This is a genomic window from Thermostichus sp. MS-CIW-41 (assembly GCF_054058915.1).
Window position 1 is genome coordinate 1 of record NZ_JBSSBO010000011.1, and the last position, 55285, is coordinate 55285.

Annotated in this window: 57 protein-coding genes, 1 tRNA gene and 1 pseudogene (1 of these 59 cut by a window edge); 21 read left to right on the forward strand and 38 right to left on the reverse strand. The window is 57.2% G+C overall.

The features are described from left to right. Positions 1-95: 95 nt before the first annotated feature. A complete protein-coding gene (gene ndhN, locus ACVWXE_RS05075) occupies positions 96-539 on the reverse strand; it encodes an NAD(P)H-quinone oxidoreductase subunit N (RefSeq protein WP_414344253.1) in 444 nt (147 codons plus the stop codon). 275 nt (positions 540-814) lie between these two features. Here ndhN and msrB point away from each other — a divergent pair, with 275 nt between their 5' ends. Further along, complete coding sequence (gene msrB, locus ACVWXE_RS05080; RefSeq protein ID WP_457489736.1) at positions 815-1306, forward strand: peptide-methionine (R)-S-oxide reductase MsrB; 492 nt, start codon at positions 815-817, stop codon at positions 1304-1306. A 49-nt stretch (positions 1307-1355) separates the two neighbouring features. Beyond that, positions 1356-2159 (forward strand): FTR1 family iron permease, encoded by an 804-nt coding sequence (locus tag ACVWXE_RS05085; RefSeq protein ID WP_457489737.1) that lies wholly within the window; start codon positions 1356-1358, stop codon positions 2157-2159. Positions 2160-2557: 398 nt separating this feature from the next. Here ACVWXE_RS05085 and ACVWXE_RS05090 read toward each other — a convergent pair whose 3' ends face one another. The 4 genes from ACVWXE_RS05090 to ACVWXE_RS05105 all read right to left on the reverse strand — a co-directional run bounded on the left by ACVWXE_RS05090 (position 2558) and on the right by ACVWXE_RS05105 (position 4624). Then, on the reverse strand, positions 2558-2770 hold the full coding sequence (locus ACVWXE_RS05090; RefSeq protein WP_457384595.1) for a CP12 domain-containing protein: 213 nt from the start codon (positions 2768-2770) through the stop codon (positions 2558-2560). Positions 2771-3027: 257 nt separating this feature from the next. Beyond that, on the reverse strand, positions 3028-3708 hold the full coding sequence (locus ACVWXE_RS05095) for an energy-coupling factor ABC transporter ATP-binding protein (RefSeq protein WP_414331746.1): 681 nt from the start codon (positions 3706-3708) through the stop codon (positions 3028-3030). 36 nt (positions 3709-3744) lie between these two features. Beyond that, on the reverse strand, positions 3745-4014 hold the full coding sequence (locus ACVWXE_RS05100) for a hypothetical protein (protein WP_011434187.1): 270 nt from the start codon (positions 4012-4014) through the stop codon (positions 3745-3747). A 151-nt stretch (positions 4015-4165) separates the two neighbouring features. Beyond that, positions 4166-4624 (reverse strand): MAPEG family protein, encoded by a 459-nt coding sequence (locus ACVWXE_RS05105; protein WP_414332010.1) that lies wholly within the window; start codon positions 4622-4624, stop codon positions 4166-4168. Between the two features lie 212 nt (positions 4625-4836). On the opposite strand from ACVWXE_RS05105, the gene ACVWXE_RS05110 reads away from it, so the two are divergent. Beyond that, positions 4837-6030: an RNA-guided endonuclease InsQ/TnpB family protein gene (locus tag ACVWXE_RS05110; protein ID WP_457489738.1), complete on the forward strand. Its 1194-nt coding sequence runs from the start codon at positions 4837-4839 to the stop codon at positions 6028-6030. A 1-nt stretch (position 6031) separates the two neighbouring features. On the opposite strand, the gene ACVWXE_RS05115 is transcribed toward ACVWXE_RS05110, so the two are convergent. Next, on the reverse strand, positions 6032-6460 hold the full coding sequence (locus tag ACVWXE_RS05115; protein WP_457489739.1) for an SHOCT domain-containing protein: 429 nt from the start codon (positions 6458-6460) through the stop codon (positions 6032-6034). A 138-nt stretch (positions 6461-6598) separates the two neighbouring features. On the opposite strand from ACVWXE_RS05115, the pseudogene glmU reads away from it, so the two are divergent. From glmU to ACVWXE_RS05150, 7 genes and pseudogenes are all read left to right on the forward strand, one after another. Then, positions 6599-7951 (forward strand): annotated as a pseudogene (gene glmU, locus ACVWXE_RS05120) (bifunctional UDP-N-acetylglucosamine diphosphorylase/glucosamine-1-phosphate N-acetyltransferase GlmU); the annotation flags it as partial. A gap of 39 nt (positions 7952-7990) precedes the next feature. Further along, on the forward strand, positions 7991-8497 hold the full coding sequence (locus ACVWXE_RS05125) for a PPC domain-containing DNA-binding protein (protein WP_238376989.1): 507 nt from the start codon (positions 7991-7993) through the stop codon (positions 8495-8497). 81 nt (positions 8498-8578) lie between these two features. Beyond that, complete coding sequence (locus tag ACVWXE_RS05130; protein ID WP_457489740.1) at positions 8579-9040, forward strand: RNA-guided endonuclease InsQ/TnpB family protein; 462 nt, start codon at positions 8579-8581, stop codon at positions 9038-9040. A gap of 401 nt (positions 9041-9441) precedes the next feature. Further along, positions 9442-9888, forward strand: coding sequence for a pentapeptide repeat-containing protein (locus tag ACVWXE_RS05135; RefSeq protein WP_041436825.1), 447 nt, complete (start codon positions 9442-9444; stop codon positions 9886-9888). Positions 9889-9939: 51 nt separating this feature from the next. Beyond that, entirely contained in the window at positions 9940-10215 is a 276-nt protein-coding gene (locus ACVWXE_RS05140; protein WP_457393110.1) for a lipopolysaccharide assembly protein LapA domain-containing protein, read from the forward strand. 217 nt (positions 10216-10432) lie between these two features. Then, positions 10433-11692 (forward strand): 4-hydroxy-3-methylbut-2-enyl diphosphate reductase, encoded by a 1260-nt coding sequence (locus ACVWXE_RS05145; protein WP_457489741.1) that lies wholly within the window; start codon positions 10433-10435, stop codon positions 11690-11692. 26 nt (positions 11693-11718) lie between these two features. Continuing rightward, on the forward strand, positions 11719-12669 hold the full coding sequence (locus ACVWXE_RS05150; RefSeq protein ID WP_011434195.1) for an AEC family transporter: 951 nt from the start codon (positions 11719-11721) through the stop codon (positions 12667-12669). Here ACVWXE_RS05150 and ACVWXE_RS05155 read toward each other — a convergent pair. Together ACVWXE_RS05155 and ACVWXE_RS05160 are read right to left on the reverse strand one after the other, a co-directional pair. Further along, positions 12666-12860 (reverse strand): hypothetical protein, encoded by a 195-nt coding sequence (locus ACVWXE_RS05155; protein ID WP_011434196.1) that lies wholly within the window; start codon positions 12858-12860, stop codon positions 12666-12668. The two genes, ACVWXE_RS05150 and ACVWXE_RS05155, sit on opposite strands and share 4 nt — an antisense overlap. Before the next feature lie 301 nt (positions 12861-13161). After that, positions 13162-14697, reverse strand: coding sequence for a hypothetical protein (locus ACVWXE_RS05160; protein WP_457489742.1), 1536 nt, complete (start codon positions 14695-14697; stop codon positions 13162-13164). Positions 14698-14791: 94 nt separating this feature from the next. Here ACVWXE_RS05160 and ygfZ point away from each other — a divergent pair, with 94 nt between their 5' ends. Then, the gene (gene ygfZ / locus ACVWXE_RS05165) at positions 14792-15784 is read left to right on the forward strand and encodes a CAF17-like 4Fe-4S cluster assembly/insertion protein YgfZ (protein WP_457489743.1); all 993 of its coding nucleotides are present in this window, start codon (positions 14792-14794) and stop codon (positions 15782-15784) included. A gap of 65 nt (positions 15785-15849) precedes the next feature. On the opposite strand, the gene ACVWXE_RS05170 is transcribed toward ygfZ, so the two are convergent. The 17 genes from ACVWXE_RS05170 to ACVWXE_RS05250 all read right to left on the reverse strand — a co-directional run bounded on the left by ACVWXE_RS05170 (position 15850) and on the right by ACVWXE_RS05250 (position 31153). After that, a complete protein-coding gene (locus tag ACVWXE_RS05170; protein WP_011430012.1) occupies positions 15850-16104 on the reverse strand; it encodes an HNH endonuclease in 255 nt (84 codons plus the stop codon). Positions 16105-16106: 2 nt separating this feature from the next. Next, positions 16107-16529, reverse strand: a complete 423-nt coding sequence (locus tag ACVWXE_RS05175) for a KGK domain-containing protein (protein ID WP_457443874.1) — start codon at positions 16527-16529, stop codon at positions 16107-16109. A 10-nt stretch (positions 16530-16539) separates the two neighbouring features. Next, the gene (locus tag ACVWXE_RS05180; protein ID WP_457489744.1) at positions 16540-16905 is read right to left on the reverse strand and encodes a KGK domain-containing protein; all 366 of its coding nucleotides are present in this window, start codon (positions 16903-16905) and stop codon (positions 16540-16542) included. A gap of 27 nt (positions 16906-16932) precedes the next feature. Then, positions 16933-17361 carry a KGK domain-containing protein gene (locus ACVWXE_RS05185; protein ID WP_041436828.1) on the reverse strand — a complete coding sequence of 143 codons (429 nt, stop codon included), beginning with the start codon at positions 17359-17361 and terminating at the stop codon, positions 16933-16935. Beyond that, positions 17336-17746, reverse strand: a complete 411-nt coding sequence (locus tag ACVWXE_RS05190; protein ID WP_011430011.1) for a KGK domain-containing protein — start codon at positions 17744-17746, stop codon at positions 17336-17338. The genes ACVWXE_RS05185 and ACVWXE_RS05190 overlap by 26 nt, the downstream gene beginning before the upstream one ends. Positions 17747-17793: 47 nt before the next feature. Continuing rightward, positions 17794-20328 carry a dynamin family protein gene (locus ACVWXE_RS05195; protein WP_457489745.1) on the reverse strand — a complete coding sequence of 845 codons (2535 nt, stop codon included), beginning with the start codon at positions 20326-20328 and terminating at the stop codon, positions 17794-17796. Between the two features lie 204 nt (positions 20329-20532). Then, positions 20533-20605 (reverse strand) — tRNA-Phe (locus ACVWXE_RS05200). A 59-nt stretch (positions 20606-20664) separates the two neighbouring features. Further along, positions 20665-21318, reverse strand: a complete 654-nt coding sequence (locus ACVWXE_RS05205; protein WP_011434200.1) for a Crp/Fnr family transcriptional regulator — start codon at positions 21316-21318, stop codon at positions 20665-20667. Between the two features lie 317 nt (positions 21319-21635). Beyond that, on the reverse strand, positions 21636-23231 hold the full coding sequence (locus tag ACVWXE_RS05210; protein ID WP_457489771.1) for a bifunctional aminoglycoside phosphotransferase/ATP-binding protein: 1596 nt from the start codon (positions 23229-23231) through the stop codon (positions 21636-21638). Positions 23232-23306: 75 nt separating this feature from the next. Further along, positions 23307-23876, reverse strand: a complete 570-nt coding sequence (locus tag ACVWXE_RS05215; protein WP_414332236.1) for a hypothetical protein — start codon at positions 23874-23876, stop codon at positions 23307-23309. A gap of 33 nt (positions 23877-23909) precedes the next feature. After that, positions 23910-24911 (reverse strand): zinc-dependent alcohol dehydrogenase family protein, encoded by a 1002-nt coding sequence (locus tag ACVWXE_RS05220; protein WP_457489746.1) that lies wholly within the window; start codon positions 24909-24911, stop codon positions 23910-23912. Positions 24912-25260: 349 nt separating this feature from the next. After that, complete coding sequence (locus ACVWXE_RS05225) at positions 25261-26454, reverse strand: RNA-guided endonuclease InsQ/TnpB family protein (RefSeq protein WP_457489772.1); 1194 nt, start codon at positions 26452-26454, stop codon at positions 25261-25263. Positions 26455-26598: 144 nt separating this feature from the next. Beyond that, positions 26599-27504: a hypothetical protein gene (locus ACVWXE_RS05230; RefSeq protein ID WP_457489747.1), complete on the reverse strand. Its 906-nt coding sequence runs from the start codon at positions 27502-27504 to the stop codon at positions 26599-26601. A 338-nt stretch (positions 27505-27842) separates the two neighbouring features. Next, positions 27843-29243: an AtzE family amidohydrolase gene (locus tag ACVWXE_RS05235; RefSeq protein ID WP_457489748.1), complete on the reverse strand. Its 1401-nt coding sequence runs from the start codon at positions 29241-29243 to the stop codon at positions 27843-27845. Continuing rightward, positions 29240-29428, reverse strand: coding sequence for a DUF4089 domain-containing protein (locus ACVWXE_RS05240; protein WP_011430915.1), 189 nt, complete (start codon positions 29426-29428; stop codon positions 29240-29242). The genes ACVWXE_RS05235 and ACVWXE_RS05240 overlap by 4 nt, the downstream gene beginning before the upstream one ends. Positions 29429-29499: 71 nt before the next feature. Next, entirely contained in the window at positions 29500-30132 is a 633-nt protein-coding gene (locus ACVWXE_RS05245) for a hemerythrin domain-containing protein (protein WP_457489749.1), read from the reverse strand. Positions 30133-30286: 154 nt separating this feature from the next. Beyond that, positions 30287-31153 carry a tRNA (5-methylaminomethyl-2-thiouridine)(34)-methyltransferase MnmD gene (locus ACVWXE_RS05250; RefSeq protein WP_457443888.1) on the reverse strand — a complete coding sequence of 289 codons (867 nt, stop codon included), beginning with the start codon at positions 31151-31153 and terminating at the stop codon, positions 30287-30289. A gap of 124 nt (positions 31154-31277) precedes the next feature. On the opposite strand from ACVWXE_RS05250, the gene accD reads away from it, so the two are divergent. The 3 genes from accD to ACVWXE_RS05265 all read left to right on the forward strand — a co-directional run bounded on the left by accD (position 31278) and on the right by ACVWXE_RS05265 (position 33663). Continuing rightward, positions 31278-32222 carry an acetyl-CoA carboxylase, carboxyltransferase subunit beta gene (gene accD, locus ACVWXE_RS05255; protein WP_457443890.1) on the forward strand — a complete coding sequence of 315 codons (945 nt, stop codon included), beginning with the start codon at positions 31278-31280 and terminating at the stop codon, positions 32220-32222. Between the two features lie 239 nt (positions 32223-32461). Next, positions 32462-32857, forward strand: a complete 396-nt coding sequence (locus ACVWXE_RS05260; protein WP_238376804.1) for an STAS domain-containing protein — start codon at positions 32462-32464, stop codon at positions 32855-32857. A gap of 101 nt (positions 32858-32958) precedes the next feature. Next, a complete protein-coding gene (locus ACVWXE_RS05265) occupies positions 32959-33663 on the forward strand; it encodes a class I SAM-dependent methyltransferase (RefSeq protein WP_414407702.1) in 705 nt (234 codons plus the stop codon). A gap of 75 nt (positions 33664-33738) precedes the next feature. Here the strand turns inward: ACVWXE_RS05265 and ACVWXE_RS05270 are convergent, their stop codons facing one another. Further along, positions 33739-35919: an NAD-binding protein gene (locus ACVWXE_RS05270; protein ID WP_457489750.1), complete on the reverse strand. Its 2181-nt coding sequence runs from the start codon at positions 35917-35919 to the stop codon at positions 33739-33741. Positions 35920-36376: 457 nt separating this feature from the next. Between ACVWXE_RS05270 and ACVWXE_RS05275 the strand changes: the two genes are divergently transcribed. From ACVWXE_RS05275 to ACVWXE_RS05285, 3 genes are all read left to right on the forward strand, one after another. Continuing rightward, positions 36377-37423: a Fe(3+) ABC transporter substrate-binding protein gene (locus ACVWXE_RS05275; protein ID WP_457489751.1), complete on the forward strand. Its 1047-nt coding sequence runs from the start codon at positions 36377-36379 to the stop codon at positions 37421-37423. A 173-nt stretch (positions 37424-37596) separates the two neighbouring features. Beyond that, positions 37597-37962, forward strand: a complete 366-nt coding sequence (locus tag ACVWXE_RS05280; RefSeq protein WP_457489752.1) for a hypothetical protein — start codon at positions 37597-37599, stop codon at positions 37960-37962. Positions 37963-38055: 93 nt separating this feature from the next. Further along, entirely contained in the window at positions 38056-39756 is a 1701-nt protein-coding gene (locus tag ACVWXE_RS05285; RefSeq protein ID WP_457489753.1) for an ABC transporter permease, read from the forward strand. A 5-nt stretch (positions 39757-39761) separates the two neighbouring features. Here ACVWXE_RS05285 and ACVWXE_RS05290 read toward each other — a convergent pair whose 3' ends face one another. The 8 genes from ACVWXE_RS05290 to ACVWXE_RS05325 all read right to left on the reverse strand — a co-directional run bounded on the left by ACVWXE_RS05290 (position 39762) and on the right by ACVWXE_RS05325 (position 45686). Then, positions 39762-40706: a F0F1 ATP synthase subunit gamma gene (locus ACVWXE_RS05290; protein WP_457489754.1), complete on the reverse strand. Its 945-nt coding sequence runs from the start codon at positions 40704-40706 to the stop codon at positions 39762-39764. Between the two features lie 61 nt (positions 40707-40767). After that, a complete protein-coding gene (atpA, locus tag ACVWXE_RS05295; protein WP_011434218.1) occupies positions 40768-42288 on the reverse strand; it encodes a F0F1 ATP synthase subunit alpha in 1521 nt (506 codons plus the stop codon). Positions 42289-42331: 43 nt separating this feature from the next. Continuing rightward, a complete protein-coding gene (gene atpH / locus ACVWXE_RS05300) occupies positions 42332-42880 on the reverse strand; it encodes an ATP synthase F1 subunit delta (RefSeq protein WP_457489755.1) in 549 nt (182 codons plus the stop codon). Between the two features lie 20 nt (positions 42881-42900). Beyond that, positions 42901-43464 carry a F0F1 ATP synthase subunit B gene (locus ACVWXE_RS05305; RefSeq protein WP_457489756.1) on the reverse strand — a complete coding sequence of 188 codons (564 nt, stop codon included), beginning with the start codon at positions 43462-43464 and terminating at the stop codon, positions 42901-42903. A gap of 35 nt (positions 43465-43499) precedes the next feature. Beyond that, positions 43500-43973 carry a F0F1 ATP synthase subunit B' gene (locus tag ACVWXE_RS05310; RefSeq protein ID WP_414349846.1) on the reverse strand — a complete coding sequence of 158 codons (474 nt, stop codon included), beginning with the start codon at positions 43971-43973 and terminating at the stop codon, positions 43500-43502. 102 nt (positions 43974-44075) lie between these two features. Beyond that, the gene (gene atpE / locus ACVWXE_RS05315; protein WP_235280127.1) at positions 44076-44321 is read right to left on the reverse strand and encodes an ATP synthase F0 subunit C; all 246 of its coding nucleotides are present in this window, start codon (positions 44319-44321) and stop codon (positions 44076-44078) included. A 220-nt stretch (positions 44322-44541) separates the two neighbouring features. Next, positions 44542-45288 (reverse strand): F0F1 ATP synthase subunit A, encoded by a 747-nt coding sequence (atpB, locus tag ACVWXE_RS05320; RefSeq protein WP_414349847.1) that lies wholly within the window; start codon positions 45286-45288, stop codon positions 44542-44544. 5 nt (positions 45289-45293) lie between these two features. Next, positions 45294-45686, reverse strand: a complete 393-nt coding sequence (locus ACVWXE_RS05325; RefSeq protein WP_011434224.1) for a hypothetical protein — start codon at positions 45684-45686, stop codon at positions 45294-45296. 832 nt (positions 45687-46518) lie between these two features. Here ACVWXE_RS05325 and ACVWXE_RS05330 point away from each other — a divergent pair. Both ACVWXE_RS05330 and ACVWXE_RS05335 read left to right on the forward strand, forming a co-directional pair. After that, positions 46519-47106, forward strand: coding sequence for a DUF3177 family protein (locus tag ACVWXE_RS05330; protein WP_011434226.1), 588 nt, complete (start codon positions 46519-46521; stop codon positions 47104-47106). Next, positions 47103-47417 carry a DUF7734 family protein gene (locus ACVWXE_RS05335; RefSeq protein ID WP_414330481.1) on the forward strand — a complete coding sequence of 105 codons (315 nt, stop codon included), beginning with the start codon at positions 47103-47105 and terminating at the stop codon, positions 47415-47417. The genes ACVWXE_RS05330 and ACVWXE_RS05335 overlap by 4 nt, the downstream gene beginning before the upstream one ends. A gap of 14 nt (positions 47418-47431) precedes the next feature. Here the strand turns inward: ACVWXE_RS05335 and gpmI are convergent, their stop codons facing one another. From gpmI to mnmE, 4 genes are all read right to left on the reverse strand, one after another. Continuing rightward, positions 47432-49024, reverse strand: coding sequence for a 2,3-bisphosphoglycerate-independent phosphoglycerate mutase (gene gpmI / locus ACVWXE_RS05340; protein ID WP_457489757.1), 1593 nt, complete (start codon positions 49022-49024; stop codon positions 47432-47434). A 215-nt stretch (positions 49025-49239) separates the two neighbouring features. Next, a complete protein-coding gene (locus tag ACVWXE_RS05345) occupies positions 49240-49758 on the reverse strand; it encodes a tetratricopeptide repeat protein (RefSeq protein ID WP_414522997.1) in 519 nt (172 codons plus the stop codon). 39 nt (positions 49759-49797) lie between these two features. Beyond that, the gene (dps, locus tag ACVWXE_RS05350) at positions 49798-50298 is read right to left on the reverse strand and encodes a DNA starvation/stationary phase protection protein Dps (RefSeq protein WP_414344460.1); all 501 of its coding nucleotides are present in this window, start codon (positions 50296-50298) and stop codon (positions 49798-49800) included. Between the two features lie 110 nt (positions 50299-50408). Beyond that, positions 50409-51788 carry a tRNA uridine-5-carboxymethylaminomethyl(34) synthesis GTPase MnmE gene (gene mnmE, locus ACVWXE_RS05355; RefSeq protein WP_457489758.1) on the reverse strand — a complete coding sequence of 460 codons (1380 nt, stop codon included), beginning with the start codon at positions 51786-51788 and terminating at the stop codon, positions 50409-50411. Between the two features lie 150 nt (positions 51789-51938). On the opposite strand from mnmE, the gene glgP reads away from it, so the two are divergent. Beyond that, positions 51939-54539: an alpha-glucan family phosphorylase gene (glgP, locus tag ACVWXE_RS05360; protein WP_457489759.1), complete on the forward strand. Its 2601-nt coding sequence runs from the start codon at positions 51939-51941 to the stop codon at positions 54537-54539. Positions 54540-55254: 715 nt separating this feature from the next. Then, positions 55255-55285, forward strand: partial view of a tetratricopeptide repeat protein gene (locus ACVWXE_RS05365; protein WP_457489760.1) — the 5' portion only. Its footprint extends 1031 nt past the window's final position; the window shows 31 of its 1062 coding nt (coding positions 1-31); the start codon lies at positions 55255-55257; the stop codon falls past the right edge of the window.

The window sequence follows — 55285 nt, forward strand, 5'->3', positions numbered from 1 at the left end:
CTCCGTCCCGCTAACGCGAATGGAAACAAACAGAATGCTATCGCTGCATAGTTGAACAGTGATGTTCAGCAGTGTTCAGCGTAAATGTATCAGGTTCAGGCGCTCTGCAGAGGTTGCCAACGAATTGACCGTTCTCGACCCAGCTCCACCACAAACTTCACTCCCTTGTCTTCCCGACTCAGCTTCACCAGGTAGGAGAGTTCCTGTTGGCTGAACACATGCCCCTCGTAAAACCAGAACACCAACCCCTTAGCTTTTGGGGGCAAGGTGGCCCGATACTGCTCGATCAACGCGGGAAAGAAATAGGTGCGCCGCTCCGATTTGCCCAGCGTGGCAGGCCGTACCCCATGAATGCGCGTCAAATAGCTGGCCAGATCCCCGATTCCCTTACTGGAGAGGGTGACCACCTCATACCCAGCTCCGCGCAGCCGCCGCAGGTAGTGCCCTTCGGATCCCCCCTCTGGGGTTACAAAGATGGCCAAAGCCCCAGATTGCTCCAGTTGCTGCACAAACTTTGCACCTGAGCCGACCAGCAGCATAGGAAAAACTCCATGACTCGTCTAGGGTTGGACAAGCAGCCCACCTGCGCTCATTGTAACGGGATGGCGCCTGAAGCTGGGGATAGAAGCTGCCAATGGAACCCATAGAATACTGGCTATCTCCCTGTTTTGCAGAAGGGAGCGTAAAGAAGGGTTAAGATACGGGTAACCTGCTTGCAGGTCTCAACCCACAGGTGGCGGACAAAGGCGGATGGATCCCCCTAGTAGGGATGGCCTCCCCGCCACTTACACAGCGACAACAGATGAACCTCATCATGCGACGACGCGAGCTGTTGACCTTGGCGGTGGCCGGGTTGATTACAGCACCCCTCAGCTTAGCAGGAGAGCAAAGAGCAATGGCCCAACAGACTTATCCCTTCACCAAAACCGACGCCGAGTGGCGGCAACTGCTCACCGAAGAGCAATACTATGTGCTGCGCCGAGAGGGCACTGAGCCCCCCTTCCGCAACGCTTACTACGACAACAAAGCTGCGGGCATCTACGTCTGTGCCGGCTGTGGGCAGGAGCTGTTTTCCTCAGCGGCCAAGTACGACAGTGGCACCGGTTGGCCCAGCTTTTGGGAGCCGATTGCTCCCCATGTGATCGGTACCAAGACGGACTGGAAATTGTTTGTGCCCCGCACAGAAGTCCACTGCTCTAACTGCGGTGGGCATCTGGGGCATGTGTTTCGGGATGGCCCCCCACCCACGGGTTTGCGCTACTGCATCAATTCTGCTGCCCTCAAGTTCATCCCAGCCACCACTTAGAAATCCTCTTGGCTCCAGCTAAAACTGAGCCGCCTGTCTGGGTGAGCCTATGTCGGACTACACGTTCCTGGATGCTGCTTCGATTCTGCTGCGGGAGGGCCTGGAAGCTCTCTTGGTGCTGGTGGCGCTGCTGGCCCTTTTGAGCAAGAGCGGGCAATCGGCTCAGAAGCGCTGGGTGTGGCTAGGGGGATCCGCGGGCTTGCTGGCAGCGGTGATGCTCGGTCTGCTGGTGAAGCTGTTTTTCCAGCAGATGCTCACCCACACGCGACAAGAGGTGCTGGAAGGGATCACCGGGCTGGTGGCAGCAGGTTTGTTGTTCTCGGTCAGCCTTTGGTTGCACCGCCGGGCTGCAGTGGTTTCTTGGCAAACCTTTGTGCGGGAACAGGCGCAGGCGGCACTGGCCACGGGTCAGGTTTTTTCCTTGGCTTTTCTGGCCTTTGTGGCGGTGTTTCGCGAGGGGGCGGAAACGGTGCTGTTTTATGTGGGGTTGGCCTCTTCCCTCTCGGCAAAAGATTTTTGGCTGGGGATCGGCCTGGGATCCCTGGTGTTGGTGGCGGTGGCGATCTTGCTGCTGCAGGTGGGGCTGAAATTGCCGCTGGGAGTTTTTTTCCGGGGTCTAAGTCTGCTGATTTTCTACTTGGGCTTTAAGTTTTTGGGCAGTGGCCTGCACGCTCTGCAGGTGGCGGACTGGCTGCCCATCACCCCCCTGGTCGGGATCCCAAAGCTGCGCTGGCTGGGCATATATCCCACTTGGCAGACGCTGCTCCCCCAACTGCTGCTGCTGGGAATAGCCTTCGCCTTGTGGGTGAGGCAATGGCTGCGGGCTGATTCTGCTCAGAGGCTTTCTTCGTGAAAAACGCTCTCCACCGGCACTGGGGATCCCATAAGCCATAAGTTTGATGAATCCCTGTCCTGGTTTTGATGGATGGCAATGATGCAGGTCACAATTTCATAGTCGTTTCAGGTTGGGACAAGGCGACCGAGGTACTGGGAAAAGCCTTCTGGCCCTGTGCATCTAACGTTTTAAGTGCGGGTGCAGTGTCCTGGTTTGAATCAAAATGACCCTAAAAAGAAAGCGCTCTGTACGTCGCGCCTGAAACCGCACCTAGTCAAGCCTTCCAGTCCAAGAAAGCAAAGCCTACCGGCAGGGATCCGGCAGGCCGCTGGATTTTGTCGGAGATCCCCAGTAGGAAACCCTGTCGATCGCTACGGAATCGACAGAGAGCATCCACTCTGTGGGGTTCCCGAGAATCAGGTATCGTAGACCCGGCATTCAACAGCATCTGGGTTTTCAGCGCAGTGCTTCTCTAGGCTGCTGGGAGTCCTCGGCTGGTGGCTGCGAGCTGCCAGCACTTCTTCAACCGCATCCCAGGCCGCACGGCAGTGGGGATCCCCTTCGCCGTACTCAGAGCAGACGTTGCGAGCATTTTCCAGCTCTTTGGCGATCACTTCAGACAGTCCCATGTTCTCAAGCTCCTTTAGACTAGATGGGGCCGGTGGCCCGCTGATGTAACCGGTTGACGCAGAACCTGTAGAGATTCGGTGTAACCGAGGATCAACAGGTAAAAACCAGCCGATCCAGACGGGGAATAAGTTCAGGATAATGACCTTGTGCCAACCGAATTGATCAACCGGATACATTACCTATTCTAAACAGTGACGGCAGGGGGGTGCAGCTGCGCTTTCGCGATCTCTTTGGGATCAGGATGCGCAGGGATCCCTCAGGCTCCAAACAGTTGTTCAATCCGTTGCCGCACCTGCTCTGGGGATCCCTGTTGACGCACTTGACCTTCCGAGAGCAAAATCGCCCCATCTGCCCATTCCAGTTCCGCCAGCCGATGGGTTACCCAGAGGGCGGTGATGCCTTCTTGATCCACCAGTTGCCGGATGCACCGCAGCAAATCCGCCTGGCTGTCGGGATCCAACAGGGCTGTCGGCTCGTCCAAAAGCAGCACCTCGCTGCGCCGGGCCAAAGCCCCTGCCACCGCCACCCGTTGCTTCTGTCCGCCGCTGAGGCCGTGGATGGGCCGACGGATCAGGTGCTTTAATCCGACTTGCTCCAAGGCTGTTTCCACCCGCTGGTGAATTTCCGCCAAGGTCAGAGCCTCTGCCCCCAAGCCAAAGGCCACATCGGCTCCCACCGTGGGCATGAACAGTTGGTGATCCGGGTTTTGAAACACATAGCCCAGCCGACCGCGAATCTCCAGGTGGCCCGAAAGGGGCTGGGGATGGGTCAGGGATCCGGACAACAGTTGCAACAAAGTGGACTTGCCGCTGCCATTGGGCCCCAAGAGCATCCACAACTGGCCCTTGGGAATGACAAAACTGCACGCCTGCAAAACCGGCGGACGTTCCGGCCAAGCAAAGGTCAGGCTCTCCACCCGAATGGCCACCTCAGACATGGGGATCCCTTAGCGGCAGAGAGAAAAGGGCTGTCCTCAGCTTTGCAACTGGGCCAAAAAACCGGGACGGGTTCCCATGGGGCTGGCGCTGCCCGACTTGGAAGTCATTTGCACGCCACATAGCTCACCGGTGAGCAGGAACACCTTTTTGCCGGTGCGGTCGCAGGTCAGCTCCAAACTCTGAGGGGATCCACTCTGCAGAGCATTGACGATGCTTTGGTAGGCCCGGTTGGCCGCTTCTTCCTCTTTTTGATGGACAACGATGGGGGCAGGGTTCCCTTTCAGGAGCAGTTCCAGAGTGTACATGGCTGACCGTTGCATAGTGGGCCGTGGGACAAAAGAGAGGCACCCAGAGGACGCCGTTGGCGACAGCAGGACGAAGTCCTTTTCCAGTATCGCAGGTTGGGCCAGGGTACCGGCAGGCTCAACAAATGACGGGGGAGTTTCTCTCGCCAGATTAGGCCAGGCCGGTGCCGAGAAAAGGCAGCAGGCTAATCAGCAACAGGCCCAACGTGGCCAGGGATCCCGCCAAGAAGGAGAGGGATCGCCCAATGGGAATATCGGCAATGTAGAAAAAGTTGTAGAGCAGCCGCGCCAGCAGAAACACCCCACACAGCACAGCTACCCCTTCATCTCCGCTGAGGCCAAAATACCAGGGATCCGGGTGTGGGCCGGTGATGTAGGCAATCAACGCTGCTGCCGCAAACATCCCAAAGGTCTCAAACCCGTTGGCGTGGGCCCAGGTGGCCCGCTGTCCATATGGAGGTAGCCTATCAAACATAGCCCGAGGGGCATGCAGGTCGTAGCCGACGCGGGCACGGGCATAGCCCACCACCCCCATGGGCAGATAGACCAAGAGCATGGCTGCCGCGATGGAGAACAGGGGGATGGCTACGAGAGGAGGATTTGGCAACATAAGATAGGCAAAAGGGCGGTGCACAATGACAGAGGAGAGAAAAGAGCCCAGCTTGGGTGGGAGCTATTGCCGGGAAAATCAACACCAGAACCATTATCCATCTATCGGGCTGTCTATCCAGGCAGATGCTTGCGTCAGCTAGAAATCGCAGGAGCCCCGCACTGTACCCGTAGGGTCAGTGTCGGGAGGAATGCGGAAGTTATGATAGAACCATGACCCAAGTCCTGACCGTCTCCTGCAAGCTCAAGGTAGCCCAGTCGCAAGCCGCAAAGTTGGATGCGACAATGGATGCCTTTGTGCAGGCGTTGAACTGGGTCAACCAAAACACACCAGAAAAAGTAGTCAACGCAGTCAAACTCCAATCCCTTTGCTATTACCAGATTCGCGCTCGGTTTGGCTTGTCCAGTAATCTGGCCCAGCAGGTCTGCAGACGGGTGGCCGGCGCCCGTAAAGTTGCCCGACAGAAAAACCGTCCGGTCAAAGCGTTCAAGAGAGGCTTTGCGACCTACGATGCCCGTATCTTTTCGTTTCGCGAGAAAGACTGGACGGTGTCGCTGACCACGGTGGAGGGTCGAGAGCGCTTTGAGCTGGCGATTGGCCGTTACCAGAGAGAACAGTTGGCAGGCTCCAACCCCAAATCTGCCACTCTGGTCAAGCGCAAAGACGGTTCCTACTCCATTCAAATCTGTGTGGAAGCGGAACCGTGCCCACCGCAAGGCACGGATAGAGTGCTGGGGGTGGACTTGGGAAGGACGGATATTGCCCATACGTCAGAAGGGGATAACTGGAATGGACAGCAGTTGAACAAAGTCCGAGACCATCACTCGCGGTTGAGGGCGGTACTTCAACGCAAAGCCAGTAAGGGCACCCGCAGTTCGCGGCGCAGATGCAGAGAACTGTTGCAACGGCTGTCTGGCAAGGAGAGGCGCTTTCAGGCGTGGGTCAATCATCGCATCTCCAAAGCTATTGTCTCTAGGGCAAAGACTACAAACAGCGCTATTGCTCTGGAAGACCTGACAGGGATCCGGGAAAGAGTCAATCAACAGCCGCGCAGCAAAGCCGAACGGCGCAGGGCCAACAGTTGGGCGTTTTATCAACTCCGTCAATTTTTGGAGTACAAGGCTCTGCGTGCGGGGGTTGCTCTGATTCTGGTGCCGCCTGCCTACACGTCGCAGACCTGCCACCGGTGTTTGCACATTCATCCCGACCCTGCGCAATCCTATCGCAGTGGAAAGAAGTTTAAGTGTGGAAACTGTGGATGGGAAGGGGATGCGGACTGGAATGGGGCCAACATGATTGCCAAACTTGGGGCTGCCGTAAACCAGCCTAGAGGTCCGTGGTTGGCTTGCCAACTGCAGGGCTACCGAAAGCCCGCCCTGTACTGCGAAGTAGTCAGGGTCGGGTAGTTTACGAAATCTTGCGGATTTGCCGGCGGCGCTCCTCATATTCAGCGCGGGTGATCAAGCCCTGTTTCAACTGGCTTTCCAACTGCTGTTCGGGATCCCGGGCTTCTCGCCCTTCCACACTGGTCCATTCCAGCTCGATCAACTCTCGGTTGAATCGAAAATCGAAATCGGCATTGCTCATGGTCAGAATCCACAGCCCTTCCAGCAAACAAAGGGCGCGTACCCCGTAGCTGAGGATCTGCAGCGGGATGGAAGGAACGAACACCATCAGCCCCACCACCAAGTAGCCCCAGCCCCAGCGTTGGTGCCCCATATAGAAGCGCTGCAACCCTGGAATGAACACCCCCAGCATCGCCAGCCAACCGGCCACCTCTCGGATTAACCACCGACGATCCTGTGGGGGCGTATCAGGATCCCTGCTCTCGGCCATGGACTGCACCAGCTAGATGTGCCATTAAGCTAGCTCAGTTTTGGCCCCACAGAGCTCAGGAACTTGGAGCGAACCTCAGACTACCTTTGGGCAGAATCCTGCCGCCTATACTTGATGGGGGCAGTTCGGGGAAGGAACATGGCAGAGCGGGAGCTATCGGTAGCGATCTTGGCAGCGGGCAAAGGTACCCGGATGCGATCACGGCTGCCCAAGGTGCTGCACAAGCTGGGATCCCTGTCTTTGATCGAGCGGCTGCTGCGCACGGTGCTAACCTTGAAACCCCACCGCTGTCTGGTGATTGTGGGTTATGAACAAGAGCAGGTGCGCCAAGCCCTGCGGGAGTACCCGGTTGAATTTGTGGAGCAGGCCCAGCAATTGGGCACCGGACACGCCGTTCAGCAACTGTTGCCCGTCCTGGGCGGTTTTCAGGGGGATCTGCTGGTGATCAACGGGGATGTGCCCCTGCTGCGGGCAGAAACCCTGCAAGCTCTGGTGGAGCGCCACCGCCAGATGAACCCAGAGGTAACCTTGCTCTCGGCTCAGGTGGCGGATCCCTATGGCTATGGTCGGGTATTTTGCGATGCCCAACAGCGGGTGCTGGAACTGGTGGAAGAGCGAGACTGCACCCCGGCCCAACGGCAAAATCGCCGCATCAACAGTGGGGTGTATTGTTTCCACTGGCCGGCTCTGGCTCAGGTTTTGCCCCATCTCAACAGCAACAACGCACAGCAGGAGTACTACCTAACGGATGCCGTCAAGCGGGTGGGCAAAGCCATCGCTCTGGATGTTGCCGATCCGCAAGAAATTGTGGGCATCAACGACCGCCGCCAACTGGCCCAGGCGTACCAGATTTTGCAGGATCGCCTCAAGGAAGCCTGGATGGAAGCCGGGGTCACCTTTGTGGATCCCGACAGCAGCAGCCTGGAGGAAACGGTGGAATTGGCCCCCGATGTGGTGATCGAGCCCCAAACCCATCTGCGAGGGGTGTGCCGCATTGGCTCGGGAACCCGCCTGGGGCCGGGCAGTTGGATCGAGTCCAGCGAGATTGGATCCGGCTGTCACATTCTCTACTCGGTGGTCAGCCACAGCCGCATCGGCAACCAGGTCTGGATAGGCCCCTACGCCCACGTGCGCCCCCACAGCCAGATTGGGGATCATTGCCGCATCGGCAACTTTGTGGAAACCAAAAATACCCAGATTGGATCCCACAGCAACGCCGCCCACTTGGCCTACCTGGGCGATGCCAAGCTGGGATCCCAGGTCAACATCGGGGCGGGCACCATCATCGCCAACTACGACGGCCAGCAAAAGCACTTCACCGAAATTGGGGATCGCAGCAAAACAGGCGCCAACTCGGTGTTGGTGGCTCCTTTGCAGGTGGGATCCGATGTCACCATTGCCGCCGGCTCCACCATCCCTGCCCGCTACCCCCTGCCGGATGACTGCTTGGTGATCGCTCGCTCCCGCCCGGTGGTCAAGCCCGGTTGGCGACTTGGGATCCGCTCTTCCCGCCCCCAGGAGCCCCAGCCCATGCCGCCGGGATCCCTCAAGATTTATCCCTTGCGCCTCTTCCCCGGCCAAGATCTCAAGCAGGAACTAGAGCGATTGGCCCGGCAGCAGCCCTTGCAAGCGGGGTTTGTCCTCAGCGCCGTCGGCAGCCTTAGCCAAGCCACCCTGCGCCTGGCCGACCAAACGGGGGATCACCTGTTGTCGGAACGCCTGGAGATCCTGGCCCTGAGTGGATCCCTGTGCCCTGACGGAGTCCATCTCCATCTCACCGTTGCCGATGCCCGAGGCCAAACCTGGGGGGGACACCTGCGCCCCGGCTGCCTCATCTACACCACCGCCGAAATTGTCCTCGCCGATAGCCCGGAGTACCGCTTCTCCCGTCAACCGGATCCGGCCACCGGCTACCTGGAGTTGCACATCCAACCCGTGGCAGGGGATCCCTGCTGGCCGTCCCCACCCCCCCAACCCCAGCAAAACCAGCAGACAAAACCAGAGGCTGACAACAGCAGGCCGAAAAGCTTACAGTAGTCAACATGAGTTACCTAAAGCTAAAGGGGGCTTGTGAGCGCCAAGCCGAAAGCTTCACGGAACTCATGGACGCTTTGCGGTGTGGCGGGCATATTACTGGGTTTTCGGACGCAACTCATTCTTAACCGCAAGCAAACAACTCTAGCCGCCCAACACGCTGGGGTAGCCCGCCACGCCTATAACTGGGGCTTAGAAGTCTGTCGGCAAGCCCTGGAGAACCAGCAAAAACTTCCCACCGCCATTGACCTGCACAAGCGCCTAGTGGCCGAGGTGAAGAAAGAACATCGCTGGTACTACCAGGTCTCCAAATGCGCCCCTCAGCAGGCATTACGCAACTTGGAGCAAGCCCTTAAGCGCTGGCGGGGTGAGTTGGGGAAGTTTCCCCGCTTCAAACGCAAGGGAGTGCGAGACAGCTTTTACCTGGAAGGGAGTATTCGCACTTCTGGCAACCGCATCAAGGTACCTATCTTCGGTTGGCTGCGCTGTGCAGAGCTGCTCCCGGTGACCACACCCAAGAACGTGGTTGTTAGCTTGAGAGCATGACTCTAGTCAATAATAAGCTCAACTATACTGAAAATAATGTATAATATGTTCAGTACGGATTACTACCAGTTGATCTTTCTGTTTACTTTCGAGTCTGCCAACATGGTAGCCAAAGCAAAGCAGAAAATTGGTAGTAAGACGACACGGAAACTGCGCTTTGGGTATTCTACTCAAAGCTTTGCGGGATACCGCCATTCTGTTTGGAAACAAACAGAATGCTATCGCTGCATAGTTGAACAGTGATGTTCAGCAGTGTTCAGCGTAAATGTATCAGACGCGACAGGCACTGAACACTCTGGAAGTGTTTGTTAGCGTTTCGTAGGTCTTTCGGAGCGGTCATCAGTACCCCGTTGAGCAGCCGGAAATTGTTAAGCTTAACGCACGGATGGCAGTATCCGGCCATGCCCCGAGTGACAACTGCTGACGAGCTGCTGACAGAATATGCCTCTGGCGAGCGCAACTTTCAAGAATCCAACCTGGTGGGGGTGGACTTGGTGCGCTCCAACCTGCAAGGGGTGAATCTGAGAGGGGCCAACCTCTCCTTTGGCAAGCTGAGTGGCATTAACCTGCAGGAAGCCGATTTGCGCGGCGCCGATCTCAGCTCGGCCAACTTGATGGGGGCCAACCTCCGCGGGGCCAATCTTTGGGAAGCCAACTTGATCGGCGCGGATCTCAGCTTTGCCGACTTGCGGGAAGCCAACTTGCACGGTGCCTACCTTTGGGAAGCCAAGCTAACCCGTGCACAACTGCAGGGATCCGATCTAAGCGGGGCAAAAATCGGCGGAGCAGTGCTGACCGGCGCTGACCTCAGGGGGGCCATCCTACCTGACGGGAGTGTGCTGGCTTGAGCCACCCCCCAGCAGACAAGGCAGAATGGAACTGTTGCGACGGGATCCCTGATGTTGCTGCTGTTCAACTTGGTCTTGACACTGCTGCTGGCTGTGGGAGTGGCAGTCCTGGCCGGACAAAACCCCACCACCCTGACCGTACATTTCTTAATGTGGCGCTCGGTGGAGCTGCCTTTGGGATTTCTCATTGCCGCGGCTGTCGGCTTGGGCCTGTTGACGGTGGGGCTGGGCTCTCTCCTCTGGCCTGGGCGCAGCTTTTCTGCCACCGCCCGCCAATTACAGGAACGGGTGCGCCAACTGGAAATGCAGGATCAACCGCCCCAATAACGGCCAATTGCCAAAGGGATCCCTCTGCTTTCTGGCTTTGGCTCAACGGCTTCGATCCCCTGCAATTCTACCTGCAATTCTATAGTTGACTTGACAATCTTGTCGCTGGCCCTAGGGAAAGCATGCTGGAATGGCCCACCGATGCGAGACTGGGCGTAAGCTGAGATCAGGATCCCTTCGCCGTCTGCTTGATCAGTGCGTATCTCCAACCGTAACCATGGCTTATTTCCAACCCACTTCCCCGGATAGCTCTCCCCAAGACCCACGGGCCCTGCGCAAAGCCCTGCGCGGATCCAGCACCTACTTCGCCAAGGGGTTTGAAGAACACAAGGATCAGGCTCAACTGGAGCTGCAAACCACCTACAAAAGCCCCCTTGTGGAGCAAATCCGCGCCCAGGCTTACCGCTATCAGCGGGGCGACATTACCATTCACCTGGCCAAAGCCTTTGGCTTTTGCTGGGGTGTGGAACGGGCGGTGGAATATGCCTATGAAGCGCGGCGACGCTTTCCGGATCGGCAACTGTGGATCACCAACGAGATCATCCACAACCCTCTGGTAAACCAGCACCTGAAGGAGATGGGGATCCGCTTTGTGGAGAAAGGCCCGGACGGCAAGAAGGACTTTTCTCAGATCCGGCCCCAAGATGTGGTGATTTGGCCTGCTTTTGGGGCGAGTGCATCGGAAATGGCATTTTTTCGGTCGCAGGGCAATGAGATTGTCGATACCACCTGCCCCTGGGTTTCCCGCGTGTGGAACCAAGTGGACAAGCACCGCGCGGCCCAATTTACCTCTGTCATCCACGGCAAGTACAACCACGAAGAAACCGTAGCCACCAGCTCCTTTGCCGAAAAGTACCTGGTGGTGCTGAACCTGGAAGAAGCGGAATGGGTCGCCCGCTACATTTTGCAGGGCGGAGATGCGGCAGAATTTCGGCGGCGCTTCGGCAAGGCCACTTCCCCCGGTTTTGATCCGGATCGCGATCTGGAGCGGATCGGCATCGCCAACCAAACCACGATGCTGGAAGGGGAGACCCGCGCCATTGCCAAGCTGTTTGAGACCACCATGCTGCGCAAATATGGCCCCCAGGAGTTAGACAATCACTTCATGAGCTTTAACACCATCTGCAATGCCACCCAAGAGCGGCAGGACGCCATGTTCGAGCTGCTGGAGCAGCCTTTGGATGTGGTGGTGGTGATCGGGGGGTTTAATTCCTCGAATACCACCCACTTGCAGGAAATTGCCCTGGCCAAGGGCTTGCCTTCCTTCCACATCGATGGCCCCGACTGCATCCAACCCAACAACCGCATCCGCCACAAGCCCCTTCACCAAGACCCGACGGTTACCGAAGGTTGGCTGCCCGCCGGGCCGGTGCAAATCGGCATTACCTCCGGTGCCTCTACCCCAGACCGCGTTGTTGAAGAGGTGATTCAACGCATCTTCGCCCTGCGTGAAGAACCCCGGCGGATCCCTGCCTAGGGATCCCTTCCCTCTCCCTCTTGATCGTGCTCAACACCCTTTTTCAGGTTTATCCTCCCTTGCTGGGCTGGACGCTGCTGGGGTTTGCTCTCCAGAAGGGGCTGCCCGGCGGCTGGAAGCGTTGGCTGGATCCTCATGCTTTGGGGCGGTTCATGTTCTGGGTGGGGGTGCCCCTCAGCATTGTCGGGTTTATGCAGGGGGTGGATCTGTCGGGCCAAATCTGGGTTGCTCCCCTGATCTGCTGGCTGTCGGTGGGGCTGGGGTTTGCCTTGACCAGCGCTTGGCTGTGGTGGCAGCACCGTGGTGTGGGGGATGTCCCCAACTGTTGGAGCAGTGCCCAGCAGGGCAGCTTTCACCTAACCGCCACCCTGGGGAACACCGGGTATTTGGGCTATCCCATCTGTCTGGCTGTGGCCGGAAGGGCTTACTTTGGCTGGGCCCTGTTCTATGATCTGCTGGGCACTCTGTTCATGGCCTACGGGTTTGGCGTGTGGGTGGCCAGCCGCCACGGCAGTTCCCATGCCCAACCTTGGCAGGTGGGCCTCCACATTCTGCGCACCCCTGCTCTTTGGTCTTTTGCTATGGGCCTACTGCTGACCCGCGAACCCCTGCCGGGTTGGCTCTCTCAAGGGTTGGCGGCTTTTGCCTGGAGCATGATCCCGCTCAGTTTGATGATTTTGGGGATGCGGCTGGCCCAGGTGAAGCGCTGGGGATCCTTTCTTGCCGCCGGAGTGGCCCTCTTGATCAAAATTGTGATTGTGCCGCTCTTGGTGGGAATCGGCCTTGCCTTCACCCCCTACCCGCCTCTGGCCAAGCTGGTGCTGGTCCTGCAGAGCGGTATGCCCCCCGCCATCGCCACCCTGGTGCTCACGGAAGAATACGACTTGGATCGGGAAATTACCGTAACTGCCTTGGCCGTGGGGTACTTAGCCGCCTTGCTGACCTTGCCCCTCTGGCTGGGACTCTGGGGATCCTAATAGGCCAGGTGAGACAAGGTTTGCTCGAGGTAGCTATGCACCAGTTGATCCAGCTCTGCTTCCTGAGTGGGCAACTCCCGGCCCTGGAGCCATCCCCGAAAACCCGAGCTTTCCACAATGGCCTGCCGCAATGGCTTCCAAACTGCTTGCGTGCGCAGTGCTGTATCGGAGCTGAGAGCAGGACTGATCATGAGAAGAAGGTGAGTAGGAGTGATTCACCCTCAGAATAGCTTGGATCCCAGTTGAGTTTGGCTCTCTAGGATACAAATCTCCCCTCTATGCTGAGCAAGCCTTCTCTCAGTCGCTCAAGCCAAAAAATCCTCAATATAGTCATTCCAAACTAGATTGAGACACTCCCCAGGCGTTCCGCGCTGCTTCCGCGGCCACCCCCAGACCTTCTCCCAGAGGGAGAGAGGAGCTGGACAGAAATGTTTCATTCCTGTTTAAAATGACCATACATCCCATCAACTCGAGCAAGAGGCCCAGGGATCCCTAAACAAACAGTTGGCTGCGCTGCTCGACCCGCAAAGTTGGCCCCAAGGCATTGAGAAGAGAGACGCCGTAGCTGCGGGCAATGATGCGGCTATCCAAAATGGCCACCCATCGGGTGGATGAGCTGGAATCTTCTCCCGAATCAGAGCTTTGCCGCAGAGGCGCGACGGCCCGTTGCAACTGGGCAGCGGCCACCGGCAAAAGGTACTGACGGAACCAGTCCTGCTGGGTGCGTTGCAGATATTGCACCCGTCCGGCCACCCTTGGGTCTTCCACAGAAGGGAAAGGCAAAGTGGCGATCACCATCAGCTCAGGGCGCGGCAAGCCGGCCTTGTGGTGCAGCCAGTAGGGCCAGTCGCAGACCAAAATGCCCTTTTCGCCGGGGAACGGGCTGTTTACCCGCACCCGTGAGCCGAATTCGGCAGCCAAAGCCGCTCCCACCTGTGCTTGCAGAGGCTGATCCGACACCAACACCACCACAAAGCCTTGCGCTTGAGGGATCAGCTTTTTCAGCTCTTGCAGCAGGTGATCCCGAAATAGAGGGCTGTTGGGCAGGGGGAGGCGCGGCAAGTAAAGGGAAAGCTCCGCCCCGCCGGAACGGGGCCAACCCTCGCCTGAGGCAAACCGCAACGGCGTCAGATCCGGCAAGCCCAACCGTCGCCGGTAGGTTTCCGCCTGGCGATCCAGATCCAGCGCTTCCCCGATAATCACCACCGGCTGTGTGGCCCAAATGGGGGCCAACCAATCCTGCAGAGCCGCCGGGCTGTGGTGAAGGGTGAGGCGACCGGTTTCTCGGTCGGTTTCGGCCCACCAAATCCATTTGGAGACGGGATCCCCCTCAGAGCTGAGCCGCCGGCGGATTTGATCCCAGGGATCCGGCAGCCAGCCGGGGTAGCCTGTCACCAAAGACAGCACAGCATCCAGGTGAACCTGTTCATCCGCATGAAGCAGACAGCGGGAAAGAGGCCGCCGCAAAAGCTGAAGGGACAAATTGACCTGAACCTGGGAGAGCTGCTCCGCCTCGGCAGGGAAGATTTGCCGGAGCTGTTGCCAATGGCTGGCTTCCAGGGTCACCGTTAGCGCCTGGTAGGCCCAATCTTCCAGGTCTTCGGCTCCATCCAGGATCAAAGGGATCCCTGTCGGCACTTCCGAGGATCCCTTTCTCAGGCGAGCTTGCAGCCAATCCAGGGGATCCACCAACAGCAACCCCTGGAAATCGGGATCCGGCCAACGGTCTTTTTGCAGGACGGGCTTATGCAACTGCAGGGTGTGCTGTAGCCAGGGGATCTCTTCCCCCAAAATTTGCGCCTGCACAGGAGCTGTGGCACAGAGCAAGGTGGGGTTGGGCCACATCAGGGCCGGCAGCAGATAACTGAGGCGGTGCTGACCCCCAGCAGGCACCTGGATCAAGGTGCTGCGACCCAACCGCAACCCTCGCGCCACCATGCGAGCCATCGTCAACTGGTGGGGCCACAGGGCTTCGGGAGACTGCCGCAAAAGCTGCCGCAACTGTTGGTGGACTTCAACCTCAATCACAGTTCAGTACGCCGGGGATCTGCCACAGACGGTAGGGTGAACTAGCCTATTCTAGGGTAGAGAAGAAAACCAAATCCCATCTCTGGGGTGAGCGATGTCTCTTCTTTCTGCTGTTCCCACAGAGGGCCAACCCGTTGCACAGACGGGATCCCTGCTTCTAGACCGCTCCGGGTGGGGCCGTTTGCGCATGAAGGGATCCCCAGGCTTGGACTATCTGCACAACCAAAGCACCCAAAATCTGAAGGCCCTCCAGCCAGGGCAGGGGGCCGACACGGTTTTCGTGACCCCCACCGCCGGCATCCTGGATTTGGCAACGGTGTACGTGGGAGAAGAAGACTGCTGGATCTGGACTTCACCCCAGCGGCGCAGCCTGCTGATGCAGAGTTTGGGGCGCATGCTGCCTTTGGTGCGGGGAGCACAGTTGAAAGATGAGACAGATCAGACCTTTGGTTTTGGATTGCTCGGATCCCAGAGTCAGGCTCTCCTGGAGAAAGTGGTGAGCTCAGAAGAGATCCCGACCGGGCCTCATGAGCACCGCCCCGTGGAGATCCAGGGGATCCCTGTCCATCTGGCTTGTGGCACGGGTCTTGCCCAGCCGGGGTTTACCCTCTGGGGCACCATTGACCAGAAAGTCGCTCTTGAAGAATGCTTGCTCCAAGCCGGAGCCAAGCTGGCCCCACCTGAGCTGTGGGAAGTCCTCCGCCTAGAAGCGGGTCGCCCCGCCGCCGACCGAGAGCTGACCTCAGACTACAACCCCCTAGAAGCCGGCCTGTGGCGAGCTGTTTCCCTTGACAAAGGTTGCTACGTTGGCCAGGAAGTCTTGGCCAAGCAGGTAACCTACCGGCGCATTCGGCAAACTTTGTGGGGGATCCGCCTTCAAGGAGAGGCTCAGCCCGGCACAGAGATTTTGCGGCAGGGGGAAAAGATTGGTTTACTGACCAGCGCGGGCTTGACTTCGCAAGGGTACCTGGGATTGGGATACGTGCGCACCAAGTTTGAGCCCGCCGAAGGTCTACAAGTAGAAGTCGGCTCGGTGCCGGGAGTCCTGACTCGAATGCCGTTTTTGAGCTTTCCGCCTATTGTCTGAGGTTGTTTTTGCAGACCTCTCTCCTCTCTTTTCTAGAGGGAGAAGCGTAGGCGAAACACCGCAACTCACCAGTCAAAGTGGCGGCGAAAGCGGGGATCCCGTCGATCCTTTTTGCGTCGGTTACAGGTTTTGCACAACGTTTGCAGATTGCTGATGTCGTTGCTGCCCCCTTGGGCAATGGGGATGATGTGATCGATCTGAAGCTGAACCTCTGGGGGCGACTTTCCGCAACCGCGACAACGGAAGCCGTCTCTTTGGAAAACATACTCCCGCACGGCTGCTGGAATTAGAATCCTTTCGCCGGATTTTCTTTCTTTCATCGTTATTCATCCATACTGCGAAGATCGTCCAGTGGAGACTTTTCATCTAGAGGTTCTAATATCTCTTGGTCGGGTTCTTTTATCAGAAATTCAGGATTGTCAGGATAAAAGTCAATCGTAACTTCTACTCTTACTTTTACTCTACCGGTCTGCCAACCGTTAGTTTTAGGAGAAAGAATCGAGCATGGAACTCCTTTATGGAAAAAATGAACCTGATCTTCATAGGGAATACCTGTTTCTATCTGTATCTCACACGAACTCAAGTAACTGTCTAGTCCTCTTCCCATTTGGTCAAACCTCAGGAAATAAGAATTGATAGAATCGCAAAGCTTGGAAATCATGTAGACTTCCTGCTTATTGTTCTCGTTGATAAAAGTGATAACTCCGTCTCGCAGTTGGCTAAGATTAATGGATGTTTTTGTCATCTTATCGACCTCAAGACATAGAGACAACTTGAACAGCCCGTAAATCATCCAGTATAGAATCCTCTAGTTTTCTGGGAGCGCTATCTCCAGAATCTCTATATGGGTCATCAGGAACAAACTCGAGATAAACTTTGACTGATATCTTGCCAGAGATCCACGACTTTCTGGGCTGTAAGACTCTAGATTCTATTCCATCCACGAGCATTTTAATGTCCGCATAAACCTTTCTTGATTGAAGGTAACCGTTTGTCTGGAAAATATCTGAAAGAAGGTAATTAATAATTGCACTATGCAAGCTACTTGGAAGGTAAACTTGATCACCAATCTCAACAACAGTTTCCCTATCATCTGACCTAAAAACTATCGGATCGACCACGGCATTGTCTCCTATTGCTAACAGACTTTACTGACTGACATCTCCCCGAATGTCATCCAAAGGCGATCTACTGCTCCCTGATCCCGTTTCTTCTGGCTCAAACTCAACCACTAGTCTCATCCTAACTCTACCAGCAATCCACGGTGAGCCAGGACGTAAGAGTTTAGCAGGAATTCCTTTCACGTTAGTTATTCCGTTCAAGTTGCTCCATAGAATCGAGACTCCCTTTTCGCTAAGTTTGCTGGATAAGTAGGATCTGATACTCTCATAAACAATCTCTGAGTACACCTGAGCAAACTCTTGCGAGTAGATTAGGCGTCCTCCTATATCAATGACAGTATTTTGGAAAATATCTAGCTCAACAAAGCACTCCTGAGATTGATCATTACTTGACACTTGCCCAACCCCCTCTATGTCTCTCTGGCTTAGGCTAGCTCTCACTTTCGCGAAGGTCATCCAGAGGGGATCCACTGCTGCTCTCTGAGCCTGTATCCTCTGGCTCAAACTCTACAATGATCCGCAATCTGACTCTGCCTTTTTCCCAATCCTTCTTGCCCGGCACCAAGAGCTGACAAGCAAGTCCCTGCCCAAACCACTTCGCTTCTTGCAACAATTTTTCTTCTGGCTTGGGAGCAAGAAGGCTACTGGCAATGTTGAGCAAGTCTTCCGGCGGCAGGATCCCTGAGGATCTCAAGGCCGCAATGAACAAGCGATGCAGCTCTTCTTTCTTGGTCAAGTCCTCTTGGGCTGCTTTGACCAAGTTGGCAACCTTGAAAGTTTTCTCCCTTACAGAGAGGATCCCTTCTGGGTGCTGCTGTAGAGGTATCGATTTGGATCCCATGACTTTATCTGGATCAAGTGAAAGGCCAAAAACAAAGACAAGCCGCTCTATCTCAGATCATCGAGGATGCTATCCAACTCTGGAAAACTCTCGTCTATGGGTGTAGAACGACCAAGAGCGACTGCTTCGCTTGCATTGCTGTCACCTACTTGCTGTTCAGGAAGACTTGCCAAAATTTGAACTGACTCACCAACAGAGGAAGGTTCAGGACGAGTAATCAAGGGCAGCATCTCACGATTGAGGCCCAAAGCTTGCAAGCAGAGGTTGATCCCAGAAACAGCTTGGTTGTACTTGTCTATGCTTGCCTCCAGTTCTTTCAGCCGCTGTTGGTTAAGCGCAATTTTCTCTTCAGCCTCTTTTCTGAGAGTTGCTTCCATGAACTGCTTTGCTTCTGGGTACTTTTGTAAAATCTCATCGGCTACTTGCTTGGCAACCGGCAATAGTTGAGTTTTTAGAGTATTGTTGGTCTCTTGTCGGAAGCTAGAACGCACTGTCTGGTTAATTTTCGGCTCGAAGTCAAGCTTGAGTAATTGTCGGATTCCAGGCTCTGCGTCGCGAATAGCAGAGATGTCATAAGATTGGCTGGTTTGCTTTAGGACTTCTCGAAACTGGTAGATCGAGAATGTTCCTTCGTCGTAGAAGCGGGGGCTTTCTCTGAGGTAGCGGTCGCACTCTTTTCGGGCACCATTGACAAGAGAACTCAAAGTTACATCTCTAACCAAAAGAAGCTTTTTCTCCAAGTCCCCATCGGATCCCAGTAGGCGAAACAACTGCCTGTAGTAGCTCGAGCTGCGAACTTCATCAACAAGGCGACGAAAGAAGTTCTCTACAAGCGTGCTGGCTGATTCTACCAGGATGTCCTCTAGATGGTTGGACAAATAATAAAAGGCTTCGACCAATACAGCTAAGAATGGAGCTGTGGAGTTGCGAGGACGGATGCGAACGGCTTGACTGTAAACATTGTCCAACGAAAAAGTATCCAAAAGCTCATCTAGCCTCCGTACCATCCTAGCCTGCAATTTACGGAAATCGTTCTCAAATTCTTTGTTTTCTCCGTTAATAACTTTATTGACTACTGTCTGGATATGCTCGTCAAACTCTCGGCCAATACTGGCTAGCTGCTGATTGATCAGCGTCAGCTCATAGGAAATCATGCTGTCAATCTCTTTGGGCTGGCTATCAATGTCTCGGTAGAGATCTAGATAGGACTTCCTCATCTCGATGCAGAGAGGTTGCAAATCATCGGCCAGCGCGGAAAATAGCTGTGGCCGCTTTTCTTCCGTTAAATAACGAGTGATCCCAGCCCGAAAGTCTTCAATACCGCTATCTTTAATCATATACTCAATCAAAGGTTTTCCCCACTCCCTCAGAATCCGAACGTAGTTATTTATGGGTGTGTCGTACCCATGTACAGAAGGGCGGAACGGGGATCCAACCAACCTACCTGACGTGCAGTACTTATTAAACTCGCTGACAAACTGGGGCGTTTCTTCCTCACCACCCAATTCTTTGATGCTTTCTGAAAAGATTGTATCCAGTCCAAATCGATCCTCGGGGGTAGTTGCCTTGATCTGGGAACCATAGAAGCCGAGAAGGCCGCTTGTCTTAAATACGCGGAGTTGACGAAACTGCTGGTCGATAATGTTTTCTAGTCTATGCTTTAGTTGTGCGTTGTACCAAGTCTCATCAATCCGGTTAAACACATAGAAGACGCGATCCCTGATGCTGTCATTACCTTGAATGTGTTCAATAAGTTCTGTCTCTTCCTTGGTCAGCTCACCCGTTGCAGCACACTTGAGAACGCAAACAACTGCGGACGTATCCGGATCGGCAATTTTTCGATAAGTACGCTCTGCATCCGCTTTGACTGGAGCATCGATCCCAGGAGTATCGACAATAACGTTTCCATCTTCCAGTAAGGGGTGATGGCAGTAGTATTCGACTTTTCGCAAAACTGCGCTATTGGCACCGCGCCGGGCAAAACCCGCAGCTTCCCTTAGGTTGCCGAAGTTGAGCTGCTCCATCGAGAAGACTTTGTTCTCGGTAGGGTGAATTTTGTCCCGGTTCTGCTGGAAACCTGTAATCAACAAGCGGAGGGCATCCGCCTGCTTTGCCCGCTCTGACTTGCTTTTACCTCCCTCCTGCTGAATAATAGCCTCAGCACGCTCCTTCAGGGGATTCAGTGCAGTGTCTTCCAGCCTGCTGAGTGACGGAGCCAAGTTTAGGAAAGCGCAGAAGGCGGTCATCTGTTCTTGCACTTCCTGCTCGCTAAGAAAAGTGAGCACTACCCTCTCCGCATTTGGCTCTGCGTAGGCGATGTAGCACTCTGTCCCTGTGGCGTGCCCTTCGGCGCTGTAGAGAAGCTCTCTTTCTAAGAGGGCATTGATTAGCATAGACTTGCCAGCACTGAAAGCACCGGCAAAGACAATCTCGAAGGTTGGAGAAATAGCTTTGCTGAGGGAAGCTTGAATCCGAGTGGTATCTTGCTTGCCTGAAAAAGTGGAATCCTGATGCCAGAGTTGCAGGATAGCTTCAACCTGCTCTTTCAAGTTCTCACACTGAGGCAGGAGCTTTACAGACATAAGAGAGCAATCTCCACAGAGGCTGCCGGGATTATAACTTGCCTATGCTTGAGGTGAGGATTCCTACAACAATTTTCTTCAGTCCCGAAGCTGTGTGGCTATATGTGCATACACGTGAAGAGAGAAGAGCAGAACTCCCCAGACCGACATAGCAAAAAGGCTTAGGTCGTTGACCCAAGCCCGCCTTAGCATACTCATACCAGATGCCAGGAACCAGACTTGAACTGGTGACACGAGGATTTTCAGTCCTCTGCTCTACCAACTGAGCTATCCCGGCTCTGGACCTACTATCTTACGATGTCGAGGGGGGTTTTGACAACTGGTGGCGCCCCCAATTTAGCCAATCAATTTCTCCAAAGCCTCCATCTGGGGGATGCAGAGAACATCTCGGTTGCGATCCCGGCGGATCAGCTCCTCTTGCTCCAGCTTGGACAGGACGCGAGTGACCGTTTCCCGGGCTAGGCCACTTAGGCTGCTCAGCTCCCGATGGGGCAAGTTGGGGATCTCTACACCACTCCGGCTAACCCGGCCACGAGATTCGGCCAAGAACAGCAGGATATCGGCAACACGGGCCGTACTACTGGCCTCGCGCAACTGCAGACGACGGTTGATCTGCCGTAAGCGGCGCGACATGAGCTGAGCAAGGCGGATGCCGGCCTGAGGATCAGAAGCCAAAAAAGCCAGGAAGTGTTGGGCCGACAGACAACTGACTTTGGTGGCTGTTAGGGCTACAACGTCGGTGGAACGAGGCGCTTCGTCCAAAGCAGCCATTTCCCCGAAGATTTCCCCTGGACCAAGAATGGTGAGGGTGATCTCCCGGCCTTCGAGATCATGGGTGCGAATCTTGACCCACCCTTCCAGGATGAAATAAACGGCGTTACCCCAGTCATTTTGTAACAAGATGGCCTGATTGACTGGGTGGGAGCGCAACGACATTTGCCCGGCCAGCGGCTCTAGCCTCTCAGGAGGAAAGCCCTCAAACAGGAGCATCAGGCGTAGGTCATCTGGAGTTACATCGCTCACCGTGGGATCCTCCTGCACGTGGTCAGTTCTGGTCGAGTGGGATGGGAAAAGGGTGGGCCTGCACAGACACGTCAACATGCCCCTCAGCCTACCGTCTCTCTCAGGTCTATGGCCCGCCGAGGCGAACTGCGTACCAATAGGACAGAGCTTTAGACCCAATTTTGACCTCTACTTTAGAAAGGGATCCCTGCCCAAAAAAGCTGCTGCCATCCTCTAGCCCAGAAACGGCAAAATCCATCTTGCTGATAGCAATTTTCTCGAGTTTGTGCAGTTTGAGTCGAGATCTAGACCTGCTGAAGTTGAGATGGCCAATCTTGGCTGGTATCCAAAACCTTTAAAAAAGGCCGTTCCGAATCGGAAAAATCCTGCCAGTGGGCCTGCTGTTGGGAGAGCATCTCGGCGGTGGCATCAGCAATGTCGGCAGAGTGCTGCTGATCTCCATCGCTGGAACCAGCTGGGGCCAAGAGGGGCTGAGGAGCTGAGCTGCGGCGTTGCAGGCGCTCCCGCAAAACAGGTTCAGGGGCGTAGCAGTGGAGGATGCGCAGTGGGATCCCTTGGCGTTGGGCCTGATCAATGGCCATCCCCCGCAGCGCCTGCCGGTCAAACTTGGCGTCCAGAATCACGGTGTAGCCTTCCTGGGCCAGCTCTACTCCCAACTGCACCAAGCGGCGGTAGGTTTTATCGGTCATCTCCGGGGTATAAACCTCCGGCCCCCCCCGTTGCCGCAGAGGGATCCCGGCCAAATGCTTGCGCACCGCATCGGAGCGAATGTGAATGGCTCCCCGCTGACGGGCCAAGTGGCGGGCTACCGTGCTTTTGCCGGATCCCGACAATCCCGACATCAGGAACAACTGCCCCCGCTTGGGGAGGGTGTATTCCCAGGCAAGACGGTAATAGCGGGCGGCGGTGCTAAAGGCTATGGCCTTGGCTTCCTCTGCTGCAGTGGGATCCTCCAGCAAAAAAGAGGTGACCTTGGCCCGCACGTAGGCCTGCCGATTGAGGTAAATAGGCAAGATCTTCAACCCTTCCCAATCTCCGGTTTCTTCCAGGTAGGTGTTCAAATAGGCGTTTCCCAGATCGGGGCGATGGCGGGCATCCAAATCCATCACCCCATAGGATATGTCGTACATGACATCCACAAAGCGGAAGGCTTCATTAAACTCGATGCAATCAAAAAGCAGGATCTTCCCTTCCCAAAAACAGATGTTGCCTAGGTGCAGGTCTCCGTGGCATTCACGAATGCGGTTTTGTTCTATTCTTTGTTGAAACAGCTCCTGCCGCTCAGCAAAAAAGCGATCGGTGTAGGCTTGGGTTTCTCGATATTGCTGAGCTGTTTGTGGGCCGCCGACGTAGCGCTGGGTTTGGGCGTAATTCTCGTCAAAGGCTTCTCGCACCCGTTCTGGCCGGCCAAAGCTGCGGATGTAGTCGTTGGTCTCGGTTTGGGCATGAAACGTCGCCACCACCCGCCCCAGCTCCTCCATCAAGGACGGCGTTAGCTCTCCCCGCTCAAACAGGTTGCTGAACAGTTGCTCTTGGGGAAATTGCCGCATTTGCAGAGCGTATTCTATGGGCTCGCCGCTGCTGTTGAACTGAAATCGGCCATCGGTCTGGACAATGGGCAACACTTGCAGATAGAGGCCGGGAGCGCCGCGCTGGTTCATGCGCAGCTCTTCTTGGCAAAAGTGGCGCCGCCTCTCCAGGGTGGTGAAGTTCAAAAAGCCAAAGTCCAATGGCTTTTTCACTTTATAGGCATAGTCGCCTGTCAGCAGAATATAGGAAATGTGGGTTTGAATAAGCCGAATGGGATCCTGTACCGGATGAGGGTAGAAGGCGGGATCCAGCATCGCTTGGATCAAGGGGGGCAGGTGGGTATCGACCATGAAAAACGATAGAGATGGAAAAAGGGCTTGGACGGGGATCCCTATCTTCCGCCGACAGAGCAGATTGTCCTCCACCTATTCCTTAAAGGGCAAGGCGGCTTCTTGGGGGGAAAGACGGATGAGGCTGATCCCCTGCTGAATTAGCGTATCTTGAGCAGCACCGGAAAGGGCGTAGGGCCAGACCAGATATTTGGTGTTGATGTAGTCTTGTCCGCGCTTGGCCAGGTTTACCTGTTCCGAGAGCATGCGCACGTCTGGCCCGCGGCTGATAGTGGCTTCGGCCCGGCGAATGCGCTGCATCAGTTGGCTGAACAGCTCTTGGGGCTGCTGTACAAACACCACAATGGCCAAGTCACAGGGGTTGTAATAGTTGCCGATGCCGCAGAGGAGCAGGGCTTCACTGGAGAGAACAAGGGTTTCTTGATCCCCCAGAGCCACCACCGGATACAGAAAGGTGCGCACATCCTCCAGTTGCCAGTGGTTAAAAGAGTGGCTGTCTACCTCCCCCCGCACCCAAGAGGAGATGGCAGGAAAAACTGCTTCGCTCAACAGTCGATAGGCCGTCTGGGGTCGCCCTAGCCAGCAGAGGGCATTTTCGTAGAAGCTCTCGTTCTCCAGCAGGTGGGGGGTGAGAGGAGCAACCATGGGCAGATCCTCAACGGGCTTTCTCCAGCATGCCTACTCGGGGATGGTTAAGGCAATTTTGCCCAGAACGGATCCCTGCTCCAGCAACCGGTGGGCGGCAGCCGCTTCGGCCAGAGGAAAGGTGTGGCTGAGCTGGATCCGCAGTTGGCCTTGGTCGATGAGGCGGGCACATTGCCTGAGGATTTCCGCCTGATTTTGTTGGGCGTTGGTCAGGCTTTTCAGCATCGGGGTGAGCATCAGCTCAAATCCCACCCGCAAGTTGCGGTCGCGAGCCACCCGCCAGTCGATCTCTGGGGCCGGGGCCAGCAGGGTGACGATATCTCCGTACACGCGCACTGCGGGGAAGGTCTGCTCCAATAGCTTGCCGCCCAAGGTATCTAGGGCAAGATCCACCCCCTCTCCCCCTGTCCAGTCCAAAACGGCGCGCACAAAGTCTGTCTGCCGGTAGAAGATGGGCAAGCCGGCGCCTAGGGAACGGACAAACTCCGCCTTTTCCGGGGTGCTCACGGTGGTGGCCACTTTGGATACCCGTAGACGGGCCAGTTGAATGGCCACATGGCCAACTCCACCCGCTCCCCCGTGGATGAGCACACTTTGGCCGGCCTGGAGACGCCCCCGGTCGTAAAGCGCTTCCCAGGCGGTGATCAGCACCAGCGGGGCAGCAGCAGCCTCCGCAAAGCTCAGAGTTCTGGGCTTGGGAGCCACAAAACGCTCGTCCACCACGATCAGCTCGGCGTAATTCCCCGCCTGCCTGCCCAGACCCCCGTGGCAGAAGTACACCTCGTCTCCCACTGTAAAGTGCCTAACTCCGGATCCCACGGCTTCCACAACGCCGGCACCGTCACACCCCAAAATGGCGGGCATCTCCTCTGGATAGAAGGTGCCCCGTTGCCGCAGTTTGGTGTCGATGGGGTTGACGCCGGCTGCCCTCAGACGGATGCGCAGCTCCCGCTCGCCGCGAATTTGGGGCTCAGGTACTTCTCGGAGCTGCAGAACCTCTGGCCCGCCGGGCACACTCATGACTACGGCTTTCATGCGCTCAAGTTGTCAGCTTCAGTTGGGTTGGCCCGCTCAAAGGATGCAGGGTAGAGTTTGTTCTGGTGATGAGAAGATGGGAATCTCCCCATTGGGGTGTTGCTTTGCAACCCTGCGGAGTCTTGCAGCTGCTCTCTAGCCTATTTTAGCTAAACCGCCGAGAAGCCCCGCGCTGTATGCGCAGGGTCAACATACCCACGCAAAACCGAAGCCGTCACCCCACTCCATGAAGCAATAAAAAGGCTAGTGGCTAGTGACTAGTCACTACACACTACTCTACAGGGCGGTGGGGCATCCCGTCCTTTTCGCGTCAGCGGGACGTAGTCCTTAAGCTCAGGAAATGTGTAAACTACCCGACCCTGACTGCTTCGCAGTACAGAGCAGGCTTTCGGTAGCCCTGCAGTTGGCAAGCCAACCACGAACCTCTAGGCTGGTTTACAGCAGCCCCCAAGAGCGCAATCACATTCGCACCATTCAAATCCGCATCCCCTTCCCATCCACAGTGTCCACACTTAAACTTCTTTCCACTGCGATAGGATTGCGCAGGGTCGGGATGAATGTGCAAACACCGGTGGCAGGTCTGCGACGTGTAGGCAGGCGGCACAAGAATCAGAGCAACCCCCGCACGCAGAGCCTTGTACTCCAGAAAATGACGGAGTTGATAAAACGCCCAACTATTTGCCCGCCTACGCTCTGTCTTGCTGCGTGGCTGTTGATTGACCCTTTCCCGAATCCCTGTCAGGTCTTCCAGAGCAAGAGCGCTATTTGTCGCCTTTGCCCTAGAGACAATAGCTTTGGAGATGCGATGATTGACCCACACTTGAAAGCGTCTTTCCTTGCCAGACAGCCGTTGCAACAGTTCTCTGCATCTGCGCCGCGAACTGCGGGTGCCCTTACTGGCTTTGCGTTGGAGTACCGCCCTCAACCGCGAGTGATGGTCTCGGACCTTGTTCAACTGCTGTCCATTCCAATTGTCCCCCTCTGACGTATGGGCAATATCTGTCCTTCCAAAGTCCACCCCGATCACCCTGTCGGTATCTTGTTGCTTGGGCGGGTTTTTCTCTACGCAAATCTGGATGTAGTAGGAGCCGTCCTTCCGCTGGACTAGGGTGGCAGATTTGGGGTTAGAACCAGCCAGCATCCCACGCTGGTAGTTGCCAATGGCTAGTTCAAAGCGCTCTCGCCCCTCCACCGTGGTCAGCGACACCGACCAGTCTTTCTCGCGAAATGAGAAGATACGTGCATCGTAGGTAACGAACCTACGCTTGAACTCTTTAACCGGACGGTTGCGCTGTCTCGCCACTTTGCGAGCGCCCGCCACCCGTCTGCACACCTGTTGAGCCAAGTTACTGGACAAGCCGAACCGGGCTCGAATCTCGTAGTAGCAAAGGGATTGCAGTTTAACCGCGTTGACGATCTTCTCCGGCGTGTTCTGGTTGACCCAGTTCAATGCCTGCACAAAGACATCCATCGTCGCGTCCAATTTGGCGGCTTGCGACTGGGACGCCTTGAGCTTACAGGAGACGGTCAGGACTTGGCTCATAAGTTCATTGTACTTCATCAAAGCGCATTCCTCCCAGCACTGACCCTACGGGTACAGTGCGGGGCTCCTGCGATTTCTAGCTGAGAAGCCCGCGCTGTGTGCGTAGCAACCCTGCGGGAAGCTAGCTACAGCGTCGGGAGTATGTCACGCAGCCTGCGACTTCATGGGCTCCGAGCAGGCCAAAATGAACTGGTCGATCTCCAGCAGGATGCGTTCTGCCTCGGCCAGAGAGGCCGGTACGCTTGCCAGCACCTGGGCATCTACTTCCGCAGCCTGCTCCGCTTCTTGCAAGAGGTTCATCGAGTCATGGCCGAGCAGGAGCTCCAGCTCGTTCAGGGTTACCATGGCCAGTTGCTGTTCGGCTTGATGGAGCTTATTTCGTAAAGTCTGAACTTGTTCGGTTTGCGCCTTCAGCCCGACTTCCGCCTGCTCCGCGCGAGACATAGCCAGTTGTGCAGCCTGCTGGGCCTCATCCCGCTGAGCTTTCAAGAAGGCCATCTCTTGCTCCAATTGGGCCAATCGCTCCTGCAGGCTGTAAATGTGCTGATCCCGGTCTCCCAAAGCTCGCTCCAGCTCGCGATTTCGAGCCTCCATCTGCTGACAAGCTTCGTTCGCTTGGGCCAGCTGTTCCGCCAAGTTTGCCATTTCCTCTTCCATGTTGGTAAGCCGACTCAAGCGTTCCAAAACCTGAGCATTTTCGGCTTCCAGTTTCTCAATCAGCGCTTGAGCGCTCAACAGTTCTGCTTTGGTAGAGTCCAGCTCGCCGCAGACTTGGTCGTAGTTGGCGATTAGCTCGCCAAGCCGGGCCTCTTTGGCTTGCAGTTCTTCTCGCAAGGAGTTCATCCAGCGGTCGCTCTGCTCAATCCGCTGTTGCAAGAGCGGCAGTTGAACCAGAGCTTGTTGGGCAGCACTGAAATAGCCAAGGAGTCGTTTGATGTAGCGCTGTAGGCGGCTGTGGGACTGATCCAATTTGTCGAAGGCTTCGTTGAGAGAGAGATAGGCCTCGCACAGTTTCATGTAGCGCCGAGCCACAGAATCAGGATGATCCATAGGGTTATAGAGTCCAGGTGGGGGTGCCGTGTCTATTTTATGCTGTTCATTCTATTGGCCAAGCCTGGAGAAGGAGGCATTTGATACAACAACTGGGGGCTTAATTTTACTTTAATATCCGGTGCCCCAATCTCTCTTGCGAGCCAAGGCCAAAGATTCTGCCCCAATACAGCTTCAGACGTTACCCACAGGCTACACAGAGACTAAAGCGGCTCCTCAAAAGCAATTGAAATCTTGTCTTGACCACACAACCGGTTCATCTACATATTTAGTGTTCATGAGAAGATGCCCACGAGCTCTAGCGCTAGATGTGCTGCAAAAGTAGGGCTCTTCATGGCTCAAACCGGCTGCGCATTGGGGATCCCTAGCTTCTCCAAATAGGCGGCTGCCCGCAGCAGTTTGGCTTCTTGATAGGGGGCGGCCACCAGTTGTACGCCAAAGGGCAGGGATCCGCTCTCGCGCAACGGCACTGAAAGCACCGGCAGGCCGATAAACGAGAGGGGCTGAGTGTAGAGGCCGAGGTTGGGCCGAGTGAGAACCTCTACCCCATCGATCACCATCTTCTCTTGGCCGAGCAAGGGGGCAGAGCAGGGGGTGGTGGGGGCAATGAACAGATCGATCTCCTGAAAAATGGTCTGCACCTGCTGGCGATACCAGCGGCGAAAGCGCTGCGCCTGCAAGATCCAACTGGCAGGCAACAGGGCTCCGGCCAAAAAGCGATCCCGGGTGGCCGGGTCAAAGTCGTGGGGGCGAGTTCGCAGGTTGGGCAGGTGCAGGTTGGCTCCCTCGGCAGCCGTGATCAGGAAGGCGGCGGCACGGGCGCGCTGGGCTTCCGGGATCCGCACAGTCTGGCCGACCCCCAAGGCTTGGGCCACCTTTTCTACCCCGGCCAAGATGGGGGGCTCTGCCCCTCGGGCAAAGTAATCATCCGCCACCGCGATGCGCAAGCCCTCGATCCCCTGCCCCAACTGCCCAAAGGTGGGATCCACAGGACGCCGGGTACAGACGGGATCTTGGGGATCCGGCCCTTGCATGACATCGAAGCTGAGGGCAATATCGGCCACCGAACGGGCCAAGGGGCCCACGTGGTCAAAGCTGGCGGCAAACAGAGCCGCTCCTGCCCGCGACAGACGGCCATAGGTGGGCTTGAGGCCGTAGACGCCACACAAAGAGGCCGGTACCCGAATCGAGCCGTTGGTGTCGCTGCCCAGGGCGAGAGGCACCAAACCTCCTGCTACCGCTGCTGCCGAGCCGCCGGAGGATCCCCCCGCACTGCGGCTGAGATCGTGGGGGTTGTGGGTGGGGCCGTAGTGGCTGTTTTCGGTGACGAAGCCGTAGGCGTACTCGTCCATGTTGAGGGTGCCCACCAAGATTGCCCCTGCCTGCTTGAGACGAGCCACCACCGTTGCATCTTGGATGGCCGGGGGATTTTCGCGGTTGATCGCCGAGCCAGCCAGGGTGGTGAGGCCGGCCACGTCAAATAAGTTCTTGACGGCAAAAGGCACCCCTGCCAACGGGCCTACAGGGATCCCTTGAGCCACCTGTCGATCCACCTGCTCCGCTGCTTGCAGAGCCGATTCCTCCAGCACGGCTGTGAAGGCATTGAGCTGGGGATCCCGCCGGCGAATCCGCTCCAGACAGGCGGCCACCACCGCTTGGGCACTCACGGATCCCTGGCGGACAGCCCTGGCAATAGAGACCGCGTCAGCGCTGCCGAGAAGGTGGGGATCCCCGGTCATGGCTGAGGGTCAAAGGTGGGATCTGGCTCAACTATCGGCGGCAACGGGAACTCCAGCACCTGTTGAGCAATGGGCAGAAAGCGGGCAAAATTTTCGATCACCCCTGCTCGGTGTTCAGGATGCAGGGGCAGTTGCAGCAGTTGGGCCATTTGATCGACGTAGGTTTCGGGATCCCAGGGCTGCATGGTTTTGGGGTCAGGGAGCCGATTGCAGCAAAAATACCACCACTAGCCTCCAACAACAAGACCGTCGTTGGCTAGGGAGCGGCCATCTGCACAGCGTTGCCCTGCAGCGACCAGAGACGCTCGTTGGGCAAGACAGGGCGGGTTATCGCCTGCCGTTCCAGCTCATTCAAAGCAACGCGACGGCTATGTGCAGAGCGATTGGAAGCAGCGCTGGCTTGCAGGCGTTTGCGGAATAGGCGCAACTGCTGCTGCTCCGCGGCGGGAGAGACATGCTGGGCAAAGAGGGGATGCAAGATTTTCTCCTCCTGATCAAACTGAGCCCGCAATTGCCGATAGAAGTGAAGGGCAGCAGAAGGATCCACCTGCTGCGGGGTGCGCTCTGATTGGTGCAAAAAGCGCGTCAGCTCTGGAATCTGATCCCGCAGATGTTGCTCCAGCCGCTCAGTTTGGGCGCTGAGGTGGGGATCCGCCTGGAGAGCCGACCTGAGCAGGGGGTAGAGAACATGGCGCTCCAGTTGAATGTGGCGGGAGAGGCGCTGCCGCAACCTTTGTACACAGAGGCGTCGCTGCTCCAGATCCAACTCCGGCGCTCGAGACAGGCGAGTCAAAAACTGCAGGATGACGCGGTGCTGTTCAGCACAAAGGGCAACCAGCGTACCGGCAGAGGTTGCTCGCGTCAGCGGGAGGGACTCCTCAGAAGACATGGCAGTTGACAGCAGAGAAGTTTCATCTCAGCTTAACTTTGTCAAGAAATGATGGCCTGCGTAAGGGTACGGGAATAGCGCAGGTGTCTTGGATACACTCGGGCAGCAATCCTGGGAAAAGTTGTCCAGATCTGAACTCCGGCAACGCCACTCTCTAGGCTTGCACAGGCCAGCGGCGTTTCCAAGCAGAAGTGGGCTCCAAAGGGGATCCCTGCTGTTCCCGTTGGCGTTGCAGACGGATTTGCGCTCTATCTCCTTTCAAGGTGGGATCCCGGTAGGGCACGGCAGCGCGAGTTTTCAGGTGCTCCCACTCCATGGGGGAAAGAGGCGGCAGGTGGTCAGGTTGGGGCGAGGCCACTGTCCCCGGCCAAGGACGACCTACCGGGGGGGTAGAGCCGATGAAAAGCCCTGCTTCCAACAGAGCCGCTCGCACCGCCGCTGCACAGGAATAGGTGGCCAAAATGCCGGTTGGTCGCATCCGTTCAGCCACGGCCCGCAGGAAATCCACCGTCCACAGCTCTGGGCAAACAGAAGGCGAGAAGGGATCCAAAAACACCGCATCTGCCCACCCCAGCGGCACCTGCAACACCGTTTGCCGGGCATCGCCCCACAGCAGCGTTCCGCGCCAGCGCTCCGATTGCCAGGATCCCTGTTCAATCCAGTGTTGCCATTCTTGCCCAAAGCTCCAGTCGGATCCCACCCCTGCCTGCCAAGCTTGCCGGGGTACTTCCGGGGATCGCTCCAGGCCGATTACCTCCACAAGACAATCGGGCCGGATTTGCCAAATGGTTTCTAGGGCAAGGCCGGAGTTGTAGCCCAGGCCAAAGCAAATATCCAAAAGGCAAATGGGCTGGGCGGGATCCCGTTCCAAAGGCAGCCGATCCAGCCGGCAAGGGCGGACAAACTTCTCCAAAGCCTCCTGGGCGGCACCACTGACGTTGTGAAAAGCCTGTCCAAACTCTTCCGAGAAAAAGGTCAGGGATCCATCCCCTGTGGTCAGCACCTGCCACCGAGTCTCCATCGCTTGCTGTTGTCTCTATTTTCAGTTGGGCGATTCTTTGATAGCTTGAGAACGTTGAGATGTGTTTCGCAGCTCACCGGCAGGGCTCTCAACATCCCTGGCCAGAAAAGGTGTTTCAACGGCTATGTCTTTACTGGATTGGTTTGCGGAACGGCGCAGACAAACCTCTCTAAACCTGACAGGTAGCAGCCCCTTCGACAAAGAGCGTCAGGTAAGAGAGATTGCCGACGGCCTCTGGCAAAAGTGTCCTGCCTGTGACACTCTGACCTACACCAAGGATCTGCAGCAAAACTGGCAAGTCTGCCCTAGCTGTGGGCATCACCATCGCATTACAGCTCCAGAGCGGCTGGAACAGCTTTTGGATCCCGGATCCTGGCAGCCCCTGGACGAACACCTGGCTCCCACGGATCCCCTACACTTTTTCGACCAAAAGCCCTACTCCGAGCGCCTGGCCTCTTATCAGGAGCGCACTCAGCTCAAGGATGCCATCGCCACAGGGCTGGGGAGTCTGGAAGGGATCCCGGTGGCGATTGGAGTGATGGACTTTCGCTTCATGGGCGGCAGCATGGGCTCGGTGGTGGGAGAGAAGATCGCCCGCCTCACGGAACGGGCCACCTGCGATCACCTGCCCTTGATCCTGTTTTCGGCTTCGGGGGGGGCCCGCATGCAGGAAGGGATCCTCAGCCTCATGCAGATGGCCAAAACCTCAGCCGCCCTACAAAGGCACCGCGACGCCGGACAATTGTTCATCTCCGTGCTCACCCATCCCACCTATGGCGGGGTAACTGCCAGCTTTGCCATGCTGGGAGATTTGATCCTGGCCGAGCCGGGCGCGCAGGTGGGGTTTGCCGGGCCGAATGTAATCGAGCAAACCATTGGCAAGGGCAAGCTGCCAGAAGGCTTCCAAACCGCCGAGTACCTGCTGGCCCAAGGGCTCATCGACGCGATTGTGCCCCGCACTGAGCTGCGCAAGCGGCTGGCCCAGTTGCTCTCTATGCACCGCCCCCGTTTGCATGTGTCCCTTCCCTCCATAGACTCGGAGGCTTTAACCCTGCAACCTATGCTGTAGGTAGATCCGCCTAAGATGCGGAATTTGTGGCCGAGGCCGGATCCCTTCCCTGCGGGGGATGGAGTTCCTGCTAAGCTCTGGGGCGGCTCTTACTTCATGGGTTTACACGGCTTCCCTCTGGCTTGTTGGGAGAGGAGCTGGGGGCGAGAGGGCAGATGTTTTTGGAGGGAGCCGCGCTGTCCCTGGGGATCTTCACAAGATTTCCTGGTGGGCGGTAGCGGATGGTGTTAAGGTGGGGCATGAGGTCTTCACTGGAAACGATGGATTTCAAGCTGCGCATCCGTACTGCTGAAACTCCGCAAGGGCAAAAACTGGCAATTGTGCCCCTGGAAGGTCGTTTTGACGCCAAGGCCGCCTCAGAAGTTCGGCAATTGCTCCAGCAGGTTTTAGATTTCGGTTACACCAATATGTTGATCGACATGTCATCGGTCACTTTTATGGACAGCTCTGGGCTGGGGGTGTTGATCTCTGCTTTGCGCAAGTGCCGTGCTGCCGGGGGCAACCTCAGCCTCTGTTGCGTGCCGGAAAATGTGGCCCTCGTCCTCAACCTCACCTCTATGGAAAAGGTATTGACCTGCTTTAGCGACCTGGAGACCGGCATCGCCAACTTTTCCAGCGCTCCCACGGCTCGTTAGGCCGACATTAGGCCTTACTTTTGGGGATCCCCCGATGCTCTTTTCAGCCCATCAGCGAATTCTGGTGATCCCTCTAGCAATTTTCTCAACAATCTTCAGCCATGCCCCAGACCGGCCTCGATACCTTTCAGCTTCTCTACCAGCACCACCGTGGCCCCAGCTTCTGCGAGCGCATGCTGGCAACAGCTCCTGGGCGCTTTAACGAGGCGTTTTGGCAGTTCTGGCAGATGCACATCGAGCCCTGTCTGCCTCCTGCACCGCGCTTGTTGGATCTGGGAACCGGGCCGGGGTTTGCTCTGGGTCAGTGGGCGCAACGCTATCCCGGAGGACACTTCATCGGGGTGGATGTGATGCCCTACATGTTGGAGCGAGCGGCGGCAGATTTGAAGGGGATCCCTGGAATCCAGCTGCTGCAGGCCGACCTGCACGACCCTCACTTGCCGCTTGCGGCCAACAGCATCGATGCAGCTCAGGCAGTGGTGGTGTTGCACGAGATGGTGCAGCCCTTGCGCTTGTTGCAGGAGGTGTTGCGTCTACTCAAGCCGGGGGGGCGATTTTTGCTGGTGGATTGGGTGCGCGCCCCGCTCAGCCTCTACTTCGATGCCGATACAGAGGCCCAACTCTTCCAGTCGGACACGCCTTTGGAAACGCTGCTGGATCAGTTTACCCACTTCTACGAGCACAATCGCTTCAGCGCCGAAGACCTGGTGTGGTTGCTGGAGAAGGTGGGTTTCGCAGTGGTGGCTCAGCAGCTCTACAACCAAAATCGCTTTGTGCGACTTGCAGCCGAAAAGCCTATCTCCTGAATGTCCAACTGCCCATAACGAGATGTTTTGGACTACGGAGTGCAGAATAGACCAATAAACAGAACAGTGTCCAAATCAATTCAGATTACTCTCGCTGTTTTCGTTCATGGCTGCAGGGATCCAATGGGCAGGCTGCGCCTGGGCAAACACCTGCACTTCAGTGCTCATCTTGCGCAGTTGGCGGGCTAACTTGATTGCCTTGTCGCGGGGAAGGGGTGGGCTCACCACCGCCGGCAGACAGCCCAATAGGGGTTTCAGGGCCGTTTTGGGCAGGCGTGCGTAGAACGATAAAGCCGAGAGGATCTCCTCTTCAAAATAGGGGTTGCGATACTCTAGGAGGCGCACCTGATACAGCTCTGGGGGAAGAGGCCGTCCTTGGGTTAAGCGAATCAGGGATTCCACCGTTCCCATCACATAGAGTTGATCGCCTTCTTTCAACAGGGTCTTGCCCTCTTTTTGCCAGATCTTGGGAAAAACACAGGGTTTCCCCGGTCGGGAGCGATGCAGCAAGATCACCAGGTCATAATCCTGGGCCAGTTGGCGCAAGGATAGCCCCAGGTAGTGGCAATCGGCCGAGACCTCCAGCAGCGTCACCAGCAGAGTTTCCCCCTGCCAAGCCAGAGTGCCGTAGACGGATCCCACCAGTGCTGCTGTGGCAAAAGCCCGTGCCCCCAACCCGGTAGCACTGTAGCTGATCCCCAGGGTCTGCATGTGGCGCTGCATGCGAGCCGCCAATTTGGGATCGGTAACCCGCAAAATGGTGCGGATCCCCGGCTGCAGGCTGTGGGCCGTCAGGGCCGTCTCCAGGTTGGTGAGATCGTCAGGGGTGGTGCAGATCAGGCAGCGGCTGCCTTGAATGCGAGCCTGCTGCAGCGTGCTTGCCAGGGCATAATCCCCACGAACCACCACCGCTCCCTCCCGTTCCGCTGCCTCCAAGAGAGGGTTCTCGCTATTGGGATCCACCACCACCACCTCGTAGCCCATCTGCCGCAACAACTGCAGCACCAAATAGCTCAGCCGCCCCAACCCTGCGATCACCACATGATCCTCTTTGGGCATACGGGCAGCCCGACCCAAGCCAAAGCGACTGCTCACCAATTTGTCGGTCACCAAGCCGTAAATCAACCCCACCAGGGCAGCCCCCACCAAGGTCATCATCACCGCCAGCACCTTCACCCCCAGCGGTGTTTCCGGCTGTTGAAAAGCCTCAATATCCCCGTAGCCCCCTGTCAGCACCACGATCGTCAGCAACAGCCCATCGATGAGGGGTTTGCCGATCATCCTGAAGTTGATCACCCCCAGCACCAGCATGGCCCCCAAGGTGAAGGTGAGGGTGCGCACGATGGGCTTGACCTGTAGGAGTCCCTGCACTCCTCTGCGCAGCCAAGACCCAAGGGATCCCCGCCCCAACGACCTGCCTTGCCGTTGTTGTCGCTTGTCCTGCATCTGGCCGCTGGCCCAGCGCTGTGCCCGTGAGGAGCCCCGTCGCCCGTTGCGTTCCAACAGTTGCAGGTAGGCTCTGGGATCGCAAATGACCAAAACGCGATCCCCCTCCAGCAGCTCTGCCTCGTGGTCAAAGTCGTCGAAAACTCGCTGTTTGGAAAAGTTAGAAAGCCCATCCACCGGGTAATGAAACAGCACCCGCGCCCCAAAAGTTTCCTCCAGCTCCGAGAGGGACATATGCAGCAGGCGGGAGTTGTATCCGATGGTCAGCTCCACCACGTTCCAGAGGGTGGTCTCTTGGTCTGAGACGAAATAAGCCGGATCTGCCAGCTCTGGCGGGAGTGTGGCCGGCTGGGCTTCCAACTGGGGCAGCTCAAAGTAGCCAACAAATTCGTCGGAAACAGCCTTAAGGGCAAAAGCCGGGGCAGCCAAAGCCGCCACCGATAGGGAAAAATGCTGCGGCAAAGCCGAGTCGAGATAGCGGGCAAGGCTGTGGTTGAACAGACGGGAGACGACACGCACCTGTGGATTGAGATCTCGAATCAGCAAAGCCAGCTCGAAATTGGCTTGGTCATCGTCCTCCAGGAGCAGCGCCACCCTAATCCGCTCGATCCCAGCCCGCTGCAACACCCCCGGCTGGCGGGGATCCGCCTGTAGGTATTGCCACTGCTCTTCCAAATGAGGGGGCAGATCGGGAGCAACTACTACAGCGCGATGTCCAAAAGCTTCTAGGGCTTGGAGAGTGAGCTCCACCAAATCGTTGTAGCCGCAGACCAGGATAGAGACGCCCGGATCCCTGCTATTCTCTTGCACCTGTGCATGAGGCGATCTCGAAAGGGAGCTCACCATAGCTCTGTCATCTACCCTGCTCCCTTTATACCCGAAGCCTCTTCAGCTTTCGCGAGTGCTGTCAATACCGCTGACCGCAAAGCCCTGGGTAGAGACCCGTTGCTCAACAAGACCGGCTGCGTTGCTGGCCATCTCAGGCGCTGTCGAGGACAAGGGGAAGCCACCCAGTTTCATCCCAAAGGGTGAGAAGTGAGAACAACTCCCAAGAGCTTGACCTGGTACTTGAGATCTCCTATCATTGCCTCAAGGCAAAGTTCTTGAATAAAAGTCTCAATAAGGTTGGCCCAAGATAAGAGCCAACAGAGTGGGGCTTGCAGGGACTGTCTTTGTCCTTTGGGCTTGGCTTTCCGGTGCTTTCTCAGAGAGAGCCTGGCCGGTGGAGCTGTGTCTCTTGAGATGTTTTTGAACTTAGGAGTTGGGTATGCGCTTATCGCGACGGCAATTTGTCAGTGGAGCCACGCTAGGTTCTGCGGCTCTGGCAGCAGGGTCTCTTCTGCGTCCGGCCCATGGCGCCAATCGGGAAGTGAACCTCTACACCTCGCGGCACTACGGCACAGACGAGAAATTGTACGAACTTTTCCAGCAGAAAACGGGCATTACCGTGAATTGGGTGCAGGGCAAAGCCGATGAGATCATCGAGCGCATCCGCAGCGAGGGATCCAACAGCCCCGCCGACATCTTCATGACGGTGGATGTTGCCCGGTTGTGGCGCGCTCAGAACGAGGGCTGGTTTCAACCCATCCAGTCGGAGACGCTCTCCAAAAATATTCCCGAGTCTCTGCGGGATCCAGAGGGGTACTGGTTTGGCCTCACCAAGCGGGCGCGGGTGATCATGTACAACAAAGACAAGGTGGATCCCAAGGAGTTGTCCACCTATGAGGACTTGGCAAACCCCAAATGGCGGGGCAAGGTGCTCACCCGCTCCTCCAGCAACGTTTACAGCCAATCCTTGACGGCTTCGATCATCTTGGCCCACGGGATCCCGGAAACGGAGCAATGGGCCCGGGGCTTGGTGGCCAACTTTGCCCGTCCGCCGGAAGGGGGAGACATAGATCAGATCAAGGCCGTGGCCGCCGGGGTGGGAGACGTGGCTTTGGCCAACACCTACTATTTGCCGCGTTTGATCAAATCCGACAATCCAGAAGAGCGCGCCGTAGCCGAGAAAATCGGCGTCTTCTTCCCCAACCAGCAGGATCGTGGCACCCACGTCAACATCAGCGGGGCCGGCATTCTGAAAACAGCTCCCAACAAAGACGCGGCCATCCAATTTTTGGAGTTTCTCTCCGGGCCAGAGGCGCAGGCCATTTTTGCCCAGAGCAACAATGAGTACCCGGTACTGCCTGGGGCTGAGATCGACTCGGTGGTGGCCAGCTTTGGCACCTTTAAGGAAGATACGATCAACGCCGCCAGCATTGGCCGCGTCACCCCTGATGCCCTAAAGGTAATGGATCGGGCCGGTTGGAAGTAGATCAGGCCTCCAGGACAGGCCCTGAGTGCAGCCTTTCATTGCTTGACGCCGTGAACGTTAAGCAGCTTGACGGTTCTTGGCCAAGCGTCGATACTCTAGGACGGCGTTGCTTCCGTTCGAGGCCGCTCAGGCGTCCTGTCTTTCTTTTTCAAAAGCTTCTGGAGGTTTGCCAAATGAAACAACTGCGAACAGCAGGCTTGTTCTTGCTCCTGCTTTCTTTAGCTTCTTTCTACACCAATAGCCCGGCAAAGGCAATTGAAAACCTTCCCGAAAAGGCTCCTGTTCCAAAGCGGGATCTGCTTTTGACCACAGAAAACAAAGAAGAAGTATTTGACATTATGTCGATCCCCAATTATCCCCACGACAAGCCCGAGGGGTTGGCCATTCTCAACTCAACTACCCTAGCGATAGTTAACGACGACGACTTTGGCATCGTCTTGGAAAAGGGCGCGGTTCAAGAAAAAACTATGCCTTACCTTGGTAACAAGCAAGACGAGAACATCGTTTATTTCGTTAAGCTGCCCAAGAGCTTGTTTTGAGAGAAAACTTGGTTGGGGAGCCCTGGAGGATCCCCTTTTCTTCCCCAGGAGTTGCTCAAGAGGTAGCTCCCGCCTGTTGAGATGGACAAAGAGATGAGGTTGAAGTTGTTGAGCAAATCTCTGCCGGGAAGTGGCTTCTTTCCTCTGAACGGCTGGGCGCTTCTGACTCTGACCCTCAGCGGTCTCATTCTCGTTCCTGTCCTTACGGTGTTGCTCAGCCTTTTTGCGGACGAGCGGCAGGTTTGGGAGCACCTGGCCGATACGGTCTTGGGGCTTTATGTGCGCAATAGCCTGGTGATGATGGCAGGGGTGGCGGCGGGGGTCATCCTGGTGGGCAGTGGCACTGCCTGGCTGGTGACCATGTGTCAGTTTTGGGGGCGGGCCTGGCTGGAGTGGATGTTGGTGCTGCCCCTGGCGGCCCCCACCTATGTGTTGGCCTACGCCTACACCGATTTTTTGCAGGTAACCGGCGGTTTCCAGATCTGGCTGCGGCGGGTAACAGGTTGGGGGATCGGCGACTACTGGTTCCCTAACATTCGCTCGTTGTGGGGGGCGATCCTGCTGCTGATCCTCACCCTCTATCCCTATGTTTACCTCTCGGCCCGGCTGGCCTTTCAGGAGCAATCGGTGGCCTGCTTAGAGGTAAGCCGCTCCTTGGGCTACGGGCCTTGGGCCAGCTTTTTCAAGGTGGCTTTGCCGCTGGCCCGACCGGGGATCGTGGCCGGCTGTCTGCTGGCCTTGATGGAAACCCTCAACGATTTCGGCACCGTCAGCTATTTCGGGGTAGATACCTTTACAACCGGCATCTACCGCACCTGGACGGCCCTGGGCAATCCGGTGGCGGCGGCTCAGCTTTCGGCGCTGCTGTTGCTGCTGGTGTTGCTGCTGATAACGATGGAGCAGGTCTCCCGCCGGCGGGCGCGCTACTATCGCCAAGGGTTCAAACCCACCCCAACCCGTTACCGCCTACAAGGGATCCGGGCGGTGGGGGCTTGGCTAGCCTGTGGGATCCCAATTGGGCTGGGCTTCGTCGTGCCGGCCTTGATTCTGCTCAATATGACCCTGCGCCAGGGGGAGCTGGGTCGCCGCTTTTGGAGCTACGCCCAGAACAGCTTTCTGCTATCGACCATCACGGCTGTCATTGCCGTTTCCGTGTCGGTGGTGGTGCTTTACGGGCTGCGCATGCAGGGGCTAGGACGGGCGGGATCCCCGTGGGGCCTGCGGCTGGCAGTGCAGTTGTCTTCTCTGGGCTATGCGCTGCCTGGGGTGGTGATTGCAGTGGGGGTTCTGATTCCCCTAGGGTGGTTGGATCAACTGCTGAGCTACCTGCGGCAGGTGGTGCTGCAACAGCCACCCGGCCTGGTGATCAGTGGCACCCTCACGGCTTTGGTGTTCGGCTACCTGGTGCGGTTTTTGGCCGTGGCTTTGGCCACCGTCGAGGCCACGCTGCTGCGCATTCCCCCCAGTTTGGATGAAGCGGCCCGCAGCCTGGGACAGGGATCCCTGCGCACCCTGTGGCGGGTGCATTTGCCCTTGATGAGGGGTGGCCTCTTGGGGGCTATGCTGCTGGTATTTGTGGATGTGATGAAGGAGCTGCCGGCCACGATGGTGCTGCGGCCCTTCAACTTCGACACCTTGGCGGTGCAAACCTACCGCTTGGCAGCCGATGAGCGTCTCGCGGAGGCAGGGGCACCGGCTTTGGCCATTGTCTTAGTGGGGATTTTGCCGGTGGTTCTGCTCAACTCCCAGATGGCGCGGCAACGCAACCTCGGCTCCTCAGGGGATCTCCTTTGAGAACCCTACAAGGCCTCCGCTCCGGCCACCACCTCCAGGATCTCCTGAGTAATGGCCGCCTGGCGAGCTTTGTTGTAGGCAAGACCCAGCGTGCGGATAAGCTCGCTGGCATTGTCGCTGGCGTTGTTCATGGCCGTCATGCGAGCCGCCAATTCGCTGGCCGCCGCCTCCTGCAAGGCCCGTAGCAACTGGTTGTTCAGGTACAGCGGCAGCAGGGCATCCAAAATCTGCACGGGATCCTGCTCAAAGATCATGTCCTGAGGTGGGGCCGAGACCGCTGCGATGACTTTGCTGCGCTCGACGGTAAACTCCCCACCCCGCACCAAAAGACGAAAAATTTCATCGTCCTGAGTGGCCAACCGCGACGGATCGAGGGGCAACAGGGATTGCACCACCGGACGGGAGCTGATCAAAGAGACAAAACGGGTGTAGAGCAGCTCTACCTTGTCCACCTTCTCCGACAAGAAGGCCGCCAGGAGCTGATCCCCAATCTGGGCAGCCTCAGCCGCTGTGGGGATCTGCGACAAATTCACGTAGGTCTTGGCGATGGGAGCGGAGCGCCGCTGGAAATGCTGCACCGCCTTGCGGCCCACCAGGTAAAGCTGCACCTGCTGCCCTGTCTCCTGCAGCTCGCGAACCCGCTCCTCGGTGCGCTTAATCACGTTGGCGTTGTAGGCTCCGCACAAGCCCCGATCCCCGGCCACCACCAACAGCCCCACCGTCTGGATGGGCCGCTGCTTCAGCAGAGGCAAGTTGACATCCTCCAGTCGCAGCCGCGTCTGCAGTCGATAGAAAACCTGGGCCAGCCGGTCGGCAAAGGGACGGGTGGCCATCACTTGCTCTTGGGCGCGCCGCACCCGAGCTGCTGCCACCAGCCGCATGGCCTCGGTAATTTTGCGGGTGTTTTTCACCGCCTTGATGCGATCGCGGATGCGCTTGAGGTTTGCCATAACCTACTCCCTCTATTTTGGTGGTCGACAGGGATCCGGGCCAGGAGAGATCCGCGTCACCCTAGGCCGCCTTGGCCACGAAGCTCTGCTTGAACTCTGTGATGGCCGTTTTCAAGATTTCTTCTGCCTCGTCGGTGAGTTGCTTGGTGGAGAGGACGATCTCGCCATACTTGGGATGGGTGGTGCCCAGGTAAGCCAAAAGGCCCTGTTTGAAGCTGGAGACCTTCTCCACCGGAATGTCATCCAAATAGCCTCGCGTCCCCGCATAGATAATGGCCACCTGCTGATCCAGAGACAGGGGAGAGTACTGTGGCTGCTTCAGCAACTCCTGCAGCCGTTGGCCGCGGGCCAGTTGCTTTTGGGTAGCCTCATCCAGGTCAGAGGCAAATTGGGCAAAGGCCTCCAGATCGCGGTATTGCGCCAGTTCCACCTTGATGGAGCCAGCCACCTTTTTCATCGCCTTGGTCTGAGCTGCCGAGCCGACGCGGCTGACGGAAATCCCGACGTTGATGGCCGGGCGGATGCCAGCGTTGAACAGATCCGATTCCAAGAAGATCTGCCCATCGGTGATGGAGATAACATTGGTGGGAATGTAGGCCGACACGTCATTGGCCTGGGTTTCCACGATCGGCAGTGCCGTCATGGATCCCTCTCCCAGTTGGCTGCTCAGCTTGGCGGCTCGCTCCAATAGCCGCGAGTGCAGGTAGAACACATCCCCAGGATAGGCTTCTCGACCGGGTGGACGGCGCAGCAGCAGTGACATTTGCCGATAAGCCACCGCCTGCTTGGAGAGATCGTCATAGACCACCAGGGTGTGTTTGCCCTGGTACATGAAGTATTCGGCAATGGTGGCACCACAGTAGGGGGCCAGCCACTGCAACGGAGCTGGACTATCGGCGCCGGCAGCCACCACAATGCTGTAGTCCATAGCCCCTCGCTCGGTCAGGATGCCCACCACCTGGGCGATGGTGCTCTGCTTCTGACCAATGGCCACGTAAATGCAGATCACATCCTGCCCTTTTTGGTTCAGAATTGTGTCCACAGCAACGGTGGTCTTGCCGGTTTGGCGGTCGCCGATGATCAGTTCCCGCTGCCCCCGCCCGATGGGGATCAGGGCATCGATGGCGGTAATGCCGGTTTGCAGGGGCTCGTACACAGAGCGGCGATCGACAATGCCAGGTGCCGGAGATTCGATCAGGCGAGACTCCGTACACTGGATCGGGCCTTTGCCGTCGAGGGGGTTGCACAGGGGATCCACCACGCGGCCCAAGAGGGCTTCCCCCACCGGGATGCTGGCAATCTTGCCCGTGGATTTGACGGTGGATCCCTCTTGGATATTCCGCCCGGAGCCGATCAGCACGGCACCGATGTTGTCTTCTTCCAGGTTGAGGGCAATACCGGTGGTGCCATCCTCAAATTCCAGCAGCTCGCTGGCCATCACCTTATCCAAGCCGTAGATGCGGGCGATGCCATCTCCCACCTGCAGAACTGTCCCCACGTTGGAGACCTGCATTTCCTGGTTGTACTGCTCGATCTGCTGTTTGATGATGGTGCTGATCTCGTCTGGGCGAATGGTAGGCATAGCAGTCCTCTCAAGTAATGGGAAGGGATCCTCAAAAACCAACTTAGGCCAACTGCAAGGCCAGCCGGCGCAACTGTCCACGCAAGCTGAGGTCGATCACCTGGGATCCGATCTTGATGACCACCCCTCCCAGCAGCTCCGGATCCTGAGTGGCTTGCAACTCCACACCGCTGGCCCGCGTGAAGTCCATCACCCGCTCGCGAATTGACTGCTGCTGAGCTTCCGTCAAGGGTATCGCCGTCGTCACCTCGGCCAGGACAATGTTCTGGAGCTTCCGTTGCAGATCCAAAAAGCGCCGGCAGACGGCCCCGAGAAACATGATACGGCGGCGGTCGGTCAACAACTTCAGCGCATTCAGCAGCAGAGGGTGGATCTGATCGGCAAATACTTGCTGCAGCAGGTTCTTTTTGGCCTCGGCCTTGATCACCGGGTTGGCGAGAAACTGGCCCAGCTCCGGCGTAGCCCGCAAAACCTCGGCAATAAAGCGCATATCGGCGGCAAAAGTGTCCAGCAATCCCTGGCCAGATCCAAGGGCAATGAGAGCCTCGGCATAGGGATCCACCACCTTCTCGGCCATTGTGCTGCTGATCATACCTTTCTCCTCCTTGAGAGCTAGCGGGCAATCATTTGGATCCCTTTCTCGATCAAGCTGCGGTGAACCTCTTCGTTGAGGTGCTGCGGCAACTCCTGCTCCACCTTGCTCAGGGCTTGGCGAACGATCTGCCGACGCAACTCTTGAAAAACCCGCTCCTGCTCGCTGGACAACTCTTTCTCGGCATTGGCCCGCAGCCGCTCCACTTCCCGCTCCGCCTGCTCCAACAACTCTTGCCGACGGGCTTCGGCGTTGGCTTCCGCCTGCTTGCGAATACGTTCAGCCTCCTGCTGAGCCTGGGCCAGCTTTTGCTGCTCCTCCGCCAGCTTCTCGATGGCGTCCTGTTTGCGCTGCTCCGCCTGCCGCAGTTCTTCTAGGATCCCCTCCCGCCGCTTGGCCAGGGCTTCTCCCACCACTTTGCGACCCAAGATAAACAGCAAGGTGAGAATGATCGCGATGTTGATCAGGTTGCTCTCGAGAATCTTGGCCAAGAGATCCCCCTCTCCTGCCTTGGCTTCTGGGAGTAGCTCCGTGGTCTCGGCCACAGCCAAGATCCAACCGGCCACCCAACTCCACACAGGCATCGCAAGCTCCTCCAAAAGTACTTCCAACCAGCGATCTAACGAGCACTGCCCAACAGTTTCTGGGTAATCTGGGCGGCAATGGCATCCACCTGCTGCTGCAGCTGTTCGAGGGCTGCCTGCTTCTCTTGCTCGACCTGTAGCCGCGCCGCCTCCAGCTTCTGCTGGATCTCTGCCTGCACAGCAGCCAGTTTCTCGGAACGAATGCGAGCAGCTGCAGCCTCTGCCTCAGCGATCACCTGCTGGGCTTGCAAGCGGGCCTGGCTGATCTCAGACTCATACTGTCGGGTCAACGACACCGCCTTGTCCAACCGCTCTTGGGCTTCCGCTTGAGTGGTGCGGATGTAGTCGCTGCGGCTGTCGATAGCCCGCGTAACCGGCTCATAGAAGAGGGAGTTGAGCACTGCCACCAACAGCAAAAACTGAATGGCAATCAGGGGCAGGGTGGCATCCAGATCGAAAAGACCACCTTTTTCAGCCGCTTCAACAGCCAATAGAGTTTGGAAGAGCATGGGTGTTATGACCCCAACAGAAACTTAGGTCTACCGTCAGGCCGGGTTGGGGGGCGGATATGGCTCACCTCGGCCATCGCTGCGGCCCGCCCCCGTAGGACACTAGGCGAAGGGGTTGGCAAACAAGAGCACCAAAGCCACCACCAAGCCGTAGATGGTCAGAGCTTCCATGAAGGCCAGGCTAACCAGCAGGTTGCCGCGGATCTTGTCTTCCGCCTCAGGTTGGCGGGCCACCCCTTCCATCGCAGCAGCAGCGGCGTTCCCCTGTCCGATCCCAGGACCCAGGGATCCCAGACCAATGGCCAGAGCAGCAGCCAGAACAGAAGCAGCAGAGGTTAACGGATCCATAGTGAGATGCTCCTTGGTGATTGACACAACAACAACGTCTCTTAAGCTTCAGAGGTGATCGGGTCTGATACACTACAGCCTCAAATCACTCCCTTGTCGGCGGCTTTCAGAACCAATCTGTCAGCCCCAACAAACCTTACCAAAAGAAGGGATCCCTTGCGCTGGCCCACTTGAGATGATCCTCCGTGAAAAGGCCAAGGTGATCGGCCAAACAGCGGGATCAATCGTGGTGATCCCCTCCTCCATGACCTTCCAGCGCCTCTCCAATGTAAGCTGCCGAGAGGGTTGAGAAGATCAAAGCCTGAATTGCCCCCGTAAACAGGAACAGAACCATCACCGGCACGGGGATAAACAAGGGCACCAGCAACACCAACACCGCTATCACCAGCTCTTCGGCCAGGATGTTGCCGAACAGACGGAAACTCAGGGAGAGGGGCTTGGTGAAATCTTCCAAAACATTGATGGGCAGCAGAATCGGGGTAGGCTCAATGTATTTTTTGAAGTAAGACAGCCCCCGCTTGCTGATGCCGGCTACGAAATACATGATGCTGGTAAGCAGCGCCAAGCCAGCAGTGGTGTTGATGTCGTTGGTGGGAGAGGCCAGCTCCCCTTCCGGCAGAGGAATCAGCTTCCACGGGAAGAGGTTGCCCATCCAGTTGGAGACAAAGATAAACAGGAACAAGGTGCCGACATAGGGTACCCAGGGCCGGAAGTTTTTCTCGCCAATCTGGGCACGGGCAATGCTCTGCACAAATTCCAGGGCATACTCGACAAAGTTTTGCAGACCAGCCGGCTCCCGCTGCAGTTGACGGGTGCCCAAGATAACCACCGTCAAGATCAGGGCAATGGCGATCCAGCTGGCGATCAAAACCTGCCCGTGAACCGTGAATTTGCCCAGGTGCCAGTAAAGGTGATGGCCGACCTCGAGTTCTGCCAAAAGAGGAGGAGAGGAGAAGGACAGGTTCATGGGCATCACACAGAAGAAGATGAACGGGTCAAGGTCTGGACAAGATGAATGAGCAGGGTGACCTTGTAGGTCATGAACCCCAGGAAAATGGGCAATATCTGTAAAGACTTCACCTGAGTGGCTAAAACGATCAGCCCGACAAACAGAGCCAAACGCGTCACCCCCAAACGGTTGCGGCTTTTGCCCAGCTCCGCTACGCCGCGGCCCAGCATGCGCAGATAAACCACGCCAACAACCGCCCCCAGCAAGTAGTTGGCAGCTACCCCCAGAGAGTAAACCAGGGCCACTCCCACGGCAATGGCCAGACTTACCCCCAAGGTAACCAGCACCAGCCACAGCTGCAGCGCTTCATAGCTCCCGCTGCCAGCAACTGCTGCCCCCCTAGCTCCACCCTTCACCTTCCTCGCCAAATCGGGCTTCCCCAGGGCAAGGGGTGGCTCTGACGCAACTGGATCCCCTGTCTCTTCCTCCCGCTTCGGAGAAGGAGGTGCATTCTCCAAGGGAGGCAGTGGTCTGGGCTTCCACTGGGTCGCCTTCCAACGGGTAGAACTGTGAGAGAGGAGTCTGGAAGAACGGGCCATGGTTTCGAGGTCATGCCTCTCAAGGTTTGACCTTAACCCAAGATAACACGATTAAGTAACAATACTTAATGAGATTAAGTTGGGCCAAGGTCTGAAGGAGACTCCGCTGGTCGCTCAGACAGGCAGCTGGCCTTCCGAACGACAGGGATACTGATACATTTACGCTGAACACTGCTGAACATCACTGTTCAACTATGCAGCGATAGCATTCTGTTTGTTTCCATTCGCGTTAGCGGGACGGAGTCCAAACAGAATGGCGGTATCCCGCAAAGCTTTGAGTAGAATACCCAAAGCGCAGTTTCCGTGTCGTCTTACTACCAATTTTCTGCTTTGCTTTGGCTACCATGTTGGCAGACTCGAAAGTAAACAGAAAGATCAACTGGTAGTAATCTGTACTGAACATATTATACATTATTTTCAGTATAGTTGAGCTTATTATTGACTAGAGTCATGCTCTTCTGAGGAGCTAGCTAAGAATCTACCACTTTCGGGGATCGGTAGCGGCAAAATGGAAAACTTTCTGAAAGCTGTCTGGTGTAAAGTTTTGCTGGGGATGGTCAGCAGGCGTTAACATTCCGTAACTCTCTGTGTCCCGTCCTGGATCCCCCAGGTTTCATATACTAAGGGGCAGGAGTGGCAGAGGGTGAGGATGACTCCCCAGAGTTGGCTGGTGGATGCAATCTGGCTGGACTACCGCTTGGCAGTGGCGCTGACGGTGGTGATGCCATTGCTGCTGCTGATTTGGGCTTTTGCGGTGGGGTTGCGGCCCTTGATTCAGCTATTGATCGTTTATTGGCGGGTATCGAGCCTCTTGGCGGTGACGGTGTACCTGATGATTGGGGGCCTGCCCGTCAGCTTTCTCAGTGGAGCAATGGCGCGGCTGTTGATCTTGGTTTGTCTTTGGTTTTGGCGGGACTGGAGTGCTGCTCTCGAGCAGTCGAGAACCTGGGCGGCGCGAGCCTTTTTGCTCTGGCGGTGGGGCCTGACTGGTTATATGGGGGCCGGGATCCTCTTTTCGGGGGCCTTTGTGCCCTGTGCTTTCCGCACTTCTCTGCCAGAGGAGTGCCGGGCTTGGTTTGGGCCACCGCTGGGGTTTCGGGAGATCTTCCATCCCAATGTATCGCCGGAGCTGCTGGGGAGCGTGGGGGCCTGGGGGCTGGTGGCCTACCTGCTCTACAGCCTCTACTTTGTCTGGCGGCTGCGACCCGGAACTGATAAGGGGGAACTGGAAGCATGAGGGCCCTGCCTTGGCCCTTGGCCTTGGAGCGCTATAGCCAAGACCACCCGCAAGAGGTGCTACGGGTGGAGGTGGAAAGCGAGGGAGAGTCTGATCTGGTGCTGATCTACCGCGGCTACAGCAGCTCCTTGCGCCGACCCACTCCCCCCGATCCCGAAGCGGCGGTGATCCCTCCCCAGGCCCGCTTTTTGCAGTTGGAGCGCTTGGCTGCCCCCTATCACCCCGATCGCTCACGGGTTCTGGCTGTCTATCGCAACTGGGGAGAGCTAACAGCATGGCTGGCCCAAGAAGGGATCCCAGTGACGGAGTAAGGGATCCCTGGCACCTACCGCCCCACAGGGCTGGGTTGCCGCTGGAGAATGGTATATTCTGCCGGCTGCAAAAGCGAGCGTCCTGTCATTTCGGGGGGCTGAGGCAGGCCCAAGATCTCCAGCAGGGTGGGGGCCACGTCGGCCAAAGTGCCGTTGGAGCGGAACTTGACATCGCCGCCACAGCCGGGGATTTTGCGCCTTTCCCCCTCCACCAGAATGCAGGGAACGGGGTTGGTGGTGTGGGCCGTCCAGGGGTTGCCGTTCTCATCCCACATCAGCTCTGCATTGCCATGATCCGCCAGGATCAAAGTGGTGCCTCCCGCATCTACCACTGCCGCCAGCAGCCGGCCCAAACAGCGATCCACCGTTTCCAGGGCGCGGATGGTGGCTTCGTAGTTGCCGGTGTGGCCCACCATGTCGGGATTGGCATAGTTGAGCACCACCAGGCTGTATTCGCGGCGGGCGATGGCCTCTATCACCTTGTCGGTCACTTCCACTGCCGACATCTCCGGCACCTGGTCGTAGGTGGTCACCAGCGGGCTTTGCACCAGGATGCGATCCTCACCGGGGAAGGGCTGCTCAATGCCGCCGTTGAAGAAGTAGGTGACATGGGCATATTTTTCCGTCTCAGCAATGCGCAATTGCTTGAGGCCGGCCTCGCTCACCACTTGGCCCAGCAGGTGATCCAGGTTCTGCGGCTTGAAAAGCACCTGCACCGGCAGCTCCGCCTCGTACTGAGTCATGGTGATGAAGGTGAGATCCGGCAGCAAGGGGCGCTGAAAGCCCGAAAAGTCTGGGCAGACAAAGGCTTGGGTAAGTTGGCGGGCGCGATCTGGGCGGAAGTTGAAGAAAAGCACCGCATCTCCCGGCTGCACAGCCCCCGGAGCCAGGCGGGTGGGCGGGATGAACTCGTCTGTGAGATCCTGGGCATAGAAAGCTTCCATCACCTCCGCGGCGCTTTGTCCACAGCCAGGGCCGTCTTGGGTCATGATCTCGTAGGCCTTTTGGGTGCGCTCCCAACGGCGATCCCGATCCATGGCGTAGTAGCGTCCGCTCAGGGTGGCGATGACGCCATTGCCCAGCCATTGCAGCTCTTTTTCCAGGGCGGCCAGAACCCTGGCACCATCGCGGGGCAAGGTGTCGCGGCCATCGGTGATGGCGTGGACATAGGCCGGAATCTCAGCCTGGGCCGCCAGCTTGAGCAACCCATAGAGATGGTCGATGTGGGAGTGAACCCCCCCCTCGGAGCAAAGGCCAACGAAGTGAAAACGGCCCCCTCGCTCTCTGAGCTGGCGACAAACTTGCATCAACAAGGGATCCTGGAAGAGGGATCCTGTCTCTATCGCGTCGCTGATGCGCACCAATTCCTGCGGCACCACCCGCCCTGCCCCCAAGGTCAGGTGCCCGACTTCAGAGTTGCCCATCTGTCCTGCCGGCAGGCCCACGGCCCGACCCGAAGCTTGCAGCAGGGTGTGGGGATAGGCAGCCCAAAGGCTATCCAGGACAGGGGTTTCCGCAGCCAGCACCGCGTTGCCATCGAGAGCATCCCGATAACCCCAGCCATCCAGGATCACCAAAACCACAGGTGCTACCGATTGCGAATCCATGAAATGGCCTCTCGTTTTATTTAAGACATAATACCAGCCCAGGCAACACGATACCGGATCTTACATTTGCGCTCAAGATTTCAGTATTATCAATCTTCTTTTGAGAGGATAAGGAAGTGCCTGCACAGGCAGGATGGAGTCTTTAGAGCCAACTCCTATGGACAACTGTGCTGCGGTCAAGAGTATTTCTGCGGATGAAATTGCAGATGGGATCCTCAGGGGCTGGGCTGCAACCGTTTGCGCAGAGACTCCGAGCGCCGCTTAGCAATGGCATTTCGGGGATCCAACTTCAGGGCAGTTTCGTAAGCTTCCAGGCTTGGGCCATAGAGATTTTTCTTCTCATAGGCATGGGCCAGATTGTTCCAAGCAGTTACATAACCGGGATCCGCAGCCACGGCATCCTTGTAGTAACGGATGGCCAAGTCGTACTGCCCCTGGCTGAAGTAGGCAAAACCGAGGGCGTTGCAGACGGGGGGAATGTTCTCCCCGGCCACTTCTAGGGCTTTTTTAAGCTGGGCAACCGCCTGGTCGTAGAGGCCTTTTTGCAAATAGACGCTGCCCAACTCGTAGTGCTCCTGCGGGGATCCCTTGCCTTTGCTCAGGCGGGGCTGCAGCTCACGGATGACCTTTTCCTGGGCCCGTACCCGCAGCACCTCCCGCAGGACAAAGAAGCCCGCCACGCCGAGGATACCGGCCAGAGCCACCAAATACAGGAGGGGAACGTTAACGCCCATTTTGCTTGATCCACTTGCCTGTGACTGGCCTCGCTGGCGTCACGCCTGCAGGTGAGCCTCGATAAACCAAAGATCTTTGTCAATCTGGCGCGAGATCTCGGTGAACAGGTCTGCTGTGTCGGCATCCCCCAGTTCGGTGGTGCGGTCAATGTTGCGGCGGACGGAAGCTGCATATTGAGCGTAACGGGCTGCCAAAGCCTGCAGGTGATCCCGACCCTCTTCAGCGGCCAGATCGTACTCCGGCAAGGTGGAGGTTTGGGCAACGATGCGAGCGGTGCCGCGGGCAATGCCCCCCAAAGCCGTAACCCGTTCCGCCAGCATGTCCACGTAGTTTTCCAGGGTGCTGGCAAAAGTGTCGAACATCTCGTGCAAGGCGATGAAGTGCATGCCTTTAACGTTCCAGTGGGCCTGTTTCACCTGCGTCTTCAGATCCAACGTGTCTGCCAAGGACTGGTTGAGCAGCTCCACCAGTTGCGCGCGAGCCTCTGCCGGCAAGTCGATCTGGGTGGGGTAGAGACGGGTTTTCTCGGCGGTAACCATGGCCAACCTCCTAACTGTGTTTCCATTATCGGGGATCCGCTTCGGCTTCCCAACTGAGCCCATGGTAACACAAACTCAGAATGAGTATGAGTTAGGAGGAGTCTATAGAGTTACTTGCCGATGCAGAAGCGGCTGAAGATCTGATCCAGCACCGATTCCGAGATCTCCTCGCCGGTGATCTGGCCAAGGGCATGCAGGGCGCCCCGTAGGTCGATGCTCCAAAAGTCCAGGGGGAGCTGAGCTTGGATGGCCTGCCCCACCTGTTCCAGGCTGGCTTGGGCTTGTTGGAGGGCAGCGGCCTGCCGCTGGTTCAGGCTTATCTCCAGATTGGGCTGGGGACGTCCCTGGGTGACGAGCTGCTCCAGGGCTCTTTCCAGCTCCGGGATCCCTTTCCCTTGGGCGGCAACGGCGGGGACGCGGTGGGCAATCTCGGGGGGGAGAGGGATCCCCTCTGGCGGGGCGAGGTCGGTTTTGTTGATCACCAGGATGAGGGGGCGATGGCGGATCGACTCGTAGATGGCGGCGTCGGCAGCCGTCCAGCCCGCTTGGGCGTCGATGACCAGCACCAGCACATCGGCAGCCTGGGCTAGGCGTTGGGAGCGCTCCACCCCCAGCCGTTCCACCGGATCTTCGGTGGCGCGGATGCCGGCAGTGTCCAGCAGTTGAACGGGGATCCCTTTCACCACCAGGTGGGATTCCACCACGTCGCGGGTGGTGCCGGGCAGATCGGTGACGATGGCCCGATCCTGTCCTGACCAAGCATTGAGCAGGCTGGACTTGCCCACATTGGGCCTCCCGACAATGGCCACCTTCACCCCGGTGCGCAGCAGTTGTCCCCGTTCTGCCGTGGCCAGCAGAGCTTGGATCTGGGTTTGTATAGCTTGGAGCCGGGCCTGCCAAGCGGCAACATCCAAGGGGGGCAGATCCTCTTCAAAGTCGAGGCGAGCCTCAATTTCTGCCAACAAACCCAGCAGCTCCTGGCGCAGGGCGCGAATGGATCCCCCTAACTTACCCTGCAAGCCTGCTAGGGCCATCCGGGCCGCCTGAGGGGAGCGGGCCGCCACCAGATCGGCCACACTCTCGGCCTGGGTGAGGTCAATGCGGCCATTCAGAAAAGCGCGCAGGCTAAACTCCCCCGGCTGGGCCAACCGCGCCCCCTGCCGCAGGCATTGTTGCAACGTGGCCTGAACCACCATGATGCCACCGTGGCAATGCAGCTCTGCCACATCTTCGCGGGTGTAAGAACGGGGGGCCTGCATCCAAACAGCCAGCGCTTCGTCTAGGATTTGGCCTTTCTCGTCGCGGATCCAGCCGTAGAGGAGCCGATGGCTCTCCCAGACTGCGTTGCGGCGGGCAGGGGTAAAGATGGCTTGGACAATGGGAAGGGCTCGTGACCCGGAAAGGCGCACAATCCCCACGCTGCCCTGTTCAGGCACTACCGCAGTGGCAATGGCAGCGATCGTATCGGCCAGGGGCGCAGTCGGATCCATCCCAAATAGAGCCCTGAGGGAGTTCGAGCAGCCGTTGGATTACAGCTCGGCATCCACTGGATTACAAATTGACATTCAAGTTAAAAAGCCACGCCCTCAGGCTGAGGGCAAGGTAGCCTGACAGTGGAAACAACGCTCCTCCCAGTCTTTATGAAGCCGCTACGCACGTTTAAGGTCACTCCCTACCTGCCTACTCCGCTGGAAAGTCTGCGCTTGTTGGCTTACAACCTGCATTTTAGTTGGAACGTAGAAACCCGCAGCCTATTCCGGCGCATGGATCCGGATCTGTGGGATGCCTGCAGCCACAACCCGGTGGCTTTTCTAGGTCGGATTCGGCAGGAACGGCTGGATGAGTTGGCGGAGGATCCCGGCTTTTTGGCCCAGTTGGAACGAGCCAGCCAACAACTGCAGAGCTACCTGCAGGAGGACACTTGGTATCGCAAGTATCGTTCGGCCCAAGCGGTGGAAGGGGAGTGCTACGCCTATTTTTCGGCAGAGTTTGGTTTGGCGGATTGTCTACCCCTCTACTCAGGCGGCTTGGGGGTGTTGGCCGGGGATCACCTCAAGGCGGCCAGCGACCTGGGCTTGCCCTTGGTGGGTGTGGGCTTGATCTACCAAAAGGGGTATTTCCGCCAGTACCTCAACCCCGACGGCTGGCAGCAGGAACGCTACCCAATTAACGATTTCTTTAACATGCCCCTGGAGCTGCAAAGGGATGCGGAGGGCCGCGAAATTCGCATTGAGGTGGATTATCCCAACCGCAAGGTGTTCGCCCGCATTTGGAAGGTGACGGTGGGGAGGGTGCCCCTCTATCTTCTGGACACCAACATCGAGCCCAACAGCCAGTACGACCAAGACATCACCGATGAGCTGTACGGTGGCGACCAAGATCTGCGCATCCACCAGGAGATCATGCTGGGGATCGGCGGCGTGCGGGCTTTGCGCGCCCTTGGCATCCATCCCACCGTCTACCACATGAACGAAGGGCACTCGGCCTTTTTGGCAGTAGAGCGGATTCGCCTGTTGATGGTGGAGCAGGGGCTGAGCTTTGAAGAGGCCTGGCAGGTGGCCAAGTCCAGCCAGATGTTTACCACCCACACGCCGGTGCCCGCCGGGATCGACCTATTCCCGCCCGACAAGATCGATTACTACCTCGGCTTCTACTACAGCCAGATGGGCCTGAGCCGGGAGCGCTTTTTGGCTTTGGGACGGGAAAATACTGGCGACTTCCAATCTCCCTTCAGCATGGCAGTGCTGGCCATCAACATGGCCTCTTTTGTGAACGGTGTGAGCAAGCTGCATGGGGCGGTTTCCCGCAAGATGTTCAGCCGGCTGTGGCCTGGGATCCCGCTGGAAGAAGTGCCGATTACTTCCATCACCAACGGGGTACATGTCCGCACCTGGGTGGGGGAGGAGAACCAAGCCCTCTACGACCGCTACCTGGGGCCGGATTGGGCAGAGGCTCCTCCTTCGGATCCCCTCTGGCAAAAGGTGGATCGGATTCCGGATGGGGAATTGTGGCGGGCCCACGAGCGCAGCCGCTCCCGCCTGATTAACTTTACCCGCGAGCGCTTGATGGAACAGCTCCAGAAACGGGCTGCCTCAGCGGCTGAGATCCAACGGGCCTCTGAGGCCCTCAACCCGGAGGTGCTTACCATTGGGTTTGCCCGCCGCTTTGCCACCTACAAGCGGGCCACCCTTTTGCTCCACAACCTGGAACGGCTCAAGGCTTTGCTCAACCATCCTCAGTACCCGATGCAGTTTATCTTTGCCGGCAAGGCCCACCCCGGCGACATACCCGGCAAAGAGCTGATCCGCCAGATCGTGCAGGTGTCGCGGCAGCCGGAGTTTCGCCAGCGCTTGGTTTTCATTGAGGACTACGACATGTATGTCACCAGCTTGATGGTGGCCGGGGTGGATGTGTGGCTGAACAACCCCTTGCGCCCCCGGGAGGCCAGCGGCACCAGTGGCATGAAGGCGGCAGCCAACGGTGGACAGAACCTCAGTATTTTGGACGGCTGGTGGGACGAGGCTGACTATTACCAGACCGGCTGGCCCATTGGCCGCGGTGAGGAGTATGAGGATCGCGCCTATCAAGATGAGGTGGAGTCGAATGCCCTCTACGACCTGCTGGAACAAGAGGTTGCCCCTCTCTTCTACCAGCGCGGCAGCGATGGCCTACCCCATCAGTGGATCCAGCGCATGAAGCAGGCGATTCGCCTCAATTGCCCCCAGTTCAGCACGCAGCGCATGGTGTTGGAGTACGTCCAGCGAGCCTACATTCCTCTCAGCAACTACTTCGACCGCATGCGCCGTGACCACTTCGAGTCGGCCCGCCAGTTCGTTCGTTGGCAAAACCACCTGCAGGAGCATTGGTACAACATCCAGGTTCTCAACGTCCAGATCGAAACCCCGAAGAAAGCTGCCGCTGCCGGCCTTGCCTTGGCACAGGATGACCAAGTGGTGATGGCCAGGGATCCCCTCACCGTGACGGTGGAAGTGCGGCTGGGATCCCTGCAACCTCAGGATGTGATCGTGCAAGCTTACCAGGGGCCGGTCAATGATGAGGGCCAGATTCAGAAGGGACAGGCGACCCCCCTGCGCTATATGGAGACGGTGGAGGATCGGGCCATCTTCTCCGGCCAGATTTGCTATGAGGCCAGCGGCTTGCAAGGGTTAGCCATCCGCTTGCTGCCCTTTCACCCCGATATGCACGATCCCTATGAGCTGCGGTTGATGCTCTGGGCGTGACATACTCCCATCACTGACCCTACGGGTACAGTGTGGGCTTCTCGCTTCATCGGGGAGCGTACGCAAGAACCCTCTGCGAGCAGACACGGGATGTCCCACCGCGTAGCTGCACCAGATTCCGGCAAAGCCGTTTTGTGCAACTACTCTCATCATACACCATGTGGGGGTATCTGTATCCCGACACTGACGCTACGGGTACAGTGCGGGGCTTAGCTACCCCCACACCCCCACAAGCTAAAGGGTTGGGAGGAGCACGGGGATCCCCTTTCTACTCTTGATCCAAGTGAGCTACGGGAGCTTTTTGGGCTTGAGCTGTTCGGCGTTTTTCGCTGCCAAATCGGGCAGAATCAGAGAGCATGACTCTAGTCAATAATAAGCTCAACTATACTGAAAATAATGTATAATATGTTCAGTACGGATTACTACCAGTTGATCTTTCTGTTTACTTTCGAGTCTGCCAACATGGTAGCCAAAGCAAAGCAGAAAATTGGTAGTAAGACGACACGGAAACTGCGCTTTGGGTATTCTACTCAAAGCTTTGCGGGATACCGCCATTCTGTTTGGACTCCGTCCCGCTAACGCGAATGGAAACAAACAGAATGCTATCGCTGCATAGTTGAACAGTGATGTTCAGCAGTGTTCAGCGTAAATGTATCAGAAGCTCGCGAGCAGGTTAAAAAAACAGGATACGCTCGTAACAGCGGTGCAGAGCAGTATGTTCAGAGCCCACGACTCTGCCGGTTTGC

Coding starts and splice junctions, on each gene's coding strand:
- ndhN (WP_414344253.1), bottom strand. CDS start 539: ATGCTGCTGGTCGGCTCAGGTGCAAAGTTTGTGCAGCAACTGGAGCAA.
- msrB (WP_457489736.1), top strand. CDS start 815: ATGCGACGACGCGAGCTGTTGACCTTGGCGGTGGCCGGGTTGATTACA.
- ACVWXE_RS05085 (WP_457489737.1), top strand. CDS start 1,356: ATGTCGGACTACACGTTCCTGGATGCTGCTTCGATTCTGCTGCGGGAG.
- ACVWXE_RS05090 (WP_457384595.1), bottom strand. CDS start 2,770: ATGGGACTGTCTGAAGTGATCGCCAAAGAGCTGGAAAATGCTCGCAAC.
- ACVWXE_RS05095 (WP_414331746.1), bottom strand. CDS start 3,708: ATGTCTGAGGTGGCCATTCGGGTGGAGAGCCTGACCTTTGCTTGGCCG.
- ACVWXE_RS05100 (WP_011434187.1), bottom strand. CDS start 4,014: ATGTACACTCTGGAACTGCTCCTGAAAGGGAACCCTGCCCCCATCGTT.
- ACVWXE_RS05105 (WP_414332010.1), bottom strand. CDS start 4,624: ATGTTGCCAAATCCTCCTCTCGTAGCCATCCCCCTGTTCTCCATCGCG.
- ACVWXE_RS05110 (WP_457489738.1), top strand. CDS start 4,837: ATGACCCAAGTCCTGACCGTCTCCTGCAAGCTCAAGGTAGCCCAGTCG.
- ACVWXE_RS05115 (WP_457489739.1), bottom strand. CDS start 6,460: ATGGCCGAGAGCAGGGATCCTGATACGCCCCCACAGGATCGTCGGTGG.
- ACVWXE_RS05125 (WP_238376989.1), top strand. CDS start 7,991: ATGCCGCCGGGATCCCTCAAGATTTATCCCTTGCGCCTCTTCCCCGGC.
- ACVWXE_RS05135 (WP_041436825.1), top strand. CDS start 9,442: ATGCCCCGAGTGACAACTGCTGACGAGCTGCTGACAGAATATGCCTCT.
- ACVWXE_RS05140 (WP_457393110.1), top strand. CDS start 9,940: ATGTTGCTGCTGTTCAACTTGGTCTTGACACTGCTGCTGGCTGTGGGA.
- ACVWXE_RS05145 (WP_457489741.1), top strand. CDS start 10,433: ATGGCTTATTTCCAACCCACTTCCCCGGATAGCTCTCCCCAAGACCCA.
- ACVWXE_RS05155 (WP_011434196.1), bottom strand. CDS start 12,860: ATGATCAGTCCTGCTCTCAGCTCCGATACAGCACTGCGCACGCAAGCA.
- ygfZ (WP_457489743.1), top strand. CDS start 14,792: ATGTCTCTTCTTTCTGCTGTTCCCACAGAGGGCCAACCCGTTGCACAG.
- ACVWXE_RS05170 (WP_011430012.1), bottom strand. CDS start 16,104: ATGAAAGAAAGAAAATCCGGCGAAAGGATTCTAATTCCAGCAGCCGTG.
- ACVWXE_RS05175 (WP_457443874.1), bottom strand. CDS start 16,529: ATGACAAAAACATCCATTAATCTTAGCCAACTGCGAGACGGAGTTATC.
- ACVWXE_RS05185 (WP_041436828.1), bottom strand. CDS start 17,361: ATGACCTTCGCGAAAGTGAGAGCTAGCCTAAGCCAGAGAGACATAGAG.
- ACVWXE_RS05190 (WP_011430011.1), bottom strand. CDS start 17,746: ATGGGATCCAAATCGATACCTCTACAGCAGCACCCAGAAGGGATCCTC.
- ACVWXE_RS05195 (WP_457489745.1), bottom strand. CDS start 20,328: ATGTCTGTAAAGCTCCTGCCTCAGTGTGAGAACTTGAAAGAGCAGGTT.
- ACVWXE_RS05205 (WP_011434200.1), bottom strand. CDS start 21,318: ATGCTCCTGTTTGAGGGCTTTCCTCCTGAGAGGCTAGAGCCGCTGGCC.
- ACVWXE_RS05210 (WP_457489771.1), bottom strand. CDS start 23,231: ATGGTCGATACCCACCTGCCCCCCTTGATCCAAGCGATGCTGGATCCC.
- ACVWXE_RS05215 (WP_414332236.1), bottom strand. CDS start 23,876: ATGGTTGCTCCTCTCACCCCCCACCTGCTGGAGAACGAGAGCTTCTAC.
- ACVWXE_RS05220 (WP_457489746.1), bottom strand. CDS start 24,911: ATGAAAGCCGTAGTCATGAGTGTGCCCGGCGGGCCAGAGGTTCTGCAG.
- ACVWXE_RS05225 (WP_457489772.1), bottom strand. CDS start 26,454: ATGAGCCAAGTCCTGACCGTCTCCTGTAAGCTCAAGGCGTCCCAGTCG.
- ACVWXE_RS05230 (WP_457489747.1), bottom strand. CDS start 27,504: ATGGATCATCCTGATTCTGTGGCTCGGCGCTACATGAAACTGTGCGAG.
- ACVWXE_RS05235 (WP_457489748.1), bottom strand. CDS start 29,243: ATGACCGGGGATCCCCACCTTCTCGGCAGCGCTGACGCGGTCTCTATT.
- ACVWXE_RS05240 (WP_011430915.1), bottom strand. CDS start 29,428: ATGCAGCCCTGGGATCCCGAAACCTACGTCGATCAAATGGCCCAACTG.
- ACVWXE_RS05245 (WP_457489749.1), bottom strand. CDS start 30,132: ATGTCTTCTGAGGAGTCCCTCCCGCTGACGCGAGCAACCTCTGCCGGT.
- ACVWXE_RS05250 (WP_457443888.1), bottom strand. CDS start 31,153: ATGGAGACTCGGTGGCAGGTGCTGACCACAGGGGATGGATCCCTGACC.
- accD (WP_457443890.1), top strand. CDS start 31,278: ATGTCTTTACTGGATTGGTTTGCGGAACGGCGCAGACAAACCTCTCTA.
- ACVWXE_RS05260 (WP_238376804.1), top strand. CDS start 32,462: ATGAGGTCTTCACTGGAAACGATGGATTTCAAGCTGCGCATCCGTACT.
- ACVWXE_RS05265 (WP_414407702.1), top strand. CDS start 32,959: ATGCCCCAGACCGGCCTCGATACCTTTCAGCTTCTCTACCAGCACCAC.
- ACVWXE_RS05275 (WP_457489751.1), top strand. CDS start 36,377: ATGCGCTTATCGCGACGGCAATTTGTCAGTGGAGCCACGCTAGGTTCT.
- ACVWXE_RS05280 (WP_457489752.1), top strand. CDS start 37,597: ATGAAACAACTGCGAACAGCAGGCTTGTTCTTGCTCCTGCTTTCTTTA.
- ACVWXE_RS05285 (WP_457489753.1), top strand. CDS start 38,056: ATGAGGTTGAAGTTGTTGAGCAAATCTCTGCCGGGAAGTGGCTTCTTT.
- ACVWXE_RS05290 (WP_457489754.1), bottom strand. CDS start 40,706: ATGGCAAACCTCAAGCGCATCCGCGATCGCATCAAGGCGGTGAAAAAC.
- atpA (WP_011434218.1), bottom strand. CDS start 42,288: ATGCCTACCATTCGCCCAGACGAGATCAGCACCATCATCAAACAGCAG.
- atpH (WP_457489755.1), bottom strand. CDS start 42,880: ATGATCAGCAGCACAATGGCCGAGAAGGTGGTGGATCCCTATGCCGAG.
- ACVWXE_RS05305 (WP_457489756.1), bottom strand. CDS start 43,464: ATGCCTGTGTGGAGTTGGGTGGCCGGTTGGATCTTGGCTGTGGCCGAG.
- ACVWXE_RS05310 (WP_414349846.1), bottom strand. CDS start 43,973: ATGCTCTTCCAAACTCTATTGGCTGTTGAAGCGGCTGAAAAAGGTGGT.
- atpE (WP_235280127.1), bottom strand. CDS start 44,321: ATGGATCCGTTAACCTCTGCTGCTTCTGTTCTGGCTGCTGCTCTGGCC.
- atpB (WP_414349847.1), bottom strand. CDS start 45,288: ATGAACCTGTCCTTCTCCTCTCCTCCTCTTTTGGCAGAACTCGAGGTC.
- ACVWXE_RS05330 (WP_011434226.1), top strand. CDS start 46,519: ATGACTCCCCAGAGTTGGCTGGTGGATGCAATCTGGCTGGACTACCGC.
- ACVWXE_RS05335 (WP_414330481.1), top strand. CDS start 47,103: ATGAGGGCCCTGCCTTGGCCCTTGGCCTTGGAGCGCTATAGCCAAGAC.
- gpmI (WP_457489757.1), bottom strand. CDS start 49,024: ATGGATTCGCAATCGGTAGCACCTGTGGTTTTGGTGATCCTGGATGGC.
- ACVWXE_RS05345 (WP_414522997.1), bottom strand. CDS start 49,758: ATGGGCGTTAACGTTCCCCTCCTGTATTTGGTGGCTCTGGCCGGTATC.
- dps (WP_414344460.1), bottom strand. CDS start 50,298: ATGGTTACCGCCGAGAAAACCCGTCTCTACCCCACCCAGATCGACTTG.
- mnmE (WP_457489758.1), bottom strand. CDS start 51,788: ATGGATCCGACTGCGCCCCTGGCCGATACGATCGCTGCCATTGCCACT.
- glgP (WP_457489759.1), top strand. CDS start 51,939: ATGAAGCCGCTACGCACGTTTAAGGTCACTCCCTACCTGCCTACTCCG.